The sequence below is a fragment of the Streptomyces pimonensis genome (assembly GCF_041380215.1).
GTDB classification, from domain to species: domain Bacteria; phylum Actinomycetota; class Actinomycetes; order Streptomycetales; family Streptomycetaceae; genus Streptomyces; species Streptomyces pimonensis.
Window position 1 is genome coordinate 1 of the sequence record NZ_JAHWZY010000010.1, and the last position, 57671, is coordinate 57671.

Sequence of the window (57671 nt, forward strand, 5' to 3'; positions counted from 1 at the left end):
GGCTTTCGACAGCACCCGGTGCTGCCGGACGACGTGACAGTGAGGGGAAGCGGTACCGGGCAGTGGCCGACCGGCCGGCACGACGAGCGCGACCGCATCGTCAACGGCGCCCTGGCCGTCGCAACGATCGCCACCCGGCCCCGAGGCACCGTCCAAGAGCCGTCGGAAACGGCCCGGTTCCCGGAGAAGCTCCGCCTCGGCAACGGAACGGGCGGGTCCCTCGACGGATATGACGGCACCGCCCGCTCATCGCCGCCGGGCCAGGGCCCGCTGCGGCTGCGAAGGGGCCAACCGCGTCGTGGCCGCCGCCGTGGTGTGCGCCTGGCCGGAGTCCGGTCGTGTCCTCGCGGCGAACGCCGCCCGGTACGCGGTGGGCGTCGTGCCCAGGACGCGCCGGAAGTGCAGCCGCAGGTTGGAAGGGCTGCCCAGGCCGCATCGGTCGGCGATGTGGTCGACGGCGAGTCCGGTGGTCTCCAGCAGTTCCCGGGCGAGGTCGAGCCGGACGGCGAGCAGCCACCGCAGGGGTGTCGTGCCGGTCTCGGTGACGAACCGCCGGGCGAAGGTCCGCGGCGCCATGTGCGCGTGTGCGGCGAGCCGCGGGACCGTCAGCGGTTCGTGCAGACGGGCCACGGCCCACGCCCGGGTGGCGGCGAGGGCGACGCCGGGCTCTTCGGGGGCCAGCGGCCGTTTGATGTACTGCGCCTGCCCGCCGTCGCGATGGGGCGCCGAGACCAAGGTGCGGGCCACCTCGTTCGCCGTCCGCGCGCCCAGGTCACGTCGCACCAGGTGCAGGCACAGGTCGATGCCGGCGGCGACGCCCGCCGAGGTCAGTACCCGTCCCTCGTCCACGTAGAGCACGTCCGGGTCCACCGACACCGTCGGGTACCGCGCGGCCAGTTCGTCGGCGTGCTTCCAGTGGGTGGTGGCCCTGCGGCCGTCCAGGACCCCGGCTGCCGCCAGGGCGAAGGCGCCGGTGCAGATGGACACCAGCCTCACGCCCCGGCTGTGGGCCTCGGCCAGTGCGCTGAGCACGGTGCGCGGCAGTTCTCGCTGGTGCGGCGCGTACCCCGGGACGATGACGGTGTCCGCCTCGCGTACGGCCCCCAGCCCGGCCGTCACCGTGACCGCGAAGCCCGCGGCGGTCGTGACCGGACGCGTGGTCCGTCCGCACAGGGTCAGTCGGTAGGGGGAGCCGGGCACGGTGATGAAGACCTGGGCCGGAATGCCCAGGTCCAGGGGCAGTACGTCGTCCAGGGCCAGTACGGCCACTCGATGAGGTGGGACAGGAGTGGCAGTTTCCTCGCGCATAACGGCAAGTCTGCCACTTTCACCGGCAGTCGGAGCGGGCGATCGTTCATGCCATGAACGACGTGATGACCACCGGCGTCCCGCCGCTGCCCGATTCCCCCGTCGTCCGCCGGGCGCTGGCCCTGGTACGCGGGACCGAGTCCAGCGCGACCGCCAACCACAGTGTCCGCAGCGCGCTGTTCGCCCGCCTCCGCGCCGACCACCAGGGCGCGGAGCCGGGGCGCGACTACGATCCGGAACTGCTGTTCCTGGCCTGCGTCCTGCACGACATCGGCCTGACGCGGGCCGGCGACCGCCACCAGCGGTTCGAGGTGGACGGCGCCGACACGGCAGCGGAGTTCCTCACCGCGCAGGGCCTGCCCACCGCCGACGTCGACGCCGTGTGGGAGGCCGTCGCCCTGCACACGACACCGGGCGTCGCCGAGCGCCGCGGCACCCTGTGTGCCCTGGTGCACCAGGGCACCGGCATGGACTTCGGCTGGGACACCGACTGCGTCGACGACGCCACCGGCGCCGCGATCCACGCCGCCTACCCGCGGCTGTCCATGGCCACCACCCTCACCGACGAGATCGTCGCCCAGGCGCGGCACCACCCGGAGAAGGCCCCGCTCTTCTCCGTGGCCGCGGAACTCCTGCGGGAGAGGTCCGTACCACCGCACAGGACCCGTATGGAGACCATGGCCGACGCCGCGCGCTGGGGCAATTGAGCATGACCACGTACGGAATCCTGCTGTTCGACTCGGCACAGGAACTCGACTTCACCGGCCCGTGGGAGGTGTTCACCACCTCCTCCGGACTGCGGGACGGCGCGGACGACGTCCTGCTCGTCGCCGAGCGCTCGGCGCCCGTCCGGTGCTCCCAGGGCATGCGGGTACTGCCGGACCGCACACTCGACGACCACCCGCCTCTGGACGTCGTCCTCGTCCCGGGCGGTCACGGCGCCCGGGAGGCCGAGACCCGCAACGAGCGGATCACCGGCTGGCTCACCGACACCGCCGCGCACGCCACCTGGGTGGTCGGCGTCTGCACCGGGGCCTTCCTGCTCCACGCCGCCGGCCCGGCCCGGTCCCGCCGGGTCGCCACTCACCGGCAGTACGAGGACGCGCTCGAAAAGCGCGGTGACGTCACCGTCGTACGCGACGCCCGCTATGTGGTCGACGGCAACCTGCTCACCAGCCAGGGTGTCTCCGCCGGCATCGACAGCACCCTGTGGCTCGTCGGCCACCTGCACGGACGCGAGCACGCCCGCGCCGTGCGCCGCGCCCTCCAGTACGACCCGGCACCCCCCTACCTGGCGGACGAGCCGGTCCCCCTGCCCACGACCGACCGGAAGAAGGAGTACCGACCGAGATGAACCGCCGAACCCTGCTGCACGCCACCACCGCGCTCGGCGCCGCGACACTGACGGCCGGCGCCGCGGCCCGGGCCGAGGCCGCCGCCTCCGAAGCCCTCGGACACGACCGGCGGCCCCTGCGCGTCCACGTGGTCATGTTCGACGGCGTGGAGGAACTCGACTTCTCCGCCCCGTACGAGGTGTTCTCCGCCTCCGGCCACTTCGCCGGCCGGGAAGTGGAAACCCGCTACGTGACGCTCGACGGTCCTCGCACCGTCAAGGCCGCCTACGGCACCCGGCTGCACGTCGACCACGGGTGGGCCCCCGAGCAGGCGGACCTTCTCGTCGTCCCCGGCGGCGGGTACGCACGCCGCGAGGATCCCGGCGTGTGGGCTGAGATCCGGCGAGGCTCACTGCCGCGGGCCCTGGCCGCCGCGACCCGCCCGGGTCTGACCGTCAGCGCGCTGTGCACGGGCGTGATGCTGCTCTCCGCCGCCGGGCTGACCTCGGGACGCCCCTGCACCACCCACCACCGGGCGCGGGCCGACCTGGAGCGGCAGGGCGGGGTGCTGAAGAGCGCCCGCGTGGTCGACGACGGCGACCTGGTCACCGCGGGCGGGGTCACCTCCGGGCTGGATCTCGCGCTGTGGCTGGTGCGCCGCGAGCTCGGGGCGGACGCCGCGGTCGGTCTGGAGGAGATGCTCGAGTACGAGGCACGCGGCACGGTGTGGACCGCGCGGTCGTGATCGTCGTCTCTGCGCCGAGCGTGTGGCACACGCTGCTGCACGGGACCAACGTCTGATACGGGGAGCGGCCGCACACCGCCCTGTGGTTGCTGCAACTGCCGGTCACGATGCTGCTGTTGCTCCGTCTGCTGAGACCTGCCCGGCGGGCCGACGTACGGTTCCGCCTCCGGCGGCCGCCCCCCGGCGTGGAAGGAGGACCACGCGAACAACGTGCTCACCCGCCCCGAGGCGGCGCGGTTCATCGACTCGCCGGTGGTCCCGGAGGAGGTCGTGTCTCCCGCGGTCTCGGCAGGCCCGGCAGGCGGGTGACCGTCGCCGCGGGCGCGGCGACGGTCACCCGACGGGATGTCCGGACCGTGCGCGTGACGTCAGACGCCGGACGTGCCGGCCATCTCCGCCAGTACCGTGCGCCAGTCCTCGCCCGGTCGCTCCCGCAGGGACGGAGCCAGCCGGTCGGCCCGGTACCACCAGTGGTGGTCGAGGTCCGGATGTACGTCGTCCGTCTCACGGACCGCCCCGACGACACCGTCCCCGGTTCCCACGCTGCCGGGGTGCAGCAGCTCGGCCAGCCGTGCCGTGAGGTCGTGCCAGGACACGTGGCCGCCGACGGCGTTCGCCACCCCGTGCACGGGCGCGCCGAGGCACGAGGTCACGGCCCGCGCCAGGGCAGCCGCGTGCACCCAGGGCGCTCCGTACCAGGCGTGGCCGTGGGCTCCCGGCCTCGGCAGACCGACCGGCCGACCCTGCCTCACAGCTTGGTAGAGCACCCCGGTGGCGCCCCAACGCAGCTGGTCGCGCAGCCGCTCGTGCGGGCCCCACACCAGGGGGGAGCGTACGGCGCTCGCGCCGCCCCGGCCTCCGGTGCCGGCCGCGTCCAGCAGCATCCGCTCGCAGTCCAGCTTGGCCCGGCCGTACGGGCTCAGCGGCTGTCGTGACGGTGCCCCCTCCGCCACGGGGTCCTCGGCGGGACGCCCGTAGGCGTCGACGCTGCTGACGAAGACGAAGGGGCCGCGCCGCCAGGCTTCCACCATCGCCCTCATGGCCGCCATGTCCACCTCGGGGCGGACGAAGGTGCACGCGGCGTGGACCACCGCGTCGGCGCTCGCGACCGCCGCGCGCAGATTGTCCAGGTCGGCGAGGTCGCCCTCGACGACGTCCACCCCCTCCCCGTCGACCAGGTGCGCGGACTCGGGTCGGGCCAGGGCGAGTACGGGACGCCCCTGCGCGGCCAGTTCCCGCAGGAGGAAGGCGCCGACGCCACCGGTCGCGCCGGTGACCAGGACCGTCCCCCCGCGCGCGCCCCGGGAACGCGTCCGGCGGGTGGGCGCGGCGGTGGCCCGCTGCGCGGCCCGTCCCTCCAGCAGGGCGGTCAGAGCCCGGGGCGTACGGGCCTGGAGGATGTCCAGGCCCGTCAACGGAAGCTTCAGCGCGTCCCGCAGCCGCTCGGCGAGCCGGACCGCGATCAGCGAGTGGCCGCCGAGGTCGAAGAAGTCGTCGTCGGGCCCCGGCACCGGGCAGTCCAGCAGCGCCGCGAACGCCCCCGTCACGGCCTCACCGAGCGGCCCCGCCGGGGCGGGGGCGGGTGGCAGGCCCGGCAGCCGCGACGTGTCGGTCGCGCCCCGGGCCGTACGCGGCACGGCGTCCAGCAGGGTCACGGCCACGGGCACCGACTCCGCGGGGAGCGACGCCCGCAGGGCCGACCGCAGGTCGGCGCGCGAGGGGCCCGAGACACCGCGCAGTACGGCGTACGCCAGGAGCGGCCCGCCGTCCGGTTCGACCACGACGGCCTCCGCCACCTGCGGGTGTGCGAGCAGCAACGTCTCCGCAGGATGCCCGCACCTGACGGGCCCGTGGTCGTTCCCGGCCGGCCGGCTCGCACCGCGCGCCGCGGTCGGGGACTGGGCGTGGGCCCGGACGGGGAGCTGGGACAGCCGCATCCCGGGATCGGAGGTGACCGCGGTGAGGAGCGCGGCGAAGCCGTCGCCCAGCGAGGCCGCCGTCGCCTCGTCCAGCACGGCACGGCCGTACTGGACGAGCGCGGCGGGACGGTCCGTGTCGAGCAGGCCGAACGACAGGTCGAACTTGGCCTCGCCGACACCGACGTCCACGTGCTCGCCCTGTGCGCCGGGCAGCCGCAGCACCGTGGGCTCTGCCATGACGTCGCTGGTCACCCGGACCAGTGCCGTCCCGTCGGCGGCACGGGCGGCGGCGCCGAGACGCTCGGCGATGAGGTCGAACGGTACGTCACGGTGGCGCTGGGCCTCCAGCAGCGCGTCCCGCACCCGCTCCACCAGCACGGTGAAGGCGGGGTCGCCGGATGTGTCGACGCGCACCGGGAGGGTGTTGACGCACAGGCCGATCAGACCCCGCATGTCCGACCCCCTGCGGTGGGTGCTCGCCACACCGATGAGCAGGTCGTCCTCGCCGGTGAAGCGGTGCAGGGCGGCGAAGGCCGCGGCGAGGACCGTGGTGAACAGGGTGGCCCGGTACGACGCGCCGAGCGCCCGCAGGTCCTTTGGTACCCGGTGCCCGAGCGGCACGGTGCGGACGCCGGCGGGCCGGACGCCGATGTCGGCGGGCGGGCGCACGGGGCGGGGCAGCGGGGGCGGCGCGGCCCCGTCGAGGCGGCCGGCCCAGTGGCGCAGCCCCTCCTCGAACCGGTCGGCCGCCGCGTGTTCACGGCGCGCGAAGTCCGCGTAGCGGAGCGGCCGCGGAGGAGCGGCGCCCGTGGCGCCCGTGGGGCGGCCGGTGGCGGTCGCGTAGAGTCCGGTCACTTCCCGGGCGATGATCTCCAGCGAGGCGCCGTCGACCGCGATGTGGTGGAACGTCAGCAGGACCGTGTGGTCCTCCGTGCCGTGCCGCAGCACCAGGGCCCGTGGCAGGGGGCCGGCGGACAGGTCGAACGGCCGGCGGGCCTCCTCGGTCAGCAGGCCGTGGGCATGCTCCGGACCCGTCTCCACGACCCGCACGTCGAAGGTCCGCGGCGCCGGGAGGGCCTCCTGGAAGGGTTCGCCGTCCCGTTGCCCGTACCGCGTGCGCAGGATCTCGTGGCGGTGCACGAGGGTCGTCAGCGCGGTCCGCAGAGCGTCGAGGTCCAGCGGCCCGCGCAGCCGGGTGGCGAAGGGCACGTTGTAGGAGGCCCCGCCGCGGCCGAGCCGGTCCATGAGCCACATACGGCGCTGGGCGTGGGACAGCGGTGCGGGCGCCCGATGGGCGTCTTCGGCGGTACCGGCAGCCCCGAAGGACTCACCGGGACGGCTCGCGGCACGTTCGCGTGCCCGTCGCAGCAGTTCCTCCTGGAGGGCCACGGTCGTGGCCCCCGGGGCGTCAGCGGCCATCACGGTCCTCCTCGGCGCCGGGGCGCAGCTCGTCGTGGGCGGCGAGCAGGGCCTGCTCGACCAGGGCGGCCTGGGCGGCCACCGTGGGGGCGGCGAAGAAGTCGGCGAGCGCCACGTCGACACCGAGTTCCTCACGCAGGTCGTCGGTGGCGACCAGGGCGAGCAGCGAATGCCCGCCCTGCTCCAGGAAGTCGGCGTCGGGCCGGGTGATCTCGCGGCCCAGGGCACGGCTCCATATCCCGGCGACCGCCTGCTCCAGGGGCGTCAGAGGCGCGGCCGGGACGACCGCTCCCTCCCCCCTGCCGAGGTCGGCGAGGGCGCGGCGGTCGATCTTTCCGGACGGGGTCAGCGGAAGGCCGCCGACGATCGTCACCTCGTCGGGGACGAGGTGGGCGGGCAGGACCGCGGCGAGGCGGTCGCGCAGCGCGCCGGGCCGGGGCACGGGGCCGGGTGCCGCCACGACGAACGCGACGAGGCTGACGTCGTCCGGGCCGGGCCGGTGCACGGTGACGGCCGCGTCGTCCACGTCGGGCTGCCGGCGCAGGACGTGCTCGACCTCTCCCGGTTCGACGCGGAAGCCGCGCACCTTCACCTGGTCGTCGGTCCGCCCGTGGAAGTCCAGGACGCCGTCCGCGCGGACGGAGACGAGGTCGCCGGTGCGGTACAGACGTCCCAGCTCCGGATGGTCGACGAAGCGTTCGGCGGTCAGGTCGGGACGTCCGGCGTACCCGTGCGCCAGTCGGCTGCCGCCGACCCACAGCTCACCTCGCGCACCGTCGGCGACGGGTCTGCCGTCGTCGTCCAGGACGTGTACGGTCGTACCCGCGATGGGCCGGCCGATCGGCACCGGGCCCTCGCAGTCCGCGCCGGTGACCCGGTGCGCCGTGGCGAACGTGGTGGTCTCCGTGGGCCCGTACCCGTTGACCAGCTCCAGCCACGGGAACGCCTCCAGCACCTGCCCGGCGTGCTGGGCGGACAGCGCCTCCCCGCCCACCACGACCGCGCGGAGCACCGAGAACATCCGGGACCGCCGGGCGGCGAGCCGGTGGAAGAGCGCCGTCGTGAGGAACGCGACCGTGACGCCGTGACGCTCCACATGCCGGGCCAGGTCCTCGAGCGAGGGCCGGTCGACGGTGCAGACCACCACGGCGGCCCCGTTGGCGAGGGCCCCCCACACCTCGAACGTCGACGCGTCGAAGGTCATGGGGGAGTGGAAGAGCACCCGGTCCCGGGGGGTGAGGGCGACGTAGGCGGGCTCGGACAGCAGTTCGGCCACGGCCTGGTGCGGTACCGACACGCCCTTGGGACGTCCGGTCGAGCCAGAGGTGAACATGATGAACGCCGCGGCGTCGGAACCGGGCTCGGGCACGGGGGTGGAGGAGTCCGACAGCGACGTCTCCTCCGGCAGTGCGAGGACCGGACCGGTGGGGGCCGCCGCATCGAGGAGCTTGCCCTCGCCGACGGTCAGCGTGACCCCTGCGTCGGCGGCCATCGCCTCGCAACGGGGGCGCGGATGCGCCGGGTCGAGCGGTACGCAGGTGGCGCCGACCCACCACAGGGCGAGCTGCGCGACGACGGTGCGCGCCGAGCGATGCATCAGCAGCGCCACGCGGTCGCCCGGTTGGACACCGTGCGCGCGCAGGTGAGCGGCGAGGGCCCGGGCCGAGGAGACGAGCCGGGCATAGGTGAGGGTGGTGTCGCCCTCGACCACGGCGAGTGCGTCCGGCGTTCGTCCGGCGTGCCACGCCACGAGGGCGGGCAGCCCGGAGGCGGGTGCGGGCCGCGTGTGTCGGGAGGGCATGGGTCCTTCTCCAGGGGCGGTGTGGGTGAGGGTGGTCATCTCAGGCTCCCGGCCCTCACGCGGCTTCACGGCGGCGATCGACGAGAGCGGCGACGGCGCGCAGGTCGGGCTGGCGCAGGAACTCCGGCGCACGCAGGCGGACGCCGCTTTGCTGCTCGATGACGGCCAGCAGACGGGCGGCGACGATCGAGGTGCCGCCGATCGTCGTGAAGTCGTCGGTCAGCACCGTCGTGGGCCTGGCGAGGAGATCGCGTACGGCGTCCAGGACGATCCGCTCGCCCGGTGTGGCGCCGTCCGGCACGTCGGCGTCCGGGGCGGCCGCCTCGCGCGTCAGCCCGGCCCGGTCGACCTTGCCGTTGGCGTCCAGTGGGAAAGCGCCGACGACCCGCACGGCCGAGGGCACGGCCTGTTCGGGAAGCCATGCCCGCACCGCCGTCAGCAGCGCCTGCCCGGAGGCGGAGGCGCCGGGCGCGAGGCGGACGTACGCGACCAGGCGGACGGCGCCGTCGGGGCTGCGGGGCGCGGTGACCACGGCACCGAGTACGGCCGGATCCTTCTCCAGCGCGGCTTCGACCTCGGCGGGCTCGATCCGCACACCGCCGATCTTCACCTGGTTGTCGAGACGGCCGAGGAACTCCAGCATCCCGTCCCGCCGCATCCGCACCCGGTCGCCGGTGCGGTAGAGCCGGTCCACTCCCGGGAGATCCACACCGGGTGCGGGGGCGGTGAAGCGGTGCGCGGTCAGCCCGGAGTCCATGTACCCGAGCGCCAGGCCGTTGCCGCCGATGCGCAGTTCGCCCTCCTCGCCCCGCGCCACGGGGCGACCGTCGGGGCCGGTGACGACGACCGTCACGCCTGGCACGGGAGCACCGATCGGCGGTGCCCCGGGCCCCTCCGCCCCGGCGTCCGCGGCGCGCATGGCGTACGTGGTGGTGACGACGGTGGCTTCCGCGGGACCGTAGGCGTTGTGGACGGTCGCGGTCACGTCGGTGCCCGGGCGCCGACGCATCCGGTCGCCGCCGACGACGAGATGGCGCAGCACCAGACCGTGCGGCCAGGGCTGCTCCAGCAGCGGCTCGACCATGGGGGTGGCGGCCACCGCCACGGACACGGCGGCCTCGCGCCACCAGGAGGTGAGCGCCCCGGTGTCCCAGCGGACGTCGTCGGGCGCGGGTACGAGCGCCGCGCCCGACGTCAGTCCCGCCCACAACTCCAGCAGGTGCGGGTCGAACGCGACGCCGATGAGCAGGGACTGCCGGTCGCCGGGCGCGAGACCGGTCTCGGCGCGGTACCAGTCGAGCAGTGCGCCGAGGGCCGGCTCGGCGACGACGACGGCCTTGGGGCGGCCGGTGGAACCGGACGTCAGCACCGCGTAGAACGCCTCGCGAGGCGCGCGGAGCGCACCGGAACGTGACGGGGCGAACGCCGCCACCACGGCTTCGGCCGCGTTGACCCCGCCGTCCGGCAGGGGCAGGGAGACGTGCTCGGCCGCCCGGTGCCGGGCGGGGAGCACGGCGGGGGCGCCGATCAGGCAGGCGACGTCCAGGTCCTCGGTGACGGCGTCGACGCGCCGCTCGCCGGGGCGCGGCCCCAGCGGCAGGTACACCGCGCCCAGCCTGGCGATCGCCACGGCCGTCACGACGAGTGCGGCGGAGCGGTCCAGGCAGACACCGACGAGGTCACCCGCCCCGACCCGGTCGCGCAGCGCGGCCGCGGCCTCGTCGGCGGCGTCGTCGATCTGCCGGTACGTCCAGGTGAGGGCGCCGTCGATCACGGCGGGCGCGTCCGGGGTGCGGCGTGCCCAGTCCTCGAACAGGGCGAGCGTCCCGGTCGTGGCGTTCGCGCGGGGTGCTGGGCCGCGCGCGACGCTGAGCGCGTCGTCGCCCGGTGAGGCGGGGGCGGGGACGGCCGGGACCGTCGGCCGGGCGCCGGGGGAGGTGGTCGGGTGGGGCATCAGGACTCCGTGGAAGGGGCGGTGGCGGCGGAGGGGACGGTGGCGAGCGCGCCGGCCTGGTCGGCGAGCACCGGATGGCGGAAGAACAGCCGCATCGGCGGACGGTGGCCGAGCCGGGGCTCCAGCCAGGCCGCCAGTTGCGCGGCGCGCAGTGAGTGGCCTCCGGCCCGGAAGAAGTCGGTGCGCTCGTCGAAGTCGCCGTGACCCAGCACCGCGCGCCAGCCGTCGGTGAGCAGCGCGGTCACCGGGTCGGCCGGAACCGTTCCGGTGCGGCCCTCGCCGCCCCGCGGGACCTCGGCCCGGGAACGCGCCGCGCCCTTCGGCCCGGGGTCGTCAGCGGTCCGCGCCGCACCGCCGGGACCGGCCTCGCCGGCCGTGCCGAGCTCCGCGCTCCTGCGGGCGAGCGCCGTACGGTCCGGCTTGCCGCCGGCCAGTGTGGGCATCGTGTCCAGGCGTACCCACCGCTCCGGTGCCAGGGCGGCCGGCAGTCGCAGCCCGAGCTGCTCGTGCAGCGCCCGCTCGTCCCACGCGCCGCCCTCACCGGGGCACTCCACGAAGCCGACCAGCCGGGGTCCGCCGACTGCCTCGCGGTCCAGCACGACGGCACAGGACCGGCCGCCCAGTGCGGCCGAAGCGGCCGCCTCGATCTCCTCCAGCTCGATCCGGTACCCGCGCAGCTTGATCTGGTTGTCCCGGCGGCCGAGGAAGTGGAGCGCCCCGTCCAGATCCCGGTAGCCCAGGTCACCGGTCAGGTAGACCCGTTCACCGCCGAGCGCGTCGAGATGCGTGAACCGGGCGGTCGTGGTCTCCGGGTCGCCCACGTACCCCTCGGCGAGCCCGGCCCCGGCGATCGCCAGCTCACCCACCGCTCCGTCCGGCAGGGGACGGTGGTGCCCGTCCAGGACGTGGACGCGTTCGCCGGGCAGCTCGGTCCCGAGCGGGACCTCCGCCCCGTCGGCCGGGGCTTCCGGCGTGATGCGGTGGACGGTGGTGGTGACGGCCGCTTCGGTGACGCCGTAGGCGTTGAGCACCGTCGCGTCGGTGTCCGCCACGAAGGAGCGCAGCGCGTCGGCCGGAAGACGTTCGCCGCCGAGCACGAGCAGGCGCGGTGTCCAGCGGCCGTCGCGCAGGGCGGGCCGCAGCTCCTCACGCACGGCGAGGAAGTAGCTGGTGGGCAGGTTGGCCACGGTGACGCGCGCGTCGGCCAGCAACTCGGCCAGCTCGGCGCCGGTCGGCACCTCGTGCCCGGGAACGACGAGGCACGCCCCCGCGTACAGGGAGGGCAGCGTCTCCTCCAGGGCCACGTCGAACACCGGCTGGGCGAACAGCAGGACCCGGTCGTCGTGCCGCAGCCCGAACCGCCCGGCCACCCCGGTCAGATGGTTCTCGAGGGCCGCGCGCCCGACGGCGACGGCCTTGGGGACGCCGGTCGACCCGGAGGTGTGGATGATGTACGCGGCGCCCGGCACCACGGGCGCCGCGTGCGCCTTGGGCATCCGCGGCGCGTCCACGGCAGCGGTCGGCAGACCGCCGGGCACCGTGACGGGACGGTCGGCCGGAGTGAGGACGAGGGCCGGGGCCAGACGGCTCAACAGCAGTTCCAGACGGGCGGGCGGGTCCGACGGCGACAGCGGGCAGTGGACCGCTCCGGTGCGCAGGCAGGCGAGCAGCACCACGACCGCGTCGGCTCCGCGCGGCAGTACGGACGCCACCGGCTGGCCGGCCCTCACCCCGGCGGCCAGCAGGCGTTCCGCGAGGGCGGTGACCCGGGCGTCGAGGTCGCCGTAGGTCAGGTGGTGGGCGCCGATGAGCAGGGCGGGCGCGGACGCGTCGTGGGCGGCGACGGGATCGAGCGGGTCCGCGTCCGGGGCCGGGGCGGCGGCGCCTCCGGGCGCCGCCTGCCCGCGAGCGGCCGCAGCGGGGGCCCGTCCGTCGGCGGGCCCGGGCGGCGCCAGGTCCGCCAGGGCGGTGCCCGGGGCATCGAGGTAGGACCTCAGCAGGTCCAGGAACCGGCCGGCGAGCAGTTCGACCACGTCCTCGCCGAACATGTCGGCGTCGTAGTCCCAGACCAGGGTCATTCCGGCGCCGCCGTGCCGGGGACCGACCCCGCGCCGGTCGTCCGGCAGCAGCACCACGTCCAGGTCGAACCTGGTGGTACCCGTGTTGAACCCCTCGAACAACGTGATGTCCAGACCGGGCGCTTCGACCTCGGGCAGCTCGGCGTCATGGGCGCTGAACATCACGTCGAACAGCGGGTTGTCCGCTCCCGAGGTGCGCAGGCCGAGTGCGCGGGTCAGCTCCTGGACCGGCACGTCCTGGTACGGCAGCGCGCGGATGAGGACGTCGGTCACCTCGTCCATCGTCTCCTCGGCCGGGGCGGCCGGATCCAGCCGCAGCGGCAGGGGGATGGTGTTGACGAACATGCCGACGGTCCCCTCGTGCCCGCGGGGCCGGTTGCCCACCGCGGTGCCGACGACCAGGTGCGAACGGCCGCTGTGGCGCCGCAGCAGTTCGGCGAACAGGCCGAGCAGGGTGGAGAACGGGGTCAGACCGCGCAGCCGCGTGTGGTCGCGCAGGCGCTCCGCCAGGTCCGCGCCGATCGACTGCCGCAGCTGACCACCGTGGTGGCGGCGCCGTGCACCCGGACGGGAGAGGCCCGGCAGCGGCATGTCGTAGGCAAACCCGTGCAGTTCGGCGGTCCAGAAGTCCAGCCCGGGGCGGCATGCCCCGCTCTGCCGGCTGCGGGCTTGCACCTCGACGTGATCGGCGTAGGAGGGCGCGGGCGGCAGTACGACCGGCTCACCCAGGACGTGGCCCCGGTAGACGGTGAACACGTCGTCGAGCAGGATCGCGAACGAGTGTCCGTCGTGGATCAGGTGGTGCTCGACGTGGACGAGCCGGTGGTGCTCGTCCCCGAGCCGCGCCAGTGTCCAGCGCAGCAGCGGCGCCTCGTAGGTGTCGAGCGGCGTCTCCGCCTCGGTGCGCAGCAGGTCCCGGAACGCGGCCTCCGGGTCGGTGTCCGCGCTCAGGTCGACCGTCCGCAGCCGGGGCGCGCACCTCTGGGCGACCCGTTGGCCGGGCACGGCGCCGGTGACGGCGACCAGTTCCAGACGAAGGCCCGCGTGCCGGTCCAGTGCGGCGGCGAGGCCGTGGCGGAGGGCGTCGGCGTGGAGCGGCCCCCACAGGTCGAGTGCCGCGGTGAAGTTGTAGGCGCGGCTGCCCGGCTGCACCTGTTCGTGCAGCCAGACGATCTCCTGCGAGGAGGAGAGCGGAAGCATGGGCGATCCCTGGGGTCGTCGGGTCGGGTGAGGGCCGGCCGGGCACGGTCGTACCCGGCGGCGGTGCGGGAGCCGGCCGCGGATCGCGCGGACGGGTTCCGTAGAGGGCGAGGGGCGGGAGGTGTTACGAGGGCGGTACGAGTGGTGGTCAGCCGGCGGCCGGTGCCTTCGCCCGGAGTGCTTCGACGAGCGCGTCGAAGGCGTCGAGGGCGGCGCGATCGGCCGTCACGGTGCGGTCCCACACCATGCGCAGGTGCAGTTCGCGCCCGTGGGTGACGGAGACGGCGAACGGTCCGCGTACGGGTCTGCCGTCGACGTGGACCTCCCGGCCCTCGACGCCGGCCAGCCGGAGCGAGGGCCGTTGGGCGACGTCATCGACGGTCAGCAGCCCGTCCAGGCGGCCGGACCAGCCGGACCCGGCCTCCCGGGCCGCGCGCACGACCGCGTCGAAGGGCACGTCGGCCCGGTCCAGGTCCTCCCACCAGGCATCGGCGCCGACTTCGGTGCCGGACGGGGCCGCCCCTGTCGGGGCCGGGAAGACCACCGTGTTGAGGAAGCAGCCGAGCACCCCTTCCGCGCCGGGCGGACGGCCGCCCCACGGATAGCCGAGCGGTACCGTGCGGCCCGGACCGTACAGGGCGCGTACGGCGGATCGACAGGCGTCCAGCAGGTCGGGGAAGGGCATTCTGGCGGTGGACGCGGGCAGCAGCACCGAAGCCGAACCGGTCGGCAGCGCTCCGGCCGCGGGGAGGCCGGGCCGCGCGGCGGGAGCACGGTCGCGGACGGCCTGCAGCCGTTCGCCCCAGTACGCCAGTGCCTCGGGCGACTCCGCGCGTTCCTCGGTGTCCAACTGGAGCAGCACGGCTTCGCGGTAGGCGGCCAGTTCGGCGGCGACCTCCCCGGGCGCCGGCGGCTGCGTCTGCGGCCCCTCGTCGTAGGCGGCGCCGAGTTCCTCGACGATCCGGTCCAGCGTCCGCCCGTCGCACGCCGCGTGGTCGAGGACGACCGCGAGCACCTCCGGCGGCCCGCCGCCGTACGGGGAGGACGCGTCGTCCCGGTCGCCGTCCGTCGTGCCGTCGGTGAGGAACAACCGCATGGGTGGGCCGTCGGGCACCCATGCGCCCAGGGCCCGGCGCAGAGCCGTGCCGGCGTCCTCACCGGACGCCCGGGGCAGGCGTACGACCGGAACCTCCGGCTCCTCCATGCGCAGCACAGGGGTGCCGCGCACCACGGCGGGACGGCCACGGAGCACGGGGTGCCGCGAGGCGAGACGTTTCGCCGCGGCGGCGAGGCGCGACGGATCCACCGTGCCGCGCGGGAAGGCGAAGAACATCGGGACGAGGTCCGGTCGCCCGGTGGGATCCAGCGCACGCACCAGTGCGAAGCGGCGCTGGGCTCCGGTCACGGGCAGCGGGGCAGGGGCCCCGGCACCTGTGGTGAGTCCCCGATAGCGAGCCAGGTACTGGCCCGTGATGCTGGACACGTGTTCCCCTCCGTCGTCCACGATGTCGTCGTTGTTCACGGCGTCCCGGCAGGCCGGGTCAGCCGGGTGATGTCGTCCTGTCACGTCTGCCGGCGCCGGCCTCGGCCCCGGCGGCGGTGGCATCGGCCGCGTCGGTGTCCGGGGCGGCGGGGCGCACGGCCTCGGGCCCGGTGGGCAGATCGCGCATCCCGCGCAGTGCGGAGAGCAGCAACGGCAGCGGTACGACGAGGAAGCCGGCCGCGCAGCACAGCAGGGCGGCACGGGCACCGAAGCCGTCGGCGAGCACCCCGCCGGCCAGCGCCCCGAGCGGCAGCGTGCCCCACATCAGAAAGCGCAGGGTGGCGTTCATCCGGCCCAGCAGGTGCGGTGGGCAAAGGACTTGGCGGAAGCTCACCTGGGCGACGTTGTAGACCACGGCGCCGAAGAAGACGACGCCCGAACCGAGCGCGAACAGGGCGGCGCCCCCCACCCCCTCCGACAGCGGCCACAGCAGTGCGAACGGCCCCGTGGCCAGTGGGGAGAGCCAGATGACCCGGGCTTGTCCCCACCTGGCGGCGAGCGCGCCCGCGGCCAGCGCGCCCGCCAGTCCGCCGACGGCCGCGGCGGACAGCACAAGGCCGACCGCTGCGGGCTCGAGGCCCAGGACACGGACGAGGAACACCGTCTGAGTGGCCATCAGCAGTGCGGTGAAGAAGTTGCCGAGTCCGGTGGCGACGGCGATCGCCCGCAGCAGTGGCCGACCCAGTACGAAGCGCAGCCCTTCGCCGATGTCCGCGCGCAGCGACGCACCGGGAACGGGCTCGGGGCGGGGCTCCGGTTGCTTGATCCGCCACAGACAGAGCGCGGAGAGGGCGTAACCGACGGCGTCGGCGACGACGGCCAGGTGGGCGCCGAGGAGCTGGACCAGGCCGCCACCGAGACCCGGGCCCGTCACCTGCGCGGACGACCGTACGGTCTCCAGTGCCCCGTTGCCCCTGACCAGTTGGTCCCGAGGCAGGAGGTGGGGCAGGAAGCTCTGGTGGGCGACGTCGAAGAAGACGGTGGCGACGCCGGTGACGAGGGCGACGGCGTACAGCTGAGCCATCGTCAGGACATCGGCCACGCCCGCCACGGGGACGCTCGCCATGGCCACGGCCCGTGCGACATCCGCCCGGATCATCAACGGCACCTTGCGCAGGCGGTCGACCCAGGCTCCGGCGGGCAGCCCGATCACCAGGAACGCGGCGGTTTCGGCGGCCGTGAGCAGCCCGATCTGGAAAGCGGACGCGTCGAGTTCGAGCACGGCCACGAGCGGCAGAGCCACCAGGGCGACGTGGGCGCCGAACTGCGCGGCTGCTGCTCCGGCCAGCAGCAGCCTGAAGTCGCGCATGCCCAGAGGGCCATTGGCCGCGGTGCGGAATGTGACGGACATGTGAACGACCTTCAGTGAATGTTCGATCAAGAGTCAAAAGAGGATGGGTACTTTTGGTCACTTCTTCTGGCGTCACCGCTCCGTACCGGAAAAATTTCCAGCGGATCGCGGTGTCGGCCGGATGAATCGCCGATGATCTGTCAGGTCCACGATGATGGAGGACTCCGGTCCGGCGGGCGGTGTCACCGACCGACGCGCACTCGACGGCTCGATCGACTGGTATGTCCGAAAAAGATCATCCACTCGGAGTGCGGGATCGAAATTGATCATTCCGCCTGGTATGGCGTCAGTAGTGTGGGCGTGGAGCCGTGGCCGCACACGACGGAGCGGGGGACGAACGGACCGCGGTCGGTGGGGTGACGGAAGAAACTCGCTGATGAGGCCGGCGAAGCGGAGGAGCCGAGCCGGGCGGTGGCCGGGGCGGCCGCCGGTCGCTGCGGGCCGGCAGGCGTTCGCTCCCAGGCCTCGCACGCCGGGCGGTGCACTCCTTGGCGCCCGCCTCCCGGCTCTGTAGCGGTGGTACGGGTCAGGGACCGAACGGAGTGTGCTCGACCGTCAAGGCCAAGGTCCTGCCCGAAGGAACAGTGAAGGACTTCTCCGGACTGCGGGACTTCGCGGAGATCACGGTCACGGACAAGGCGGGCAGGAAGGTGCTCAGCCGTAGCGAGGACTTCTGCCCGAACAACGCCAGCGGCCGGGTGCGGCCCGAGGCGCCCGCCACCTCGAAGTATCCGGAGAGCTGCCCCACGAACCCGTTCACCCTCGGTTCGGTATGGGGTGTCGAGAAGGGCTGGGCGGCCAACACCTACGCGGGTTACTCCACCGAGCCGGTCAGGCTGGCAGCCGGCACCTGCACCGCCAGGGCCGGGGTCGCCAAGAAGTACCGTGACCTGTTCGGCACCGTCGACAAGCCGGCCACGGTCAGGGTGACCGTGCAGGAGCGGAGCTATGAGGACGAGCAGGGCGTCGCCGGGGCGGCGTCCCGGCCCTCCGCCTCGGGCGAGCACGCCGGTCACGGAGCCGTCCACCAGGCGCCGGACGCGCACACGGATCACGGGCCGGGAAGCGCCCCGACGCCCGCCCAAGCCGCCGCGCGGGTCACGAGCGGCGCGGGCCCCTCGTACAACGTGGGCCACGGGCCGCTGACGGCGGCGCCACCCGCGCTGCCGTGGGCGCTGAAGAAGAAGCAGGCCGCGTGTTCGACGCGAGTCGGCGACACGGAGGGCCAGACCGACGGATCGCGCAAGGCGCCGGAGCTTCGGCCCCTGTTGAAGCGGCCCGCCGGCAAGCCCTCCGTCCCGGACGTCCCCAAGCCCGACCTGCGCTCGCTGCCGGCCTACGGCATCGTCGTCAGCGACGGTGAGAGGGACATCCCCGGCAAGGACTACCTCGCTTTCAGCGCCAACGTGTGGAACGCCGGTCCGGCGCAGCTGGTGGTGGACGGCTTCCGGTCGCCCGGCAAGGACAAGATGGACGCCTACCAGTACTTCTACGACGCCAAGGGCGAGCAGGTCGGCTACACCCCGACCGGCACCATGGAATGGGCCCCACGTCCTGGTCATATGGACTGGCACTTCACGGACTTCGCCAGGTACCGGCTGCTGAAGGCGGACAAGAAGGAGGCCGTGCGCAGCGGCAAGGAGGCCTTCTGCCTCGCGAGCACCGACGCGATCGACTACACGGTGAAGAACGCCAACTGGCATCCGTTCAACACCGACCTGTCCACCGCCTGCGGCGTGGAGAACTCGATCTCCGTCCGGGAGGTGCTGGACGTCGGCTCCGGTGACACGTACTCACAGGACCTGCCGGGCCAGTCCTTCGACATCACGGAGGTGCCCAACGGCACGTACTACATCCAGGTGCTGGCCAACCCGGAGAGGCGGCTGAAGGAGACCAGCGTCGACAACAACAGCGCTCTGCGGAAGATCGTGCTCGGCGGCAAGCCGGGCAGACGGACGGTGACCGTACCGGCACACGACCTGGTCGACGCGAACTGACGGGACGCCGGAGAACCGCTGACGCAGGCGGGGGCGACGGCCACGCGCGACGGCCGTCGCCCTCGTGCCGCACGGTGGGAGTTCCGGTGCCCGTCCGCTGAGGGCGGGACGCTGCAGGGGCCGGCCGGGCGGGTGCCGGAGTCCGCTTCGAAGGACGGGGCACCGGTGAAGCTCCCCTCGATCGTGAACACCTGGTAGGAGCCAGTTGCGCCTTCCGGCCCGGTGTCACGAAGGACCGTCGCGCCAGGTGTCCGGCGGTACCGCGGTCGGGCGGACGGCCGTGCCCCGAAGCCTCGGCGAGCCGGGTCGAGGCCCTGGAGCGGGTCGGTTCGTACCGGCATCCACCTCCCGGCGCTCTTCCGGGCGGGCCGGTGCGGTGCCGCAGCGGAGCCGCGAGCCCGTGCAGGTCGCGCACGGACAGCGCAGGGCACGCACACGGGATCTGCCAGGGACGGAAGCCGATGACGAGGTCAGGCCCGCCCTCCACCGGCGCGACGCAGTCGCGGCCCTCGGTGTGCACCGGCTCTCCGGCACACCACCGCACCGGCCGGAAACGGTGGCGCCGGCCCGGCGTGCCGATCCGCGGCGCCGTCACCACGACGGCTCCACCCGCACCTTCCGGACGGGCTCCGGCGAAACCCTCGGCGGCCGCCGACGTGCAGCCGGGGCCAGGCGCCCGGCGAGCGGACGAGCAGCCGATCACCGCCGGTCCACGCCTGCACCGGCACAGCGGGATATCCCGGCTTGAGTCGCCCGCTGTCAAGAAACTCCTCCTTGAGTTGTTACATTATCTGCTTTGTTATATATGAGTGAGAAGTGTCGGCTGTGGGGTGTTCCGGCTGTCGGCGCCGCGTCCTTCGGCTGCGGGCCGGGGCCTTCTCACGCTCACCCGCCGGCACCCTCCGGCGCCTGCGGGCCGCGCTGTGCGCCAGGCCGTCTCCCGAGACCCCGCGTCTCGACTGGGAAGGGGAGGACATGAAGAGGGAGGCTCCGGCGCGGTTGCCGCTGCCGGTCGGCAGCGGCGGGAGGGCCCGGTCCGCCGGTCGGCGCGATCCCGTCCTCCCCGCCTCGGTGCCTGGCAGGGCCGGAACCGGTACGGCACGCTCGGCGCCCCCGCGGCTGCAACATGCCGTCCGAGGCCGGCAGTCCCGCGCTGACGCGGAACCGGTCCGGCTGAACCGTTCGACGCCACGATCCGGGAAGGAGGAACCACCGTGATATCCGCTGTCCTGGTCCCCCTGATACTGCTCGTCGTCGCCCTCGCACCCGACCTGTACGAGGACTGGAGGGCCTACCGCCAGCAAACCCGTCTGCCCCTGCCACCGGCCCGGAGCGGACTGATCGGCCTGCTCGACGCCGGGGCGGCCTGGCTGCGGCACCGTTCAACGCGCTGGACCGACTCCAGCGGTGTGCGGAGCCCTCGTCCAAGCGCTCGTCTTCCGCGCGCCGGGCGCGGGGCACGCCGGGAGACTCCGCCGGCGCCCGCCCTTCACTCCCGAGGTGGATAGGCCGCCTCGGTGAGGTCACCACCGAGCTGCAGGAGGCCGGGCACCGGGGCGGTCGGCGCAGCGGCAAAGCTCCGTCCGCCGGGTCGGAGAATGCGGAACCGCCGAGCGCACACGGACGTGAGGAACCCCGGCCTGACCGGCGTACGGCGCGGAGGCGAGCCCACCGGACCCGCCGAGCACCTCGTCCTCACCGGCGACCTCGGCGGGCGGACATGTCCCGCTCCCCCCGCCCGGGCCGCCGGTCCGGCCGCGCGGGAGGTGACCGCCGCGATCCTCGCCGATCCCGGCATCGCCCGCGCGGCCGTCGCCACGTGGCAGCATGTCCCCGGCCGATTCCGGGACTGCGGCGGACCGGACGCCTTCGCGCACTGCTCCCATGACGGCCTGCCCGGCCTCCTGCGCGCTGTCGCCACCGGACACCCCGCGAGGCCGTGTGGGCGATGGCCGCCGCGGCCGCCCATGCCCGCGACGGTCACGCGGGGGACGACGCCACCGTCCTGTGCCCGGAACCGGTGCGGTCCCCGGTGCGGAGGCCGTGGTGCGCCCCCGCACGGGAGCGGAGGGGGAGGTTTCCCCGTCCTGTGCGCGCCCCGGGTCGAAGAGGGGCCACAGTGAGGGGAGGTTTAAATGGTTCCGGGTGCGGGACTTGCCCCCTACCCGACCGGCGTCTCCGGCAGGGTTCGCGGATGACGCACACATCGTTTCCCGTGAAGCATTCCGAGGGGACAGGGAAGCCGCGCAGGAAGGACGTGTTCATGTCCGAGGAAAAGAACGGGACCGGGATGCCTCCGCATGAGGCACTGCCGCTGCCGGACTACGACCATCTGCCGTTGGGCAGCCTTCAGCACCGCATCCGCACGCTCGACGAGAAGAGCCTGCGCGAGGTGCTCGCCTACGAGGAAGCGCACGGGAACCGGCTCCCCGTCATGGAGGCGCTGCGGAACCGGCTCCGTGAGCTGAGCGGGGGAGCGCAGCCGTCAGGAGGTTCGCCTCTCGCGTCTGCTCCCGAGCACGCTCCTCCGGCGGACTCCGGGTCGCGGGTCTCCCCCGTCACGTCCGGCCCGCCGATCAATCCTCCCTCCCATGGCACGCCGGAGAACCCCGCACAGCCCCGTTCCACGGGCTGAGACGTGGCCTGGTCTCCGCGTCCGGGCTTCCGCGGGCACGGAGACCGGGGGCGGCCCGGTCCGTCCCCGGTCGGCACGGTCCGGTGATCTCCTGACCGACGGCTCCGTGCCTACGGCGCGTCGGGCGGGTCGCGCAGGACGGCCGACGCGATGTCCGACAGCGGCTTGCCGGCGCGGAACGCCTCGGCGCGCATCAGCGCCAGCGCGTCCTCGGCAGTGAGTCCCTGCCGGGCCACCAGCGTTCCGATGGCGCGCGTGGTGTCGAACCAGTGGGCGCGGACGACCTCCTCCGGTTCCCAGGCCGGTGCCTGCGCCCCGGTGAGCAGCATCTCGCGGGTCGCCATGAGGGCGGTCGCAACCGCGTCGGCCACCTGGGACGCCTGGTCCAAGGCCTCGTCGTCGAGGGCGTGGGGTCCGAGCGCCAGCAGGTCGATCGTTCCGAGGACGTAGTCGCCGAAGAAGACGGGAAGGGCGTACACGGATTCCAGCTGCGGCAGTTGCCGGCGCACGGTCGCCCCGAACAGCGGCCAGGGCGTCAGTTCGTGACGCAGGTCGTGCACCGCCACTGGTTCACCCGTCCGCGCGGAGGCGATGCAGGGGCCTTCCAGCACCGTGAACTGGATCTCCTCCAGCCGCAGTGCGGCATCGCTCGACGCGGCGAGCAGCTGGCGGGAAGGGGTGTCGGTGAGCAGCGACAACGTGGCGCCGTCCACGCCCAGTCCCTCGGACACCGCTCCGCACACCCGCCGCGGAAGCTCCTCGACGGGCGCGTTCGCCGCGGTCTCCGCGACCAGTCGCGCAGCCTTCACGGGGTCGGCCGTCATCCGGCCCTCCGGTGCCTTGGCATCCGCGAGTCGGAAGGCCGGTGAGGTGACTTCGCCGTGTGCTGGTGACGGATCATACGAGCCATGTACCCGGCTCGGTCGGGGAAACGCCGACGGACTCGGTCGGCCCCCGCGAGGGGAGCGCCGTGTGCAACGACGCGGCCGGACCGGATGGGGGCGGATGAGAACCCGAGGAGGCGGAGTGTCATGCGGCGGCCCGGCACGGACCCACTGGACTTCGACACCGGCGCCCTCGGGAACTGGGACGAGAAACGCGCGCGGAGGGCGCTCAGTGGCAGACACGGCACGCCCTACCGCAATCACCTGGACATCGCCGCGCGTCCGAAGCCTGCCGGATCATGTCCCCGCCGGACGCGCCAGCGCGTCGACGGTCGCGGAGAACAACCCCGGCAGCCGCTGTGCCGCAGGCACCAGCGTTGAGCGGACCGGGGGGATCCTCGTCGCGCCGAGCAGCGCCCGGGTCAGCCAGCGGTGGCGCCGGGTGAGCCGTCGCCACTCCCGCTCGTACGCTTCCGGGTCGTTGTCGACGACTGCCCGCACCGCCGCCGAGGCCTGCGCGAGCGCCAGCGCGATGCCCTCACCGGTCAGCGCGTCGACATAACCGGCCGCATCGCCGACAAGCAGCACCCGGCCGGCGGTGCGTGCGTTCGTGTCCTGGCGGAGCGGCCCCGCCCCGCGCACCGGTCCGGCGGGCCCGGCTCCGGCCAGCCGCTCCCGCAACTCGGGGAAGGCGGCGAGGTGGTCGTCGTACGGTCCGCGGCCGGCGGTGAGCACCGCGACGCCGACGAGGTCGTCGCTCACCGGGGTCACGTAGGCCTCCGCGTCACGGGCCCAGTGCACCTCGACGCGATCGCTCCAGGGGGCGGACACGTAGTGGCGGCGCAGCCCGTGTCGCCGGTGGGCCCGACGCGGCCGGTGCAGACCCAGGGCCCGGCGGATCGGCGAGTGCAGGCCGTCCGCAGCGGCGAGGTGCCCGGCCCGGGTGCCGTCGATCACCACACCGCCCTCGTCCTGCTCGACACGGCGCACCGTGCGCTGCTCGACCCGTACGCCGGCGGCCAGCACCGCCTCCCGCAGCGCCGCGTGCAGGACGGTGCGACGCACTCCGCGGCCCGGCCCCGCCCGGAAGTCGGCGCCGACCCGACGCGGCCCGGAGACGTACGCGATGCCCCGCAGGTCGTGTCCCGGCGGGTGCACACCGAGCGCTGCCAGGGCGGCGACGGCGCCCGGCATCAGGCCCTCGCCGCACGCCTTGTCGACGGTACCGGCGCGCTGCTCCCAGACGGCGACCTCGAGGCCTGCCCGAGCCGCGTGCAGCGCCGTGGCGAGACCCGCAGGTCCGCCACCGACGACGAGAAGATCCATGCGCCCCTCCTCAGGCCAGCCGCGCCAGGGCGGTGTTCTCGACGCGGACGCGGGTGGCGAGCAGGAACCCGTTCAGCACGGTGAAGACGACCGCCGTGATCCAGGCCGAGTGCACCAGCGGGAGCGCGATCCCTTCGACGACGACGGCGAGGTAGTTCGGGTGCGGGAGCCGGCGGTAGGGGCCGCAGGTCACGCGGGCAGCGCCGGGCACGACGATCACCCGGGTGTTCCACTGCCGGCCCAGGGTGGCGACGCACCACCAGCGCAGCGCCTGCGAGGCCGCGACGAGGGCGAACATGGCCCAGGCGAGGACCGGTACGATGTCCGGCCGCCGCACCCATACCTCCACGAGCGCGCCGGCCAGCAGGCCCGTGTGCAGCACCACCATGAACGGGTAGTGACCACGCCCGGCCTCCACACCGCCCTGTGCGAGGCTCCGGACGGCGTTGCGGTGGGACACGAACAGTTCGGCGACCCGTTCCAGGACGACGGCCAGGACCAGGACGGTGAACAGGACTCCGCCGCTCACCTCTCATCCTCCCGGGGCGCGCAGGAGCACGAGTTCGGAGCAGAAGCCCGGGCCCAGGGCGAGCATGAGCCCGTGGGAGCCGGGCCGCGGCGGGCGGTCGGCGAGCGTGTCCGCCAGGACGTGCAGCACCGAGGAGGAGGACAGATTGCCGATCCGGCGCAGTGAGTCCCAGGTCACCCCCAGGGCGTCACGCTCGATCCCGAGCACTTCCTGCAGTGCTTCCAGCACCTTGGGGCCACCGGGGTGCGCGACGTACCAGCCGATGTCGTCGTCGGTGAGGGCGTGGTCGGCGAGGAAGCCGCGAACGTCGTCGCCGACGTACCGGCGCACCAGGTCGGGGACCGAGGAGTCGAGCACGATCTTGAATCCGCCGGAACCGACGTCCCAGCCCATCATGCGTTCCGAGTCGGGGTAGAGGCGACTGCGCGAGGCGAGGACCTCGGGGCGGGCGGGATCGTCGGACCGGGCGAGCGGATGCCCGGAACCGACTGCGACCACCGCCGCGGCACCGTCCCCGAACAGGCCGCTCGCCACGAGATTGGCGAGTGAGGTGTCCTCGCGCTGGAACGTGAGCGAGCACAACTCGACCGACACCAGTACCGCGACCCCGTCCGGGCAGCCGCGCAGCAGGTCGTGCAGGCGTGCGATGCCGGCCGCGCCGGCGACACAGCCGAGGCCGACCAGGGGCATGCGCACCACGTCGGGGCGCAGCCCGACCTCCGCCGCGATGCGGGCTTCGAGCGAGGGGACGGCCAGACCGGTCACCGTGCACGACACGATGAAGTCGACGTCGGTCGGCGTGAGGCCGACCTCCTTGAGCGCGTTGACGACCGCGCGGCCGCCCAGTTCGACGCCCGTCCGGATGAAGGCGTCGTTCGACCGGCCGAAGTCCCCGAGGCGGGTATACTCCTCCAGCGCCAGCACGGTGTGCCGGGTCTCGACGCACGTGTTGCGGTGGAACCGTTCGACGACGCCGCGGTCGACCGCGCCCTCGACCAGTATGCCGGCGAAGGACTCGGTGATCTCCTCCTGCCGGTAGCGGTGATCGGGCAGGACACCGCAGACACTGAGGACGCGCATGGTCATGCTGGCTCCTGAGGACGGCCGGCCGGACGGACGGGTGGGAGGAGCGCCCGGCCGAGGCCGAACGCGACGGCGGGGGTGAGCCGGCCCCTGGCGAGACCGAGCTCGACGAAGTCGTCGAAGACGCGCTGGTCGGCGGCTGAGGCCCGCAGCCCGGCCTCGAGGACACCAGCGGTGCGGGCGAGCCGGGCGGCCAGCGCGGTGTGGCGCAGGTGGGGCAGCAGGATCCGGCGGGTGACGCGGGCGTACCGCTCTCCCGCCCGCTCGGGCCGTCCCTCACGCAGGGCTGCGGCGGCGGCGCGACCGGCCGCGATGCCGGTGGCCACGGCGTAGTGGATGCCCTCTCCGGTCAAGGGGTTCACCAGGCAGGCGGCGTCGCCCGCGAGCAGTACGCGGCCGGCCGGAGGGCGCCAACGTGCCGTCGAGAGCGGCAGGAGGTGCCCGGCCCAGTTCCGCCCCTCCTCGGCCGCACCGGGCAGGAGCGCTTCCAGCCGCTCGAACAGCTGGGCGCGGGTCGGCGCCGGCCGGCCTCCATGGAGGACCTCGCCGTACCCGACGTTCGCATGGCCGTCACCGCGGTCGAAGGACCAGGCGTACGACGGCTGATGGCGGGTGCCGAACTCGATGACCTGTACGCCTCGCCGCCCGGGTGCGACCGGGGCGTAGCCGCGCAGGGCCAGGGCCACCGGACCGCGAGAGCGGCCGAGCGCGCGTCGGACGACCGAGTGGTCGCCGTCGGCGCCGACCACGACCGCGGCGCGGACCTCCCCGTCCAGGACCACCGCATCGGTGTCCTGCCGCAGATCGCGGACCCGGTGCCGCAGGAGCCGGGCGCCCGCGGCGACGGCCGCGTCGACCAGTCGGGCATCGAGGATCCGGCGTGGCACCACCCACGCCGGGCGGGCCGTCCGCCGCTCGACGACCAGGCCGCCCCGGCCGAGGCGGAGGAGCCCGACCGGGACCCGGTCGTCGACGAGACCGGTGACGCGGACCTCGGCGAGGAGGTCGAGGACGTGCGGGGCCACCCCGTCGCCGCAGACTTTGTCCCGCGGGAAGCCCGCCCGGTCCAGCAGGGCGACGCGCAGACTTGCGTCGGCGTGCAGCGCGCCCAGGGCGGCGGCGGCGCCGGCCGGCCCGGCGCCGACCACCACGAGGTCCCAGCGAGTGGAGGTGGGCGCCATCAACCGGCCGCCACGAGCAGCACGACATCGAGCAGGGCGACGGTCACCGCGGCCCGGAAGGGAGCACGGCCGTGGGCGGCCGCCGTAAGGACCATGAGGAACGCCACCGGGGCGAGGACCGCCGGCGCCCACGCCGGAGGAGGCCCGGCGGGACCGAACACGGCCAGCAGCGAGGCGGTGGCCAGCAGCGAGGCGGCCAGAGTGCGCGAAAGGCGCTCGCCGAGCCGGTGCGGCAGGCCGCGGACGCCGGTGCGTTCGTCGTCGGCGAGGTCGGGCAGCGTGTTGAGCAGATGTGCCGCGACACCGAGCGCCGCTCCGGCACCGGTCATCCACAGCGGCGCCCAGGCCGGGGCGGGGCCGGCGAGGGTGACGACCGAGGGCAGCGTCCCGAAGGCGCTGGCGTACGGCGCCCACGACCACCGGGTCGACTTGAGCCCCAGGTTGTAGGCGTGGCCCGCGCCGGCGCCGAGGACGACGTTGACCAGCCCGCTGCGCCACCCGGCGAGCGCGGACAGCACGATGCAGGCGAGTCCGGCCACGGCCAGGGCGCGCACCACCCGGCCGACCGGGAGGGCTCCGGTGACCAACGGCTTGCCGGTCCGGCAGGCGGCACGGTCGCGAGGCAGGTCCCGCAGGTCGTTGCCCCAGCCGATCGTGAGCTGCCCGGCGAGCACCGCAGCGGTGACGACGGCGGCATCGAGCGGGTCCAGGTCGCTGCGGAGCGCGAGCAGGCCCGCGATGGCGGCGACCGCAAGGGCCGGTCCGCCGTGGGCGGCGGTGAGCAGCGCGACCGGGGACGGCGGTCCGGGACGCGTCGGTGCTGTGCCGGTGGTCACGGGCGTCGCCGCACAGCGACCGGCCCACGACGGACCGCGTCGCCGAGCGCCCCCAGGACGGTGCGTGGGCGCAGCACGGGTGTCCGGCCGGACGCGGCCTGCCGCATGCCCTCGATCACCTCGGCGAGCACCTGCGGGCCGTCCTTGGCCGGGGCCCAGCCGAGCTCCGTGCGCGCACGGGTCGTATCCAGCACCGGGAGCGCGAAACCCATGTCGAGCCACCCGGTGTCGACCGGTTGAAGGCGCGCGTGCCAGGCGGCCGACATGACGGCGCGGACCACGGCGGAGGGCACGTGCACCAGCCTGGCGCCGAGCACGTCCGCGATGACCGCCGCGGTCACGGGCGTGTCGGCGGCGAGGTTGAACGGACCTGCCGCGCGCCGGTGCAACGCCGTGACGATCGCCTCGGCGACGTCGTCGGTGTGAACCATCGGGATGGTCAGCCTCCGGTCCATCGGCAGGACCGGCAGCAGACCGAGCACCTTGGAGGGCACGAGGGCGGGCACGCCGTACCGCAGGAGAGCGCTGCCGGCGGCGCGCTGCCCGACGATTCCCGGCCGAAGGCGGGTGACGAGCGTGTCGGCGCCGGAGGCCTCATACCGGTCGAGGAGACGTTCGGCCGCCGCCTTGTGCCGGCTGTACCGCGAACTGCGCACGCCCCCGGTGGGCCAGGACTCGTCCACCGGACGATCGTCCTTCTTCGGTGAGTAGGCGCCGACCGAGGACATGTGGACCAGGTGCGGGACACCGGTGTCGGCGACGGCCCGGAGCACGCGGCGGGTCCCGCCGACGCCGAGTTCCCTGAGGTAGGCGAGATCGTGGGACGGCTGGAAGCCCCATGCCAGGTGGACGACCGCGTCCGCGCCGGTGAACGCCTCGACGAGCGTGCCGTGACAGGCCTCGGTGCTGAGGTCCGCCGGGCGCCAGTCGACCCCCCGGCTGTCAGGGCCCCTGGGCAGCCGCCGGGCCAGACCCACAAGGTGGTGCCCGCCCTCGGCACGCAAGCGTCGCACGACGACAGAACCGATGTTTCCGGTCACCCCGGTGACCACGATGCGCATGCAGGATGCGTTGCCCGTCGTTCCTCCTCTCACACGGGGTGCTCCGGCATACGGCGGACACCGGCGTCACCCGGCCGGTGCACCGCGCGTGTGCGCGTCCTTGGACATGGAGTGTTTTCAGCGCGTATGCCGCGCCGAGGGCGGACCGCCTCTCCGTCCCTCCCGCACGCAGCCTTTCGACGGCCGGGTGCTTTCACGGCGGATCGCCGGCCGGACGCCGTCGGTGCGGTCCGCCGGCCGGCGGGCGGGGACGTGGCCTTCGGCGCGTCCTTCGAACGGCCCATCGGCAAGGGGCGCGACGGCCTGCGGAGCGAGGTCGGCGAGCGGTTCCCCGTGAACGAGCGCCACGGGCGCTCACGGCGGCCCCGACCGGCTCCGCGACCGTCGGCCGCCCATCGGCCGGTACGCGGACGGGCGGCCGGCGGTGCGCGGCGGCGCGGACGCCCCACTGGCGTGCGGGCCTGGAGCTGCTGGGGAGGACATCATGCACGGCTCAGGTCGTGCCGGTGAAGCGCTGGCCCCGTTCGCCGGTTCCGCCCCACCGGGGGAGACGCGGACATCGCTCCCGCGCAACGGGGAACCAGCTACTCCATGCATCACGGTCACACACCCGCCAGGAGCGCCGCGCACGGTCGGTCGTCGCAACCGCAGCCCGTCGTGTCACCACGGAGGAACGGAGGCAGGCACCGGCGCGCCGGCCGGCGCAGGGGCCGGTGGCGGCGCAGGCTCCTGGCCTATCGCGCGGTCGGGTTGCTGCAGTCGCCCGCGCCTGGTGCCGCAGGGGAGGAATGTCTGCTGCTGGTCCACATCCGCAGGGTGGTCGGCCAGGTGACCTACCGGACCTGCGAGGAGTGCGCCGAGGGCGTGATCACCGGTGTGATCATCGACGCTTCGTTCCGTGACAGCGGACTGGGCACCAGGGCGCTGTCGCATCTGCGTTCCCGGTACCCCGGCGTCACCTGGCGCGCCACCGACGGCCATCGCCTCACGCGTGACCTGCTGCACAGGATGCGCATCCCCCGGGCGGCCGCCGACGACCACTGTTCCCACCTCCGGTCCGCTGCCGTTGCCAGGAGCGCCGGGTGAAGGATTCCGCGCGCTTTCCTCCTCCCGCGCGGCAGCGGAGCCGCCCCGACGGCCGGCACCGGGTGAGGATTTCGCAGCTGGGGCCGGTGGTCTCGTACGGGTTTGTCGGCTTCATCGGCGGGATCGGTGCCCGGGCCAGTGGTGGTTCCACCCGTAAGGGCTTCACCGGCCGCTCGTCCAGTCCCCGGGCGTGCGGACCGGCGACCACCGGGCCGTCGGGGTGGCCCGCCCCTTCGTGGGTATGCGGGTCCGGAATCCCGTCGGCAACGAGTGCCTGTACGGACACCTCTTCGAAGCAGTGGGAGACGGAATGAGGCTCCGCGAGTCGGCTCTGGCACTGACCTCCCGGTATTCCGCCGAGGTGCTGGCCGGACGATATCGCCTGGACGCGCTCATCGGCTCGGGCGGCGCCGCCGACGTCCACCGCGGCTTCGACCTGCGTCTGAGGCGATCGGTAGCCGTCAAGGTCTTTCGGCCCGGCGCCGACATCGACATGGAGGAACGTTTCCGGGACGAAGCGGTCATCCTGGCCAGGATGCAACATCCCGGGCTGGTCACCGCCTACGACGCCGGACGCCACAAGGACCGCGCCTACCTGGTCATGCAACTGGTCGAAGGTCCCACGCTGAAAGGCCGCATCGCCGAAGGTCCTCTGTCTTCCGAGGAGACGGCCGTACTCGGCGCCGACCTCGCCGAGGCCCTGGCCCACGCGCATGAAGCGGGGATAGTGCACTGCGATGTGAAGCCGTCCAACATCATCCTGGACGCATCCGGGCGCCCCCACCTGACCGACTTCGGCATCTCCCGGCTGATCGACGCCACCATCCGTACCACCACCGACGCACTCGTCGGCACTGCCGCGTACCTGTCCCCCGAGCAAGTGCTCGGCCGGCCCGTCGGCAGGCCCGCCGACATCTACGCCCTCGGCCTCGTACTCCTCGAGTGCCTCACAGGCAGGCTCGAATACGGCGGAGGCCCCCTCGAGGCGGCGATCGCACGACTCCACCGCCGGCCCGCGCTGCCCGGCTCCCTGCCGAAGGACCTGGCAGCCCTGCTGCGGGGGATGACCGCCCTGGACGAATGGGAACGCCCGACGGCACACGAGTGCGCCCGGACGCTGACCGCCCTCGCCGGCACGGCAGATTCCGTGTCCGTCCCCTCCGCACCCCGCGCCACGGGTGTCGCGCCGAGCCGGTCACCGGTGCGGGATGCCGAGCCCACGCGCCCGGACCCGTTGCCCGCGGACAGCGCGACCGGGCCGAAAGCCGCCGCACGGCGTCGCACCCTGGTCGCCGGTGGAACTGCCGCGCTCGCTGCCGTGCTGACCGCTGCCCTCGCCCTTCCTGACGGCCTCTCACACCAGGAAAGCGGCGAGAAGGAGACGCGGACTGCCGGCCGCTCCTCCGCGCCGACCGGTCCGCCGCGCACCGCCGCCGAAAGGAATGGCGCGGCGTCCGCGGCTCCGTCGTCCTCCTTTCCCGGCGCTCCGGCCGAGTCGCCCCGTGACGCCTCTTCGGGACGAAGCCCTCGCTCCGCCCCGGCCGATCCGGCCAGGAACGCAGCCACCGGCACAGCCGCTCACGGCACCGGAGCCCCAACGCCCCACTCCCGCCCGGACGGTACTCAGGGCGACCCGATCACACACCTCTCCGGTACGGAAAAGCAGACCGGGACGAAGACCTCCAGCGAACAGCCCGGCAAGTCCGAAACGGCCGGGAGGGGCTGGAAAGAAGCACAGAAGAAAGAGAAGGAGGCGCAGAGGAACAAGGGAAGGACGGCCACAGCGGACTGAGCTTCCGACCACTGGGCCGGGGATCCGGAGCGGTGAGGAAGGCCGGTCCCTGCCCCCTGGTCCTCCCGGTCGGGAGGTTCGGCTGTGGTGCGCGGAGTTCGCGGCGCGACCGCAGAGTTCGCCCGCCTCCACGGACAGGGACGCCGACGAGGGCGACGAAGCGGACCGAACGCAGCCGGCCGCCGCTGCGGTGGCGGCTCGGTGGGCGGCGGTGAGGGCGTTGACGCCGCTGGAGCCCATGGAGGTGACGCCGCGCTTGTCCACCACGAGGCACGGGCGAGGGAAGGGACGCTCAGGACTCGCCTGAGCTGATCGCCGGTATGGTGGTCGACCTCTCCGGCCGGGGTCAGCACACGGATGCCGTCAGTGGCGGAGGCCACGATCCGCGGCCCGCCCGTCCGGTGTGCGACTCGGTTTTCAGCCTGGGCGTTTCGGCCATGCCAGTGATACTTGCATACCGGAAGCCTCCTCATGGGTGTGATCCCGCACCTGTGGGTGACGCGTCCTGTGTGACGAGACCGGCACCGGGGTGCACGGCGTGGACGCGAGGACAAGGGTCAGGACGTGTACGGGGTGGCAGGAATGAACGCGATGGATCCGGTGTCTGCGGGCGGGGACGGTACCCTGCCGTACGAGCGGGCCGTACAGGCGACGGTGGTTCTGGACGGCGGCGGCGCGGACATCGCCCGGGCGCGCCACCTGACCGTCGGCTTTCTCACCCGCGGGCAGGTCGAGCACGGTCTGCCGGTCTCGCAGCGCGCCCTGGACGTGACGCAGCTGGTGGTCAGCGAGTTGGTCACCAACGCCCGCAAGTACGCGCCCGGACCGGTGCTGTTGGACCTGCGGATCCTCGGCGACACGGTCGAGGTAGCGGTGTGGGACTCCGAGCCGGCGCTGCCGATCGCACGGGCCGCGGACGTCGAGCGGGTGGGACAGCACGGGCTGGAGATCGTGATGGCCGTCGCCCGAGGCTTCGAGGTACAGCCGGAGCCGGTCGGCAAACGCGTCACCGCCCGCATCGCCCTGTCGGAGGATCCGGGCGGCCACGTCGCCGGAGGAGGCCCCGTGTAGGGCGAGGCCCGAGAGCGGAGGCGGCCTCCGAACCGACCCGGCCCGCCCGTGCGAGCGGCACCCCGACGGGACGGCGCTGCCTGCCCCCGAAGGTGCCGCACCGGTTGGCCGGTCCGAGGCGGCGGGCGGGGACCCGCGGGCCCGGCTGGTCCAGGGCCCGCGCGCGGCGTGGACGCGGTCGGGCCCGAAGCGACAGAGCGTCGAACACGGGCCGAGGACCTTGCCGATCGGGCAAGAAGGTGCGGGGGACCGGCGACACGGCCCTGGGCGGCTGTCCGAAACCGGCAAAGGCCGCGCTTCCCACGCCCGGCCACGCCCTTGCCCGGCCGGACCGGCACCCGAGCCCGCGACCGGCCTGACGGTGCACGGCATCGCCGGCCGGCTCGCTCGCTGCGTGGTTCCGGCAGCCGTAGGACCGCGTGAAGGCCGGCCGCCTCCGGTGCCACGCGACGCGCGTCCGGAACCCGATCGCATCCGCTCCTCAGACGAGCGCGGCGCGGTTCCCTCCGGTGACGTTCCCAGGGCGGCGGGCGCCCGGGGCGCGGCTTCCTTTCGGGCGGGAGCACCTCACCGGCCGTCCGGTGACCGGGTCCCGGAAATCGACGGTGCGGCCGACGGAGACATGGCTGTGATCGCGCAGGCGGGCGTACACCTTGTTCTCGACCTCCCAGCCGAGTCCACAGGGCCCGTCCGCCAGGAGCCGGATGAGGCCCGGGGGAGGGAGGGCCGTCCGTGGTCTTCAGGCGGATCTCTTCGCGGACGGGGAGCGAAGCGAAGCGGTCCCTCGCGGCCGGCCGAGGGGCGGCCACCGGCCCCTTCGGTTTCATCATGTCCCCCTCACGCCCGCCGGCCGGCGCGGCCCGGCCCCGCTGCTCCGGTCTCACGTCAGGGGGACACGGCGAGGTGAACCTCGACATGGAAATCCGCCTCGGCCTCACCGAAACGACCGTTCCCGGCCTCGGGCCGCAGACGGCAAGGTCTCACGCCCCATCGTGGAGGGAGGCAGGCACCTGCGCAGGTACAACACGTCACGTCGACCGGGCTGTTCCGGCCTCTGGTACGACGTGCCGTCGGGACACGGCCGGCCTGGGCGGTTCTCCGTCCCGGGCTACGGTTCCCACCGCGCGATCCCTCCTGTCTCAAGGGCTGCCCACAGAGCGCCGTCGGGACCTACGGTGATGCCGTGAGGCTCGGACGACGGTGACGGCAGGCTGTACTCGGCGATCTCGCCGCCGTCGGTGATGTGGCCGATGCGGTTGGCCCCCCATTCGGTGAACCAGCAGTTCCCGGTGGAGGCCGCGACGATGGCGTGGGGTTTGGCCGTGCGGTCGGGGAGCGGGAACTCCCTGATCGCGCCGTCCACCGAGATCCTGCCGATCTGGCCCGCTGCGATCTCGACGAACCACAGGGCGGTGCCGTCGCTGGTGATGCCCACGGGCGCGGCGCCGGCGGTGGGGAGTGGATGGATGACGATGTCTCCGTGGACGGTGATGCGGCCGATCGCGTTCGCCTGGTTGAGGGTGAACCACAGGGCGCCGTCAGGGCCTGCGGTGATGGCCGAGGGACAGGCGCCCGTGCAGGGAAGGACGAACTCGGTGATCTCTCCCTTGCAGGTGATGCGGCCGATACGGTCGGTGTTCATCTCCGTGAACCACAGCGCACCGTCTGGGCCGGCAGTGATACCGAAGGGGCCGCTGTCGCGCGTCGGCACGGGGAAGGATCCCGTTTCCCCGTCGGCGGTGACGCGGCCGATCCGGTGGTCCTGGGACCGGGTGAACCACAGTGCTCCGTCGGGCCCGGGAGCAATGACCGTAGGGCTGCACTGGGACGATTCCAAGGGGTACTCGTCGAGTCGGCCGTCGGGAGTGAGACGCGCGATGCGGCCGCTGTGCGCGAAGGTGAGCCACAGCGCGCCGTCAGGTCCGGTCGCGATGCCGTAAGGCCCGGCCCCCTTGTCCGTCACGGAGATCTCCCTGATGGCCGGGGCATCGGAAGGGTGCACAGCAACTCCTCGTAGAGGTGGGGTCAGTCGATGGGCCCGTCCGATGTCGCAGCCCGGTCCCGCACCAGGTCGAGGACGATCGCGGCGAGGTCGGCGGGCCGGGTCATGGGGATGTTGTGGTTCGAGCTGATGTCGATCAGCCGGCGGCCGGGGACGGCGTCGACGACGGCACGCACCTCGTCGCGCCGTGAGGCGTGAAAGCCATCCTCGGCCAGCACGATCGTCATCGGACAGGTGAGGCGGTCGTACACGTCGACGGCCGGGAAGACTTCCGCGTCGGGCTCCACGGCGGTGACGGTCGCGACCTCCTCGATGGTCGGCCGCCGTACCCACCCGTGGCCGCGGCGCAGGAAGGAGCGCCGTGTGACCTCCTCGACGAGTCCGGGCCGTGCTCCCGCGTTGAGCCGGTCCCCTCCGGCCTCCCGCACGCACTGCTCGACGTAGGCACGTACCTGGTCGTCGTCGGCTTTCCAGCCGTAGCGGAACATCCTCCGCAAGCGGTCCGCCGCCTCGGTGGTCCGCACGTCGGCATGCTCGGCGAGTGACGCGTCACGATCACCGAGCACCACGCCGTCCACGACACAGAGGGCGGCCGGTTCCAGGAGTCCGCTGGCGGTGGCGGCCGTCACCGCGTACCCGCCGGTGGAGTGGCCCACCAGCACGGGACGGTCCCAGGCCAGCGCAGTGATGGCGCTGTCGAGGTCCCGCCAGTACTGCTCGGGACCGGTGGAGTCGAGCCGGGTCTGCCCGTGGCCACGCAGGTCGAGAGCGATCGGATGGCACTCGCTCACCAGGAGGGACGCCACATCCGTCCAGGCCGCGGCGTTGTGTCCGCTGCCGTGGACAAGCAGCACGCCCTTGCCGTGGCCGCCGAAGTCCACACCGGACAGGACACCGTCCACGACGGGAAGTTCGATCTCTGTTCCGGTCACCACCGCACCCTGTCCGTAAGAAGACAGCCGGTGCAACTGCTTTTCCCACAGGGGGCCCGGCGAGGTGAGGATCCGTTCGCGGCAGGACCGCCGCCAAGGGCGGGGTGACGGAGTCGATCCGCCGGCAGCCCGGCACCGCCCGGCTCCTGCCCCGCCGGATCGCCCGTCGCGCCTGCGGCCCGCTGTTCCCACCGACCGCAAGGCCCGGCTGGAACGCCGACGCCCGACGTGTGCCCGGGGGCCGGCCGTGCCCGGCTCTCCTACCACCGGGCCGAGGAGATCTTCCGGGAGAACCCCCGGCTGCCGACCGACCCTGTGCCGTTCGGAAACTCGTCACTGCTGCTGTGAGGGGGCCTGGCGCAACACCATGGGCTCCTGACCTCTGCCCGGACGTTCGGCTCACTGACGCATCACTGGCGCGGAAGCCGTTGTCGGTCCGGAGGCACTCGAGCGGAGCGGCGGCAGATGTGCTCACCGGCTCCGGCGAGAGCGGCTCGATCAGCGGTCACCCGGGCCGACGGGACCCCGCACCGTGGACCGTGCCGCGCCGGGGGATGACCGGGGCACCTCTGCGGACGGGGCGAGCCCGGGGTTGTCAGGTCAGCAAGGGCTGAGCGAGGAGGAAGAGGTTGAGGCCGCTGATGAGGGCGGCGGCGAGGGTGGCGAGGACGGTGGTGAGGGGCCGGTTGACCAGGGGGCCCATCAGGCTGCGGCGGGAGGTGAAGTAGATCAGGGGGATCAGGGCGAAGGGGATGCCGAAGGAGAGGGCCACCTGGCTGAGAACCAGGGCGCGGGTGGGTTCGAGGCCGGCCAGCAGCAGGCCCATGGCCGGAACGAGGGTGGCGGCGCGGCGCAGCGCGAGGGGGATGCGGCGGCGCAGGAAGCCCTCCATGATGATCTGGCCTGCGTAGGTGCCGACGCTGGAGGAGGCCAGTCCGGAGGCCAGGAGGGCCAGGGCGAAGGCGGTGGCCACGCCGGGGCCGAGTGCGGCGCGCAGTCCGGCGTGGGCGTCGTGGAGGGTGTCGACGCCTGCGGTGGCGTGCTGGAAGGCGGCGGCCGCGACGACCAGCATGGCCATGTTGGCCGCTCCCGCGAAGGCCAGCGCGACGACGATCTCGCGGCGGCCCCGGCGCAAGGCGGTGCGCCGGACCCGGGCCTGGCCGTCGTGGCGGCTGTGGTGGCGGGTGAGGGCGGAGTGGAGGTAGACCACATGGGGCATGACCGTGGCGCCGATGATGCCGGTGGCCAGCAGGAGGCTGTCGCCGCCGTCGAAGCGGGGGACGAGGCCGGTGGCGGCGTCGGCGGTCGGTCCGGCCTGCCATGCCTGGTAGAGGAAACCGGCGAGGATGACCAGCAGCAGGCCGGCCAGAACGGTTTCGAAGCGGTGCCGGCCCTGGGGGGCCAACAGCAGCAGGAGCAGGGCGATCGCGGCGGTGATGAGCACTCCGGGCAGCAGCGGGACGCCGAACAGGAGGTTGAGCGCGATGGCCCCCCCGATGAGTTCGGCCAGGTCGGTGGCGATGGCCACTGCTTCCGCCTGGAGCCACAGGAAGGCGTTGACGGTGCGCGGGCACCGTTCGCGGCACAGTTCGGGCATGCTGCGGCCGGTGGCGGTGCCGAGTTTGCAGGACAGGTACTGCACGAACATGGCGACGACGTTGGCGGCGGCGATGACCCACAGCAGCAGGTAGCCGTAGCGGGCCCCGGCCGCGGTGTTGGTGGCGAAGTTGCCCGGGTCGACGTAGGCCATGGAGACCACGAAGGCCGGACCGAAGACCGCGGTCCACTTCAGCCAGCGTGGCGGAACCGTGGGACGCCGGACGACCTCGGCCGGGGAGGCTGCGGTCGCGGCGCGGGTCTCCAGGGCGTCAGCCATGGCGGCGGCCCGCGTCGGCGGTGCGCCGGTGACGGCGGACCGCCAGCCGCGCAAGAGTGGCGGCTGCGAGTACGGCGGCGAGCACCCGGTGTCCGGTTGCGCCGTACGCCGCGGCGACCGTGGCCGTCACGACGGTGAGGGTCAGCAGGAGACAGGCGCCGGGCCGCAGGATCAGGGGGTGGGCCGGCCGCGCATGGGGCTTGGCTGCGGTGGTGGTCATGACGGCTCCGTCGGCGGTGGGCCGGACAGGGAAGACGGCGGTGCGCCGGGCAGGACGGAAGGGCGCAGGAGGCACGGCAGCGGGAACGCTGCGGGCGGTGCGGCAGCGTTCCCCGCCGACTGATGTGATCAGGTCAGTTTGTCCTTGAGCTTGCCGACCGGGCCCGCCTCGGTGCCCATGGCGGGCCCCTTGGGGTCGCCGCGGCTGCCGTCGTAGGTGGCGTACAGCTTCGGGTCGGGCGGCGGCGTGGACGCCAGGTCGCCCTGCGCGGCCGGGTCCTCCAGGAAGCCGATCTGCTCGCCCCCGGGCAGCGGTGCGCCGACCCAGCGGCCGTCGGCGGACGCGGTGCCGTCGGACAGGTGCCAGATGGCGTAGGCGTCGCCGGACTCCTCTTCCTCGAACAGCGCGTTCGGCGCGATCGGGGTCGGCTCGAGACCGTCGGCCCGGAGCTCCTCGATGGCCGCCATCCACTGCTGCTGGTGGACGCTGTCGCGGGCGAGGTTGTACTTCAGCATCGCCCTCACGCCAGGGTCGTCCGTCATGTTGTACAACCGGGCGGCCTGGAGACGGCCCTGGGCTTCGGCGGCGGCGTTGGCCTGGAAGTCGGCCAGCAGGTTTCCGCTCGCCACGATGTAGCGGCCGTTCCAGGGATAGCCGTTGCTGTCGGCCGGCAGCGGCCCGCCGCCGGCGATGATCGCCTGTTGCGGGTCCATGCCGCCCAGCACGGCGCCGACGACCGGATCGCCCTGCGCCATCTTGGTCGTGGCGGTGGCGGGCGCGCCTTCCAGCAGGCGGGCCACCATGGTGGCGATCATCTCGACGTGACCGATCTCCTCGGTGGCGGTGTCCATGATCAGATCGCGGTACTTGCCGGGCATCCGGCAGTTCCAGCCCTGGAACAGGTACTGCATCGTCACGGTCATCTCGCCGTAGGCGCCGCCGATCAGTTCCTGGAGCTTGCGCGCGTAGACGGGATCTGGCTTCTCGGGCGTCGACTGGAACTGCAGCTGGCTGGTATGACGGAACATCGGTGTTCCTCCTCGGGCGGTTGCCGGGCGCCTCGCTGGCGCCACCAGCAGTCGACCAACGCCTCGTCACCGTCGCGTCACCGCCGTCGTCACCGGCCCCGCACCACCCGTACACGACCCGTTCGCGATGCCCCGGGACGGTTACCCGGCCCTGGACATCAGCCGCCACTGCGCAGTGCGGCCCCGGCAACCTGCGGCGCCGGAGAACCTATGACTCCCCTCACACCACCCTCGGCCGACTCCCGGACGGACGGCACTTCGCACCTGCACCTTCTGGGCGCCTTCACCTTCCGGACGGGCTCTCGGCCCGTGCATCCGCCCCCGGCCTGCCAGCGGCTCCTCGCCTACCTCGCCCTCCAGCACGATCCCGCGCCCCGCACCCGGACCGCTCACACCCTGTGGCCCGACATCGACGACGCCCATGCCGCGGCCTGCCTGCGCTCCACCCTTCACCGTCTGCCCCGCACCGCGTACGGGCCGCTGGTCGAGCACCCGGCAGGTGCCCTCGCCCTGGCCGGCACCGTCTCGGTCGACACCCGCCATCTGGAGCGTCAGGCCGCCACCGTCACCTCTCTCGACGAGGTCGGCCCCACCGAGCTGCCCACACCCGACGACCTGTGCCACGATCTCCTTCCGGACTGGAACGACGACTGGCTCCTGGCCTCCCGTGAATGGCTGCGCCAGCTCCGGCTGCGCACCCTGGAACGCCTGGCCGCCCGCCACTGCCGGGCCGGGCGCCTCGACGACGCCCTGGAAGCGGCCATGTCCGCCGTCGCCTGCGAACCCCTGCGCGAAAGCGCCCACCGCATGGTCGCCGCCGTACACCTCGCCGACGGCAACAGCTTCGAAGCCCTGCGCCAGTACGATCTCTACCGGCACCTGCTGCGCGACGAACTCGGCCTGTCGCCCTCCCCCCGCTTCCGCCATCTCCTCGCCGATGTCCTGGGCCGCCCGGTCGACGCGTCGTCACGCACCGGTGATGCCCCCCTGGCACAACAGCAGACATGAACGCCGCAGCAAGTCTTCCCCCGCCGCCGGCCTCGGGACCAGCCCCAGACGGTCCCGACGCATCCGACGAACCGATCGCGACCCTCATCGTCCGCGTCTGGCGCCGCAGTGACGCCACCCTGTGCGCCCGGCTCCTCGACGCAGACCGTCCCCACCCCGCCACCTGGGCCACCGCCGCAGGCACGGAACAGATCTGCGCGGCCGTACGCACCTGGCTGATCGTCCACCGCGCCGACAGCGGTGCCGTCCCCGGCACGCGCCCCGACAACGGCCACGGCCCTGACCTGCCCGGCACCACGGGGCAGGGGCCCGGTTGAAGCCTGTCCGGCAGAACCTGCCGTCGCCGACACGTACCCGCAGTACCGACGCCGTGCCGACGGGGCGGCGAGCGCCGAGAAGCAGGTCGTCCCCGGCCCGTCCGCTGAACCGGACCGCGCCTTCGCCGGCCGGCTTCCTGCACACGCGACCGCGGCCCATGCGTTCCAGCGTGAAGGAAGCGGCTCGTCCTGTCCCTGCGCAGTCCGGCGCCGCCGCGCCCGCCCCGGCCGGGACTCGGCCCCCGCCTTCCGGCCCGGCCGACCCTCGACTCGCCTCACAACGCCGGTGGGAGCAGGCCGGGGGAGTGCGGCCGGCGTGCCGGTCGTCGTGCACCGGTCTTCCCGCACGGGCAGCCGGAGAGGCACCGTGCGCCGCCATGGACGGGATGCTCGGCACCGCCCATGGCGACCACGACCTGATCGTCTTCCTCGAAGGCGTCGCATCGCCGCCCCGGACGCTGCTGCGGACGATCCGCGGCGGGTGGGAGTGGCGCGACGGCGAAGCCCATGACCTCGGCACCGCCTGAGACCTGGGGAAAGCGACAGCGGTGGTGCGGACGACCGCCGTTGTCCCGGTGGCGTGGGTGTGCGCCGGTACTGCGGCCCTCGACTCCCTCCCGGCGCCGGAGCGGGGACCGTGTTCCGGCGGGACGGGCAGCCCCTGGTCCGGCAGGACCAGGAGCTGCCCGTGACGGCGCGCACCACAGCTCGCCACGCTTCCTGGAACACGGGCATGGCGGCCCCTACGGGCGCCGTGTGACGACGGACGAACACCGGGGCCGGTCGGCCGGCCGTCGGCCGGGAGAGCTGGAAAGCGTCCGCATCCCGGGACCCGCAGCCCCCGCCATGGTTGCTCCGCCCCCGAGCGAGGCGTTTCGTCCTCGGGCCTCGTGGCCCCGAAGAAGGGGTGGTGCGATCGCTTACGGGACGAGCGGAGTCACGGAGCGGGCGTGCTCCCACATGCCGTGGAGCTGTTCCATGGGCCGCTGCTGTTCGCCGTGGAGGGCGTTGAGGACGACGAGGCATCCGGTGAGGGCCGGCACCGCCCACTGCGCGCAGGCGAGCTGGCGCTGCGCCTTCTCCATGTCGATGGGGTGCCGGTCCGCCTTCTGGTTGTCCTCGGGATCGGAGGAGGAGGCCAGTTCGACCTTCTTGCCGAGGACACGCGCGTAGGCGGTGGCGGCCAGAGCCGCTGCCGTGACCGCGGTCTTGGCCGTGGTGGAGGCGCCCACGCCGCGCTGGGTCCTGATCCGGTGGGCGTTCACGATGAGCAGGCCGCCACCGCCGAACAGGTGCGCCCCGATGGCGGCGGCGTTGACCGGCACCCACTTCGCCCACCCCACCGAAGCGATCCGGGCCCTGGCGGCGACCGTGGAGCCCTCGTACTCCGCCGCCCCGTTGAGTCCCACCGCGCCCATCAGGGAGCCGCCGAACCAGGCGGCCAGTCCCACGTCGTGCAAGCTGCGGATGAGCGTGTTGCGTCCGGACATGATCGTGCTCCTCGGGAAGTAAGCGGTACGGGCTGACGAGGTGTCGCGCTCTCTTCACCCTCGCCGGGCCCGTCCCTCACCGCCAGCACGGCTGACCCGGATGGTTCATCCGTGGAGAGCACGTCGCCGTCGTACGGCGGCACCGGTACCCGGTCGAGGTGATCTCCCACTGTGTGGGGCCGCACCACCGATTCCGGCTCGGCTTCCGTGAGGTCGAGGAGCTCATGCTCCGGCGCGGGTCGGCGTCTCCCACGAGACCGCCCGCCGTCGGTGCGTGCGCCCGCCGCGTCGTCCGCCTCTGAGCACCGCCTACGAGCACTGGTGAGACAGCGACCTGCCCACCGCCCCGCAGCGCTTCTCCCGCACCGCTGTCCATGGCGAGGTCGCCTACGGACTCGCCATGTGCCATCTCGCCGACGTACCCGATCGTCCCACCCTGACGCAGGCCTTCGCCACCGCCCGTGACTGTCTGCAGCAAGCCGTCGACGTCGACGAGGACCGCCCCGGCACCGCCGTCCTCGCCTTGGACACCGTCACTCGTCGGCTGCGCCGCTCACTGACTGAGCACGTCCTGCGGCTGAGCGGCCCCCGCACTCACCGGCGCGCCGGCCCCTGCGACACGAAGCCGCCCGGGTCGTGCATCGCGCCCTGGCGCAGCGCCGTGTCCTCGAGCATGTCGCCCATGCGCGGATGGCCGGGGCCGGAGACGTCCCGGAACCGCAGGTGCCATTCGTTCTCGACGGTGTGCGGACCTGCGAACCAGAGGCTTCCCGTGTCGAGGAGCCCGCCCTTCGCCTGCGCGGGGACGCCGGCCCGGCGTCCCGACTCCGCGTGGGCCGGGGCGCAACAGCGCGGGCGTAGCGGGCGGCGAGGTCCGCGAACGCCGTGGCCAGTTGTGGTGGGCCGATGACCTCGATGTCGGTGTCGAGGTGACCGAGGGCGGTGGCGAGTCCGGTCCAGGACCAGGAGCCGAGGGTGAGCCGGCAGGGGCGGGGACCGGGGTCCTCGACGGTTCCGTCCTGGACGAAGGGGGCGGCGTCGGCGGCCGGGAGGTGGAGGATGACTTCGCCTCGGCAGGGCCAGTCGGTGGTGCCGTCGTTGCCGCGGGACCGGCCGGTGATGAAAGTGGGGACGTCGCCGCCGGGGTGTTCGCGCGGGGTGAAGCGGGGGCCGGCGGGTGTGCGGGGCCGGTCGATGGCACGGCGCACGGTGCGCGAGGTGACGTCCAGACGCCCGGCGAGATCCCCGCCGGACCAGTCACGGTGGGTCCGGAGCAGCGAGAGCAGTGCGAGCGACCGGGAGGACGCCTTCTGCATGGGATCCATGGTCCCCGCAGTGGAGGACACCTCCTGTCCGGTACCCCTGCCAATGTGGCGTGCAAGCCGCGTTCACGACAGCCCGGGCCGTGGGTGCCGCCGACGCGGAGCGATCACCTGTGTGGACGCGTCGGGACGCGCGCCGCACAGCAGCGGACGCGGGAACGACTGAGCCGAATGAGGGGGACATGCCGTCGTCGGGCGATACCCTCTCGGGGTGACTCAGCGACCCGTATCCGACGAGCGGCGGCCCGCGAACGACGGACGCCGGGTTTCCGCTCGTAATCGGGCCGCCCTCATTGCCGCCGCGCGAGAGATTTACGCGGAGTGCGGCCTCGATGCCCCGTTGTCGGCGATCGCGCGCCGGGCCGGAGTGGGGCAGGGCGTCCTGTACCGGCACTTTCCCGACCGGGCCGCCGTCGCCACCGCCGTTCTGGACGAGAACGTCGGTCGGATCGAGCGAGCAGCGGCGGCGCCGGGCGCGGACATCGCCAGCGTCCTCGGTGTGCTGACCTGGCACCAGACCCGGTCGGCAGCCCTCATCAACATCCTGCACGCCGATGGGGCGGCCGGCGGGTCCGGCATCCCCGCGTACGCTTCGGCGCTCTCCGGACGGGTCGAGCGGGCCCTGCGGGCGCATCTGCCGGACGACCACCGGCTGGCCGCGACGAAGGACGATCTCATGATCGCTGTCGCCATGGTCTCGGGTGCCGTCACCGGTCCCACTCGTGAGCTGCGGGAACACCGGGCACTCGCCGCGTGGCGACTGCTGGGTGTCGAAGTGGGGCCGGTGCGACCCTTTGACGGCGAAGAGGGCGGTCAGCCGCCGTTGGACTGACGGACGCCGTCCGCCAGCGCGCCGAAGGTGTACAGATACCCTCCGGCCGGGCCGCTGACGGTCATGTACGCCTTGGTGCCTCCGGGCGTGATGGCCACGTTGGTCGCCGATTCGAGCCCCTCGGCGGCGCGGGCCGGGACCTCGATGGTCGCCAGGCGTTCGCCGTGCCGGTCGTAGACCACCATGGCGGGACGGCCGTGAAGGGCCTGGTAGAGGTTGCCGTCCGCGTCCACGGCGATCGAGTCCGTCTGCGCGATCCCGCCGTCCACCCGGATGGCGGTGTGCTGGGAGGCGATGCCGCCCCTGCCGTCGAGCAGGAGGTAGGACACACGGTTCTGCGTGAGCTCGCTGACCCACAGTCCGCGGTACCCCGTGTCGAACGAGATGCCGTTCGGCGCCGCCAGTTCGTCCGCCAGGACGGCGGCGTTCTTCCCCTCGCGGTCGATCCGCACCACGCGCCCCTTCGCCTCGCCTTCGGACATGCCGCGAGAGTCGCTGACGTACAGGTTGCCGTCCCGGTCGAAAGCGAGGTCGTCGGGGTTCATCGGTGCTCCGTCGACCTCTCCCGAGAAGAAGGTCCGGGGGTCACCGCCGTCGGGGGCCAGGCTGACGATCTCGCCGTGGGAGAAGTCGGTCAGGTAGACGCGTCCGTCGTAGGGGCTGAACTGGGCCGAGGTGTAGGTGCCGCGGTCATCGGTGTGCAGCTGACGCGACGTCTTCCTCCGCACGTCGACCTGCAGCACCTTGGGCTCGCCGGCCGGCGCGGTGACGTCGACGACGAGCAGGTTGCCGTCCGAGTCGAAGACCGGGCCCTCCAGCAGGGTCATGCCGGTCTCGGGGTGCACCTTCGTCAGCTGCATGACCTTCTGGGCGCGGATGGTCCTGTCCGCGCCGGCGGCGGTCGCGGGGTCCGCACCGGCGCCGCCGGTGTCCGCGCCGCATCCGGTGAGGGCCAGCAGGGCGATCGCGGCGAGCCCGGAGAGGGATCGGGCCGGGAGTCGTTGCATGGGGGTCACTCTTCCTGTCCGAGATGTGCGGAAGCTTTCTCCGCCCCAACCGGACAGTGTTGTCCGGTACTTGCTACGGTAGTGCATGACCGTCCAAGTTTGTTTACTGCAAAGCCAGTTGGCGGACGGATCGGTTTCCTGGCAGTGAACCGGAAGAATCGAGGCCCCACATGACGAACCCGGAAGCGTTGTCCTCCGAGGAACTGGCCGGGCTCAGGCGGCGCTACCGCCTCGAACGGGAGCGGCGCGTGCGCCCCGACGGCAGCCGGCAGTACCTTGCCGCCGACGCCGAGTTCGGCTACTACGCCGAGGACCCGTACGCACGGGAGACGGGCGATCGGGAACCCTTGCGGGACAGGGTGGACGTCGCGGTCATCGGCGGCGGATTCGGTGGCATCCTGGCGGGCGCGCGGTTGCGCAGGCAGGGCATCGAGCGGGTCCGCATCCTGGAGAAGGGCGGTGACTTCGGAGGGACCTGGTACTGGAACCGGTACCCGGGCATCCACTGCGACATCGAGTCGCACGTGTACCTGCCGATGCTCGACGAGACCGGGTACGTCCCGGAGTGGAAGTACGCCCCCGGAGAGGAGATCCGCCGCCACGCGGTGCGGATCGCGAAGAAGTTCGGCCTCTACGCGGACGCTCTGTTCTCCACGGCGGCCACGTCCTTGACCTGGGACGAGACCTCGCAGGCGTGGATCGTCACGACCGATCGGGGCGACAGGTTCCGGGCCACCTACGTGGTCACGGCGACCGGCACCATGTCCGAGCTCAAGCTCCCCGGCATCCCCGGCATCGAGAACTTCAAGGGACACACCTTCCACACCTCGCGCTGGGACTACGGCTACACCGGCGGCACCCCGGACGGCGGTCTCACCGGCCTCGCGGACAAGCGTGTGGGTGTCGTCGGCACCGGCGCCACCGGCATCCAGGTCGTCCCGAAGCTGGCCGAGGACGCCGGGCACCTCTACGTCTTCCAGCGCACCCCCTCCACCGTGGACGTGCGCGCCAACCGCCGCACCACCGCCCGGGACGTCGGCGCCGGCCACGACGGCTGGGCGCGCGAGCGCCGCGACAACTTCCTGCGCATCACCTCCGGCGAACCCGTCGAAGAGGACCTCGTGGCGGACCAGTGGACCGCGTCGGCCGGTCTGCTGGAGAAGCTCCTGCCGAGCTTCCGCCGCCCGGCGGACCGACAGGCCTTCGAAGCGGCCTACGAGGTCGCGGACGCCGTCAAGATGAACGAGATCCGCGCCCGCGTCGAGCGGATCGTCGCCGACGCGGACACGGCGGAGAAGCTCAAGCCCTGGTACCGGTACGCGTGCAAGCGCCCCACGTTCTCCGACACCTACCTGCAGGCGTTCAACCGCGACAACGTCACCCTGGTCGACACCGCGGACACGCACGGCATCGAGCGGATGACCGAGCACGGCGTCGTGGTCGGCGGCACCGAGTACGAACTCGACTGCCTGGTCTTCGCCACCGGGTTCGCCGTCGGGGTCTCCGGCGTCCATTCCGGCAGACTGCCCGTCAACGGCCGGGGCGGCGTCCGGCTGCTGCACGCCCTGGCGGAGCAGGGGCCGCGATCCCTGCACGGGTTCACCCGCAACGGCTTCCCGAACCTGATCCAGCTGGGAGCCACGCAGAGCGCGAGCAGCGTCAACTACACGCACGTGCTCGACGAGCACGCCGTGCACGCCGCAGCGCTCGTCGCGGCCGCCGAAGCCAGGGGCGCCGTCATCGAACCGTCCCGGGAGGCCGAGGACGCCTGGCTCGCGGCCATGACCGAGGACGCTCCCGACCACGAGTGGTTCCACGCCGAGTGCACCCCCGGGTACTACAACGGTGAGGGCCGCGGCCGACCGAACGCGCCGATCGCCTATCCCCATGGAGCGTTCGCTTTCCACGATCTCCTCAAGCGCTGGCGCGAGGAGTGCGTGGACGACGTTCTCGTGTTCGGGAAGGCCGCCGGCCAGGGTCACGGACCGCAACGCGGTGTGGTGCGGGACCCTGCCACTGCCGTCCGCGTCCCGTCCGAGGGGCGGGCCGTCATCGAGTGAGGTGCCGCGCGCGCCCGCGACGCGGTGACGCGGCACCTCGGTAGGTGTGACCGGCACCGTGTCAGACGGCGGACCAGCCGTCGTCGACGGGCAGGACCGCGCCGTTGATGTTGCTCGCGGCGTCCGAGGCGAGGAACAGGATCGCGGCCGCCTGCTCCTCCGGCTGCGACACGCGGCCGAGGTTGACGAAGTGCGGGCCGAGCGCCGCCGGGCCGTGCGCCGTGCGGTCGGCTTCCACCGAGATGGCGGTGGCGGTGCCGCCCGGGCAGACGGCGTTGGCGCGGATGCCGTTCCTGCGGTACATCACCGCCAGCGACTTCGTCAGGCCCACCACGCCGTGCTTGGAGGCCGTGTAGGCGGCGCCTGCCGCGCTGCCGCGCAGGGAGGCCTCGGAGGCGGTGTTCACGATGGCGCCGCGGCCCGCGGTCAGCATGTGCGGCAGTACGGCGCGGGCGAGGAGAAAGGGTGCGGTGAGGTTGACCCTGATGACCCGCTCCCACTCGGCGTCGCTCACGTCGGCCGGGGCCGACATGCTGTCCATGATCCCGGCGTTGTTCACCAGGACGTCCACGCCGCCGAACCGCTCCACCGCCGTCGCGGTCACCCGGTCCACGACGGCCTGCTCGCTCAGGTCACCCGTGACGGCCACGGCGCCGCCGCCCGCCTGCTCGATCTCCTTGACGACCGCGTCGGCCCCCTCGGCGTTGAGGTCCGCCACCACGACGCGGTCGCCCTGGGCGGCGAAGGCGAGCGCGGCCGCACGACCTATGCCCGATCCCGCTCCGGTGACGATCACGCTGCGTCCGTTCGGATCGCCGTTCATGAAATGCTCCGTCCAAGAAGTGCTGTGCTGCGGACTTGTGTCACACAGAGCCGGCACCCTATCAATTTGCGTCTCTGACTGACATAAAGTCGTGCTGGAGAAGCCGGAGAATACGCATGACATCGATCACCGGCACCGGAGGAGCAGATGACCGCAGCCCGCGGACGAACGGGGCGGCCGCCCCTGACCGAGGAACGCAAGGCCGCCTTCCGGCTGGAGGTCGCCCGCGCCGCGGTCGACCTGTTCATCGCCCAGGGCGTCGCCGCGACGACGGGGGAGCAGATCGGGCAGGCGGTCGGCGTCTCGGCGAGAACGGTGTGGCGGTACTTCCCCACCAAGGAGAGCTGCGTGCGACCGCTCTTCTCGTCCGGCATCGACACGATCGCCACCACGCTGCGACAGTGGCGTCCGGGCGAGTCCCTCCAGGAAGCCTTCGGTCACGTATGGAACACCGACACGGTCCTGCCCGGCCCGGACGTGGGTGCCCTGCTGCGGCTGACCCGGACCGAGCCGGGGTTGCGCGCGGTCTGGCTGCAGACCCACGACGAGGCGGAACCGGCCTTCGCGCGCGCCCTCGCCGAGCGGGCCGGACTGCCCGCCGACGACGTACGGCCGGCCGTCTGGGCCGCCATGTTCAACGCCGCGCTGCGCGCGGCCGTCGAACACCACGCCTACCGGGTGGCCGAGCCGGGCCCCGCGACCGCCCGAGCCGACCTCGCGGCGACCCTGCGTACGGCCCTGGCCATCACGGCGGCCGGCCTCACCTGAACGCCGAGGCATGCCGCCGCTCTGCTCCCGCGGCTTCCGAAGGACGCGGTCAGCCTGCCGAGGGCATGTGGCCGGCAGCTGCTTCCAGCGGGAAGGCAGCGCGTGCGCGGTGGTCCCGGGACGGCGGTCACGGGCATCGGCGCCTACGTCTTCGCCTGATGCGTCCGTGTCCCGGAGGGCGGACGCCCGGCACCACGAGGGGACAGCCGCAGGCTGTGGCCTGCCGGCCGGTCCGTACCCTCCCTGCCGCTCACTGCGCGAGGCGGCACTCCGAACACGTTGGCGGGTCGAGGCGCAGACGAGTGACCGGCCCGGATTCCGAGGGGAGTGAGCCGCTCCCGGTTCACTCTTTGGGCTGGCAGTACAGGTAACTCGCCAACCGTCGTTCCTTGTGGTCGTACGGTCCGGTGGCATGACTTATGAGGATGACGTCACCAGGCTTGTGGGCCGGGTGCGGCGTGAGATGGATGAGGAACTACGGGACCGGGTGCGGTGCGCTCTCGCCGATCGGTCGCATGACTGGCTGGTGGAACAGCTTCTCAACCTGTCCCTGTCCCCGTCGCTGCCGGCCCCCCGGGACGGGCAGCAACCGTTCCGGCCGGAGGAGACGGAGGACGAGCGGGCCGCCCGTCTGGCACGTGTGCGTGCCCTGTCGCTCGACCGTACGGTCCTGCGCCGTTGGGTGGACGATCACCGCCCCATGACGCGGGAGAAACTGAGCGGCCGGGGGCTCCTGCTCGACCCACCACCGAAGGGCGGGCCGGTGATCGGCAGGGAACATCGCTCGGCAGAGGGGGAGGAACTGCTGTGCCAGGCCAAGGACGTCCTGTATGCCCTGTTGTTCGGGGACGAGGGCATCGGAGTGCACCTGGAACGCGTGGAGCGGGAACTGCTGACGCTGACCTTGCCGCGGGCGAAGGCCTACACCGTCGCTTGTGTGCTTCAGGCGGCGACCGAGATCGGTGCCCACGGCACCTGGCGCGACCCGCACGGCACCTCTGACGACGACCGTGCGGCCAACACCGTCTACCAGGTCGAATACGGTGAAATCACCGACGAGCTGGTCGGCAACGGCATCAGCACCTGCCTCAGACTGATCAACGAACTCGAAGTCAACGAACAGGTTCTGTACGGCCGCATGGAGAACGTGGAGGAGAGCACACTGGCCTGATCCAAACCTGTGGGAACGGCGGCGCGCCCTCGCGCAGCGGCCCCTGCCCGGCAGCCCGACGGAGCACAGGCCGACGGCGAGCCAGCGACGGGCGAGTCGGCCGTGTCCCTGGACGAGGGCGCCTCTGACGAGCCCCGCGTCGCCCGGCACGTACCGCCGTGGACCTGCCCCCGGGGGGCGTGGGCCAGAGGGAGCACAGGAGTGCTCCCTCTGGCCCACCACGGTGACACCCTGGAAGGGGAGAGTTCCGGGACTACTCGGTCCCCCTGTTGTCGTGACGGCTGCCATCGCGCAGCTCCAGCACGCGGATCCAGACGTCCCCGCCTTTGCGGTAGAAGATCCGCCGGTAGGCGGCCGGCTCGCCCCGGAGAGGGGGAACAACCATGAAGCATGGCAGCCAAGGGGGTTCTCGTCGCAGCGGTGGCCGCCCTGCCCGCTGCAGGTCGCCCCTGGCCCTGGCCGACGGTCGACCGATAGGGCTCACCTCGGTCCACAAGGAGACGTGTATGAGGTCTTGGCGTTCTCGTATCGCCGCCGCTGCCGTAGTCGGTATCGCAGCTGTCACCATTCCACTGACCGCGGGCTCGGCGTCCGCCGCCGACCCCGACGCCTTCCACCTGACCAGCGGGTGGAGGAGTCACCACACTTGCCAGGTGGAAGGGAAGGCCTACCTCGACGAGAGCCTGTACCGGGAGTTCCAGTGCCGTTGGAACGCCCCGTACTGGGAACTGTGGGTTCGCTGAACCGTTCCCATCCTGTCCTGCAGGGGTGATGATGCAGGTCAGTGGAGTGATGTGACGAGACGAGGCTCCTGGTCGTTGCGGTGGTGCTCTCCACGCACCACGCTTCGTCCGAGGAGCCTCGCCCGGTCCGGTGTCGTGCCACCCTCGATGTCCCTCATGAGCTGGTCGAGCATGCCTCGTGGCCCATCCGTGCCCGAAGGTGTGGACGTGGTACGCAACGGCGCAAACTGGGCTGCTTCCACCAGGATCTGCTGGCGCGCCCGCGCAGGAGCGGGACGTTGTCCCAGCTCACGACGGGATCCGGTTATCTCCACCGCGACCGCCTAGTGTCATGCGCCGGAAATCTCGGGCTTAAGTCTCTCGCCGATTATCCGTGGCTGGCGGAGCGACCTTGGTGAGGTGGTCGGCGAGAGATTTGAGGATCTCGTCGGCGGTCTTGGTCCAGGTGAAGGGCCGCGGGTTCTCGTTCCAGGAGTCGATCCAGGCCCTGATGTCGTCCTCCAGCGCCTTCACCGAGGTGTGGGACGCCGCGGCGGATGAGCTTGTCGGTCAGCAGGCCGAACCACCGCTCGACCTGGTTGATCCAGGAGGAGCCGGTCAGGGTGAAGTGCGCATGTCAGATGTGGCCCGTCGTGGCCACGAGAGCGATCGCGGCCAGCACCTCACGATCTCCGTACCGGCGCCGACCGCCGCCCTGCGGCCGCGATGGAGCAGGTGGCACCACCCGCTGGAACAGCTCCCACGACTCGTCCGGCACCAAGCGCTCGACCACCACCACACGGTGCGGAACGCCCGACACTCCAAACAGGACGACGTCCTGGCCTCGCGCTTCCACGGAGCGGGCTGTCCGACAGGCGGTCGGGCGACGTCGCCGGGAGCCGATCCGGCGGCGGTGATCCGCCGGTCCGGCGCGTCCGAGGACGATGCAGGGCGCCCAGGCGACCCTGGCGGGCGGGGAAAACGGCGCCACCCCGGCCGCATGGCCGGGCGTTCCCGGGCCGGATCCCTGGCCGGGCTCTCGCCGTCGTCGGGCCCATGGTGTTGAGGCGCCTGCGGAGCGGGGCCTCCGCGGATCCAGGTCCGCGCTGTCTCCCCGATGACCCCGGGTTCGGCGGCCACCGCCGCATGCGGGCGCTTCCCACCCGCCGCGCGGTACAGCGCGACGGCATCCTTCCTGAACTCTTCCGGGTACGGGGCCGGCGTCCCACCTGAACACCCCTTCTTGGACGTCGAGCCCTATTGTCAGGGGGCTCACACCAAGGAAGCAGCCTCATGGCCGTCGGTACGCCACTCCAGGGGACATGGCCTCGGCGGTAGACATGGACGGCTTGGTGTTCACCAAGCATTCGATCGACTCCGGTGGGCGCTCGCGCCTTTCGGGCAGGGAAGCGACGGAGCCGGCGGGCGGCCAGGTCGGTGCGGCCGCCGAACTGATCGGCGTGTACGCAGGTGTACCGGCGCAGCGCGGTCAGTGAACCGCTGACTCTCCGAGTGTGGTGCTACGAAACCAGCGACGGATGCCGTGTGGCAGGCATGGCCGACTGATCCTCGACGGTTCGCTCCGCCCGGCTGATCTCGGCCCAGACGGCGTCGAGGGACAAGCCGAGAGTGTCGGCGATCGCTGCGATGGTCGGAAAGGCGGGGGTGGCCACACGGCCGGATTCGATCTTCCGCAGGGTTTCCGGCGAGATGTGCGAAGCGAGCGCCACGTCCAGTATCGAACGGCAGCCCCGGGCTCGGCGGAGCAGAGCGCCGAGGCGCTGTCCGCGTTCTACCTCGGCGGGGGTGAGCGGCAACCTGACCATGACCTCATTCTAATACCGGTATAGTTAAACCGGGATAGTTATTGGACATACGTGAGAGGCCACCATGATCGAGATCCTGAACTCCGCGCGGCTCGAGCGGGCGAGGGGCACCGGCGCCCTGGTCGGAGACATCCTGCACACGCTGAAGCAGCGCAGTACGGCAGGGACGAACCTGCTGGACATCGACCAGTGGGCCAAGGAGATGATCACCGAGGCGGGAGCGCAGTCCTGCTACGTCGACTATGCGCCTTCCTTCGGGCGCGGTCCGTTCGGGCACTACGTCTGCACGGCCGTCAACGACGGAGTGCTCCATGGGCGGCCTCGCGACTACACGCTGGCAGACGGAGATCTGCTGACTCTCGATCTCGCCGTAGCCAGGGGCGGGGTGGCCGCGGACGCCGCGATCAGCTTTCTGGTGGGCAAGGCCAGGCCGGCGGAGAGTGTCGCGTTGATCGAGACGACCGAGCGTGCGCTCGCCGCCGGCATCGCCGCCGCCGAACCCGGGGCGCGCATCGGCGACCTCTCCCACGCCATCGGCACGGTCCTCAGTGAGGCGGGCTACCCGATCAACACCGATTTCGGAGGCCACGGCATCGGCTCGACCATGCACCAGGACCCGCACGTCCCGAACACCGGACGGCCCGGCCGCGGATACAAGCTGCGCCCTGGACTGCTGCTCGCCCTGGAGCCCTGGGCCATGGTCGACACCGCCGCACTCGTCACCGACGCTGACGGTTGGACGCTGCGCAGTGCGACGGGCTGCCGGACCGCGCACAGCGAGCACACCATCGCCGTCACCGACAACGGAGCCGAAATTCTCACCCTGCCCACGCAGGCACGACCGTAGGGGAGCCCACACCGCTGCCGCGTCAGCAGCCCCGGCTGCCAGGCGCAGTCGGCCCTCGACTGTCCCCGGCCGCCTTGAACCAACAGGTCACCGTGTTCGAGCTGATCGCCGCTTGCGCACCGAACAGCCCCCGCGCGATGGCGAGGTCCTGGCCGGCCACCGGCCTTCCGGACCGCGGGGGCTTCCAGGAGGTGGCGGCCCGCCCGCGGTGGGTCCGCTGATGTCGCCGCTCGAGGCCCGGGACAGGCTCGACAGCCTCCGCGGTGCCGACACGTACGTGGCGCAGTCGTTCCCGACGAGGAGCCGTGCAGCCCGCTCGGTGACCTCCTTGGCCATCCGGCACCAGTCGCTCGACCAAGCCCACCGTGAACTGTCCAACGACTCATCAGTACCGCAGGAAACGGTGTCCGAGTCCGGCGTCGGCCGGGCCCGCCGTGGCGCCATCGCCGACGGCGGCGGCCGAGGCACCGGCCTGCTCATCCCGCACCGTAAACGACGAGGTCGGACCCGCCCCAGCCCATGGAGGAAGCGGAGAACGCCGTCCACCGCCGGGCCCGAGCACGGTGCAGAACGAGCGCGACCCCGGCACGCCGATGGGTGCTGCCCTCCGGCTGCGGCAGGCGTTCGGCGAACGCGCCACGACGGGCACGGTCGGCCGGGGCGGCCGATCCGTCCGGCCCGCTGGTGGCGGGCCGACCGCCCTCACCCCTTCCGCGCCACCGTGTCGAGGCGCGTCCGGGAGGCGCTCGCCTGAAGGGATCAGCCGAGGAGCGCGGTCGCTTCGACCTCGACGAGCACGTCCGGCTCGAAGAGGTACTCGACGCCGATGAGGGAGGCCGGCGGCATGGGAAGCCGGAGCCCGATCTCGTCGGCGACGGCCTCCACCCCGGCCATGAAGTCGCCGATCTTCTCCGGGCTCCACCGGGTCACGTAGAACGTCAGGCGCAGTACATCCGCGAACGACGCACCCGCGCCCGCCAGTCCGACGCAGGTGTTGCGCAGCGCCTGGGCGACCTGCCCGGCCAGATCACCGGGTGCGACCGGAGTTCCGTCGGCCCGGCGTGCGATCTGGCCGCTGACGTGAACGTGCTTCGTCCCGGTGCCCACGGCGACGTGGTGGTAAGGGGTCGGCTGGAGCATGCCTTCCGGGGTGAAGTGCTGGACAGCCATGGTTCTCTCTCCTCCGCAGTAGGTATCTGTAAGCTACCTAGTAGAAAGAAGACACTTCAACGAGACCAGGTTCCGCCATGGATACCGACGACGAACTCCGCCTCGATGCCCCGCACCGCGAACTCCTCGACCAGATCCTCGACAAGTGGTCGCTCAGCGTCCTCAACGAGCTCTGCGAACGCCCGTGCCGCTTCAACGAACTGCGCCGGAGCATCCCCCGAGTCACGCAGAAGTCGCTGACCGCGACACTGCGGCGGCTCGAACGCAACGGCGTGGTCGAGCGTGAGGTGGTCTCCACCCGTCCCGTGGCGGTCAGGTACCGGATCACGCCCCTCGGCAAGACCCTTCGGCACCCCGTCGACGTGCTGCTGGCATGGGCCTCACAGAACATGCCCGCCATCGAACGCGCACGCGAAGACTTCGACGCGCGGGAGCAGGAAGAGGTCGACCTCTGACTCGTTCCCTGCCCCGATGCCCGGCCGGGACGGGAGAAGGGGCGCGGCGAAGCGGGTTGAGGCCGTCCAGTACCCGCGGCGGGCACGGGGGTTCGGCGCCCGGCGAACGGGCTGAGGTCCGCCCCCAGAACTGATTCCGCCCAGAGCGGGAACGAGGGGCGGGGGGCCGCTGCTTCGTAGGAGGTGGCGGCCTTGTCATACCCGGTCGCGGTGCCGCGGAAGCAACTGAGTCGGGCGGCGGCGCTCGACGATGTTGCGCCTGCGGTGGATGTCGTGGTCGGACTGCGGCGGACCGCCGCCGCGACGGTCGCGGTCTCGGCGGTGGCGGTGCTGGTTCCACTTCTCCGGGGTGGTGTGGCCGATGCCGTGCCTGCGGCCCGCTCCGACCTCGCGTACGTGCACCCGGAGGGCTTCGCGGCCATGGGAGTCGTCGAAACACTCGTCCACACCTACGACATCGCCCACGGGATCCAACGTGACGGAAGCCCGCCGCAGGACCTGAGCCACCGGGCCCTCCTCCGGCTGTTCCCTGAGGTGCCCGTCGTCGACGACGCCTCGTCGACCCTGCTGTGGGCCACCGGACGCATCGGCAGCGCTGAGCGGCCCCGGCGCACGAGCCGGCGCTGGCACGGTGCACCTCGCAGGCGCCGGTGACCAGCCCAGGAGGAAGGGGGCGCACAGGAGGACACGTTGCGCGCACTGACGGCCTCGGCCCCGCTCGGCTGCCCGGGGAACCGGACAGGGGCGGACCCGCTGAGTGCTACCGACTGTGTCGCGCCGCTGGACAATTGAGTTGTCCTGTCGTTCGGAGGCAGGTGAGGATGGTCGGGTACGAGCACCACGCGGAGAGGCCCCATGCACATCACCGTCCCCACCTCGGCAGGCCGGATACGCGGACAGTGGAAGGGGGACGTGGCAGCCTTCATGGGTGTCCCCTACGCGGCACCGCCGTTCGGTCCGCGACGCCTGTTGCCTCCCGAGCCGCCGCAGCCCTGGACCGGATTGCGTGACGCGTTCGTCCCCGGTCCCAGCGCGCCTCAGCCCGGGTACCTTCCCGCGATGGCCGGCCTGCTGGAGGAAGCGGCGGCGTCGGGAGAGGACTGCCTGAACCTCAACGTGTGGACGCCCGCACCGGGCCGCACCGGAGGACGGCTTCCGGTCATGGTGTGGATCCACGGCGGCGCGTTCCGCAACGGATCCGGTGCCCTGCCCTCCTACGACGGCGCGCGGCTCGCCGCCGACGGCGTCGTCTGCGTCACTCTGAACTACCGCCTCGGGGCAGAGGGCTTCCTCCTGCTGCCGGACGGCTCCTCCAACCTCGGCCTCCTCGACCAGATCGCCGCGCTGGAATGGGTCCGCGACAACATCGTCGGCTTCGGCGGCGACCCGGACAACGTCACCGTCTTCGGCCAGTCCGCCGGCGCCATCAGCATCACCGCGCTCATGACCATGCCGTCGGCCCGGGGCCTGTTCCGCCGGGCGATCACGCAGAGCGGCGCAGGCCACCACAGCCACCCCGAGCACATCGCCCGGCGCGTCACCGAGCGGTTGGCCGCCCTTGCGGGCGTGGAGCCGACACGCGAGAGCCTGGCTGCGGTGCCGCCCGAGCGGCTCATCGCCGCCGACGCCGCCCTGGGACGGGAGATCGCGCAGGCGACCGATCCCGGCCAGTGGGGCGAGTCGGCAGGCGGCGGCACCACCGTGCTGCCCGTCGTGGACGGGGACACCCTGACACAGCGACCGATCGACGCCCTCGCCGGCGGAGCGAGCCGGGACATCGATCTGCTCACCGGCACGACGAGCGACGAGTTCCGCCTCTTCCTCGTCCCGCTGGGAATCGGCCCACGGATCACCGACGAGGTGCTGCACGGCTTCCTCGCCGGTTTCGGCGTCGACCCCGCCGAGGCCCGTCGGGTCTACGCGCATCCAGGCGCGACCCCGGGCGACCTGCTATCGGCGGCCATGACCGACTACGCCTACCGGATTCCAGCTCTCCGGGTGGCCGAGGTCCGCGCCGAGCACGGAGCGGAGACGTTTGTGTACGAGTTCGCGTGGCCATCGCCCGCTCTCGGCGGTGCTCTCGGCGCATGCCACATGGTGGAGATCGGCTTCGTCTTCGGCACCCTCGCCCATCCCCTTGCCGGCCCCGACGCCCCGCACGAACTCTCCGACCGCGTGCGGGAAGCCTGGATCTCCTTCGCCCGTACGGGACGGCCCACCGGTACCCGCGCTTCCGGGAGCGGGCTGCCGCACTGGCCGGCCTACGCCGGACAACGGTCCGTCATGCGCCTGAACGACGGTGCGGCATCCCTCGTGCTCGAGGACCCTGCCGCGGACCAGCGCCGGATGTGGAACACCTTGCGTGAGGCCGTACCCGGCGGTGCCTGAGCGGCGACGGAGGCATGTGCGCCTCCGTGAGGCGGCCGCTGTCGCACGGTGTTCCGTGTACCGTCACCGCAAAGCGTACATACGCTTCGAAGGACGGGCAGAGGACCAGCCGCGCCGACGGACCGGTCCGGTCCTCGCACTGACCGTCGGCTGCGGCACGTACGGACTGCTGGCCCGCAGACGCCGCGCGTCCGTGTGCGAGTGGGGCAGGTCCCCGCACGAGGCGCTCGCGGTGGCGCTGGGTATCTCGTGAGCTGGCCCGGTCCCGAGCCGCTGCCTCCAGGAGGCCCTGTATCCGGCGTGGGGTGCGATCCGGGATGTATCCAGGAGCCGGGCTGTGCGTGTCCGGCCGGAAGGGGACAGGTCCGAGCGCCGGGCGGTTCTCCGGCCGAGGTCAGGGGCTGGTGGGGACAGTGAAGGCGTCCAGGGATTCGGGGAGTGTTTGACCGCCGTCGACGGTGAGGGACTGGCCGGTGACGAAGGAGGCTTCATCGGAGGCGAGGAAGAGCACGGCGTGTGCGATGTCGGCGGTCTCACCGAGGCGTCCCAGCGGGATGGAGTCGGTCATCCGGCGCAGGTAGTCCGGCCCGAGGCCGGTCAGTCCTTCCGTGTGAACGTTCCCGGGCAGGACGGCATTGACCGTGATGCCGTACGGCGCCAACTCCAGAGCCGCACCGCGTAGGAAACCCAGCTGTCCCGCCTTGCTGGCCCCGTAGTGGGACCATCCCGCGTAGCCAGTCGTCGGGCCGGTGATCGAGGAGGTCAGAACGATCCGGCCGCGGCCCGCTCGTTCCATCGCGGGCAGACAGGCCCGCACCGACAGGATGGAGCCCCGGAGGTTGACGTCCAGGACCTCGTCCACGTCCTCGGCGGTCAGCTCGCGCAGTGGACGTTCCGGGAAGATCCCGGCGTTGGCGCACAGCACATCGATCCTTCCGTACCGACGTTCGGCTTCGACTGCCATCCTCCCGATCTCTTCGGGCCGCCGCATGTCCACGCCCATGCCTGCGACCCGCCCACCGGTGGCCTGGGCGAGCCCGTCCGCCGCTTTGCGGGCCGTTTCCTCGCTCCGGCCCGTGAGCAACACGGAGGCGCCCTGCCGGGCGAAGAGTCCGGCGATACCGAGCCCGATCCCCCGCGTACCTCCGGTCACGATGACGGACCGGTCCTCCCAGCATGTGAACGTCATGTCGTTCGCTCCCTTCGCTGCGATTCCCCATGGCCGGGAAAACCCGGCCGCTGTCCTGGTCACGCTAGCGACGGACCCGGACGGG

46 protein-coding genes and 4 pseudogenes are annotated in these 57671 nt (G+C 72.7%); 20 read left to right on the forward strand and 30 right to left on the reverse strand.

Annotation, left to right across the window (positions count from 1 at the left end; all coding sequences use genetic code 11):
* Positions 1–246: 246 nt before the first annotated feature.
* On the reverse strand, positions 247–1308 hold the full coding sequence (locus tag KYY02_RS12390; protein ID WP_371237960.1) for a GlxA family transcriptional regulator: 1062 nt from the start codon (positions 1306–1308) through the stop codon (positions 247–249).
* Positions 1309–1361: 53 nt separating this feature from the next.
* Between KYY02_RS12390 and KYY02_RS12395 the strand changes: the two genes are divergently transcribed.
* Genes KYY02_RS12395 through KYY02_RS12405 form a run of 3 tightly spaced genes read left to right on the forward strand, consistent with a single transcriptional unit; the run spans position 1362 to position 3387 of the window.
* Positions 1362–2015, forward strand: a complete 654-nt coding sequence (locus tag KYY02_RS12395; protein WP_371237961.1) for an HD domain-containing protein — start codon at positions 1362–1364, stop codon at positions 2013–2015.
* A gap of 2 nt (positions 2016–2017) precedes the next feature.
* Positions 2018–2662: a DJ-1/PfpI family protein gene (locus tag KYY02_RS12400; protein WP_371237962.1), complete on the forward strand. Its 645-nt coding sequence runs from the start codon at positions 2018–2020 to the stop codon at positions 2660–2662.
* Positions 2659–3387, forward strand: coding sequence for a DJ-1/PfpI family protein (locus tag KYY02_RS12405; protein ID WP_371237963.1), 729 nt, complete (start codon positions 2659–2661; stop codon positions 3385–3387). Before KYY02_RS12400 ends, KYY02_RS12405 begins: the two co-directional genes overlap by 4 nt.
* Positions 3388–3755: 368 nt before the next feature.
* Here the strand turns inward: KYY02_RS12405 and KYY02_RS12410 are convergent, their stop codons facing one another.
* The 6 genes from KYY02_RS12410 to KYY02_RS12435 form a co-directional block, all read right to left on the reverse strand.
* Positions 3756–6725 carry a condensation domain-containing protein gene (locus KYY02_RS12410; RefSeq protein ID WP_371237964.1) on the reverse strand — a complete coding sequence of 990 codons (2970 nt, stop codon included), beginning with the start codon at positions 6723–6725 and terminating at the stop codon, positions 3756–3758.
* Positions 6715–8526, reverse strand: coding sequence for a non-ribosomal peptide synthetase (locus tag KYY02_RS12415; protein WP_371237965.1), 1812 nt, complete (start codon positions 8524–8526; stop codon positions 6715–6717). Before KYY02_RS12415 ends, KYY02_RS12410 begins: the two co-directional genes overlap by 11 nt.
* Positions 8527–8581: 55 nt before the next feature.
* A complete protein-coding gene (locus KYY02_RS12420; RefSeq protein WP_371237966.1) occupies positions 8582–10480 on the reverse strand; it encodes a non-ribosomal peptide synthetase in 1899 nt (632 codons plus the stop codon).
* Positions 10480–13758: a non-ribosomal peptide synthetase gene (locus KYY02_RS12425; RefSeq protein ID WP_371237967.1), complete on the reverse strand. Its 3279-nt coding sequence runs from the start codon at positions 13756–13758 to the stop codon at positions 10480–10482. Before KYY02_RS12425 ends, KYY02_RS12420 begins: the two co-directional genes overlap by 1 nt.
* 148 nt (positions 13759–13906) lie before the next feature.
* Positions 13907–15241: a non-ribosomal peptide synthetase gene (locus tag KYY02_RS12430; protein WP_371237968.1), complete on the reverse strand. Its 1335-nt coding sequence runs from the start codon at positions 15239–15241 to the stop codon at positions 13907–13909.
* A gap of 58 nt (positions 15242–15299) precedes the next feature.
* Entirely contained in the window at positions 15300–16652 is a 1353-nt protein-coding gene (locus tag KYY02_RS12435) for an MFS transporter (RefSeq protein ID WP_371237969.1), read from the reverse strand.
* Positions 16653–17194: 542 nt separating this feature from the next.
* Between KYY02_RS12435 and KYY02_RS12440 the strand changes: the two genes are divergently transcribed.
* Both KYY02_RS12440 and KYY02_RS12445 read left to right on the forward strand, forming a co-directional pair.
* The gene (locus KYY02_RS12440) at positions 17195–18649 is read left to right on the forward strand and encodes a lysyl oxidase family protein (protein ID WP_371237970.1); all 1455 of its coding nucleotides are present in this window, start codon (positions 17195–17197) and stop codon (positions 18647–18649) included.
* Positions 18650–20912: 2263 nt separating this feature from the next.
* Positions 20913–21284 carry a DUF8129 domain-containing protein gene (locus tag KYY02_RS12445; RefSeq protein WP_371237971.1) on the forward strand — a complete coding sequence of 124 codons (372 nt, stop codon included), beginning with the start codon at positions 20913–20915 and terminating at the stop codon, positions 21282–21284.
* Between the two features lie 110 nt (positions 21285–21394).
* On the opposite strand, the gene KYY02_RS12450 is transcribed toward KYY02_RS12445, so the two are convergent.
* The 7 genes from KYY02_RS12450 to KYY02_RS12480 all read right to left on the reverse strand — a co-directional run bounded on the left by KYY02_RS12450 (position 21395) and on the right by KYY02_RS12480 (position 28184).
* Positions 21395–22108, reverse strand: a complete 714-nt coding sequence (locus tag KYY02_RS12450) for a GAF and ANTAR domain-containing protein (RefSeq protein WP_371237972.1) — start codon at positions 22106–22108, stop codon at positions 21395–21397.
* 357 nt (positions 22109–22465) lie between these two features.
* On the reverse strand, positions 22466–23494 hold the full coding sequence (locus KYY02_RS12455) for an NAD(P)/FAD-dependent oxidoreductase (RefSeq protein WP_371237973.1): 1029 nt from the start codon (positions 23492–23494) through the stop codon (positions 22466–22468).
* Between the two features lie 10 nt (positions 23495–23504).
* Positions 23505–24023, reverse strand: coding sequence for an isoprenylcysteine carboxyl methyltransferase family protein (locus KYY02_RS12460; RefSeq protein ID WP_371237974.1), 519 nt, complete (start codon positions 24021–24023; stop codon positions 23505–23507).
* Between the two features lie 3 nt (positions 24024–24026).
* Entirely contained in the window at positions 24027–25109 is a 1083-nt protein-coding gene (locus tag KYY02_RS12465) for a type III polyketide synthase (protein WP_371237975.1), read from the reverse strand.
* On the reverse strand, positions 25106–26287 hold the full coding sequence (locus KYY02_RS12470; RefSeq protein ID WP_371237976.1) for an NAD(P)/FAD-dependent oxidoreductase: 1182 nt from the start codon (positions 26285–26287) through the stop codon (positions 25106–25108). The genes KYY02_RS12465 and KYY02_RS12470 overlap by 4 nt, the downstream gene beginning before the upstream one ends.
* On the reverse strand, positions 26287–27123 hold the full coding sequence (locus KYY02_RS12475) for a UbiA family prenyltransferase (protein ID WP_371237977.1): 837 nt from the start codon (positions 27121–27123) through the stop codon (positions 26287–26289). The genes KYY02_RS12470 and KYY02_RS12475 overlap by 1 nt, the downstream gene beginning before the upstream one ends.
* Positions 27120–28184 carry an NAD-dependent epimerase/dehydratase family protein gene (locus KYY02_RS12480; protein ID WP_371237978.1) on the reverse strand — a complete coding sequence of 355 codons (1065 nt, stop codon included), beginning with the start codon at positions 28182–28184 and terminating at the stop codon, positions 27120–27122. The genes KYY02_RS12475 and KYY02_RS12480 overlap by 4 nt, the downstream gene beginning before the upstream one ends.
* A 750-nt stretch (positions 28185–28934) precedes the next feature.
* Between KYY02_RS12480 and KYY02_RS12485 the strand changes: the two genes are divergently transcribed.
* The 3 genes from KYY02_RS12485 to KYY02_RS12495 all read left to right on the forward strand — a co-directional run bounded on the left by KYY02_RS12485 (position 28935) and on the right by KYY02_RS12495 (position 32133).
* Complete coding sequence (locus KYY02_RS12485; RefSeq protein WP_371237979.1) at positions 28935–29270, forward strand: N-acetyltransferase; 336 nt, start codon at positions 28935–28937, stop codon at positions 29268–29270.
* Positions 29271–29580: 310 nt separating this feature from the next.
* Entirely contained in the window at positions 29581–31062 is a 1482-nt protein-coding gene (locus KYY02_RS12490; protein WP_371237980.1) for a serine/threonine-protein kinase, read from the forward strand.
* 591 nt (positions 31063–31653) lie between these two features.
* Positions 31654–32133: an ATP-binding protein gene (locus KYY02_RS12495; RefSeq protein WP_371237981.1), complete on the forward strand. Its 480-nt coding sequence runs from the start codon at positions 31654–31656 to the stop codon at positions 32131–32133.
* Between the two features lie 1108 nt (positions 32134–33241).
* On the opposite strand, the gene KYY02_RS12500 is transcribed toward KYY02_RS12495, so the two are convergent.
* From KYY02_RS12500 to KYY02_RS12520, 5 genes are all read right to left on the reverse strand, one after another.
* A complete protein-coding gene (locus tag KYY02_RS12500) occupies positions 33242–34135 on the reverse strand; it encodes a Vgb family protein (protein WP_371237982.1) in 894 nt (297 codons plus the stop codon).
* A 23-nt stretch (positions 34136–34158) separates the two neighbouring features.
* The gene (locus KYY02_RS12505) at positions 34159–35067 is read right to left on the reverse strand and encodes an alpha/beta fold hydrolase (RefSeq protein ID WP_371237983.1); all 909 of its coding nucleotides are present in this window, start codon (positions 35065–35067) and stop codon (positions 34159–34161) included.
* 595 nt (positions 35068–35662) lie between these two features.
* A complete protein-coding gene (locus KYY02_RS12510) occupies positions 35663–36943 on the reverse strand; it encodes an Nramp family divalent metal transporter (RefSeq protein WP_371237984.1) in 1281 nt (426 codons plus the stop codon).
* Positions 36936–37163, reverse strand: a complete 228-nt coding sequence (locus KYY02_RS12515; protein WP_371237985.1) for a hypothetical protein — start codon at positions 37161–37163, stop codon at positions 36936–36938. Before KYY02_RS12515 ends, KYY02_RS12510 begins: the two co-directional genes overlap by 8 nt.
* A 128-nt stretch (positions 37164–37291) precedes the next feature.
* On the reverse strand, positions 37292–38191 hold the full coding sequence (locus KYY02_RS12520) for a manganese catalase (protein ID WP_371237986.1): 900 nt from the start codon (positions 38189–38191) through the stop codon (positions 37292–37294).
* A gap of 309 nt (positions 38192–38500) precedes the next feature.
* Between KYY02_RS12520 and KYY02_RS12525 the strand changes: the two genes are divergently transcribed.
* The 3 genes from KYY02_RS12525 to KYY02_RS12535 all read left to right on the forward strand — a co-directional run bounded on the left by KYY02_RS12525 (position 38501) and on the right by KYY02_RS12535 (position 40043).
* Positions 38501–39199 (forward strand): AfsR/SARP family transcriptional regulator, encoded by a 699-nt coding sequence (locus tag KYY02_RS12525; protein WP_371237987.1) that lies wholly within the window; start codon positions 38501–38503, stop codon positions 39197–39199.
* Positions 39196–39516, forward strand: coding sequence for a hypothetical protein (locus tag KYY02_RS12530; RefSeq protein WP_371237988.1), 321 nt, complete (start codon positions 39196–39198; stop codon positions 39514–39516). The genes KYY02_RS12525 and KYY02_RS12530 overlap by 4 nt, the downstream gene beginning before the upstream one ends.
* 377 nt (positions 39517–39893) lie before the next feature.
* Positions 39894–40043, forward strand: a complete 150-nt coding sequence (locus KYY02_RS12535) for a hypothetical protein (protein WP_371237989.1) — start codon at positions 39894–39896, stop codon at positions 40041–40043.
* 393 nt (positions 40044–40436) lie between these two features.
* Here the strand turns inward: KYY02_RS12535 and KYY02_RS12540 are convergent, their stop codons facing one another.
* The 3 genes and pseudogenes from KYY02_RS12540 to KYY02_RS12555 form a co-directional block, all read right to left on the reverse strand.
* Positions 40437–41006, reverse strand: a complete 570-nt coding sequence (locus KYY02_RS12540) for a hypothetical protein (protein ID WP_371237990.1) — start codon at positions 41004–41006, stop codon at positions 40437–40439.
* Positions 41007–41848: 842 nt separating this feature from the next.
* A pseudogene (locus KYY02_RS12550) lies at positions 41849–42220 on the reverse strand (transcriptional regulator); the annotation flags it as partial.
* Positions 42221–42247: 27 nt separating this feature from the next.
* A pseudogene (locus KYY02_RS12555) lies at positions 42248–42331 on the reverse strand (hypothetical protein); the annotation flags it as partial.
* 208 nt (positions 42332–42539) lie between these two features.
* Between KYY02_RS12555 and KYY02_RS12560 the strand changes: the two are divergent.
* Positions 42540–43160, forward strand: coding sequence for a TetR family transcriptional regulator (locus KYY02_RS12560; protein WP_371237991.1), 621 nt, complete (start codon positions 42540–42542; stop codon positions 43158–43160).
* Here KYY02_RS12560 and KYY02_RS12565 read toward each other — a convergent pair.
* Complete coding sequence (locus tag KYY02_RS12565) at positions 43142–44167, reverse strand: SMP-30/gluconolactonase/LRE family protein (protein ID WP_371237992.1); 1026 nt, start codon at positions 44165–44167, stop codon at positions 43142–43144. The two genes, KYY02_RS12560 and KYY02_RS12565, sit on opposite strands and share 19 nt — an antisense overlap.
* Positions 44168–44337: 170 nt before the next feature.
* Here KYY02_RS12565 and KYY02_RS12570 point away from each other — a divergent pair, with 170 nt between their 5' ends.
* A complete protein-coding gene (locus KYY02_RS12570) occupies positions 44338–46227 on the forward strand; it encodes a flavin-containing monooxygenase (protein WP_371237993.1) in 1890 nt (629 codons plus the stop codon).
* Positions 46228–46288: 61 nt separating this feature from the next.
* On the opposite strand, the gene KYY02_RS12575 is transcribed toward KYY02_RS12570, so the two are convergent.
* Complete coding sequence (locus KYY02_RS12575) at positions 46289–47050, reverse strand: SDR family NAD(P)-dependent oxidoreductase (protein ID WP_371237994.1); 762 nt, start codon at positions 47048–47050, stop codon at positions 46289–46291.
* Positions 47051–47197: 147 nt separating this feature from the next.
* Between KYY02_RS12575 and KYY02_RS12580 the strand changes: the two genes are divergently transcribed.
* A complete protein-coding gene (locus KYY02_RS12580; RefSeq protein WP_371237995.1) occupies positions 47198–47818 on the forward strand; it encodes a TetR/AcrR family transcriptional regulator in 621 nt (206 codons plus the stop codon).
* Positions 47819–48230: 412 nt separating this feature from the next.
* Positions 48231–48989 (forward strand): hypothetical protein, encoded by a 759-nt coding sequence (locus KYY02_RS12585; RefSeq protein ID WP_371237996.1) that lies wholly within the window; start codon positions 48231–48233, stop codon positions 48987–48989.
* A gap of 253 nt (positions 48990–49242) precedes the next feature.
* Here the strand turns inward: KYY02_RS12585 and KYY02_RS12590 are convergent, their stop codons facing one another.
* The 3 genes and pseudogenes from KYY02_RS12590 to KYY02_RS12600 all read right to left on the reverse strand — a co-directional run.
* Positions 49243–49374, reverse strand: coding sequence for a hypothetical protein (locus tag KYY02_RS12590; protein WP_371237997.1), 132 nt, complete (start codon positions 49372–49374; stop codon positions 49243–49245).
* Between the two features lie 709 nt (positions 49375–50083).
* Positions 50084–50348, reverse strand: a pseudogene (locus KYY02_RS12595) (IS630 family transposase); the annotation flags it as partial.
* A gap of 9 nt (positions 50349–50357) precedes the next feature.
* Positions 50358–50510 (reverse strand): annotated as a pseudogene (locus KYY02_RS12600) (IS5/IS1182 family transposase); the annotation flags it as partial.
* A 523-nt stretch (positions 50511–51033) separates the two neighbouring features.
* Between KYY02_RS12600 and KYY02_RS12605 the strand changes: the two are divergent.
* Positions 51034–51207 (forward strand): hypothetical protein, encoded by a 174-nt coding sequence (locus tag KYY02_RS12605; protein WP_371237998.1) that lies wholly within the window; start codon positions 51034–51036, stop codon positions 51205–51207.
* Between the two features lie 24 nt (positions 51208–51231).
* Here KYY02_RS12605 and KYY02_RS12610 read toward each other — a convergent pair whose 3' ends face one another.
* Positions 51232–51537 carry a helix-turn-helix domain-containing protein gene (locus KYY02_RS12610; RefSeq protein ID WP_371237999.1) on the reverse strand — a complete coding sequence of 102 codons (306 nt, stop codon included), beginning with the start codon at positions 51535–51537 and terminating at the stop codon, positions 51232–51234.
* A 64-nt stretch (positions 51538–51601) separates the two neighbouring features.
* Between KYY02_RS12610 and map the strand changes: the two genes are divergently transcribed.
* Complete coding sequence (map, locus tag KYY02_RS12615; protein WP_371238000.1) at positions 51602–52384, forward strand: type I methionyl aminopeptidase; 783 nt, start codon at positions 51602–51604, stop codon at positions 52382–52384.
* A 759-nt stretch (positions 52385–53143) separates the two neighbouring features.
* On the opposite strand, the gene KYY02_RS12620 is transcribed toward map, so the two are convergent.
* Positions 53144–53554: a RidA family protein gene (locus KYY02_RS12620; protein WP_371238001.1), complete on the reverse strand. Its 411-nt coding sequence runs from the start codon at positions 53552–53554 to the stop codon at positions 53144–53146.
* A 77-nt stretch (positions 53555–53631) separates the two neighbouring features.
* Here KYY02_RS12620 and KYY02_RS12625 point away from each other — a divergent pair, with 77 nt between their 5' ends.
* From KYY02_RS12625 to KYY02_RS12635, 3 genes are all read left to right on the forward strand, one after another.
* Complete coding sequence (locus KYY02_RS12625; RefSeq protein WP_371238002.1) at positions 53632–54009, forward strand: winged helix-turn-helix transcriptional regulator; 378 nt, start codon at positions 53632–53634, stop codon at positions 54007–54009.
* A gap of 273 nt (positions 54010–54282) precedes the next feature.
* On the forward strand, positions 54283–54663 hold the full coding sequence (locus KYY02_RS12630; protein WP_371238003.1) for a hypothetical protein: 381 nt from the start codon (positions 54283–54285) through the stop codon (positions 54661–54663).
* A 201-nt stretch (positions 54664–54864) separates the two neighbouring features.
* A complete protein-coding gene (locus KYY02_RS12635) occupies positions 54865–56397 on the forward strand; it encodes a carboxylesterase/lipase family protein (RefSeq protein ID WP_371238004.1) in 1533 nt (510 codons plus the stop codon).
* A 394-nt stretch (positions 56398–56791) separates the two neighbouring features.
* Here KYY02_RS12635 and fabG read toward each other — a convergent pair whose 3' ends face one another.
* A complete protein-coding gene (gene fabG / locus KYY02_RS12640; protein ID WP_371238005.1) occupies positions 56792–57586 on the reverse strand; it encodes a 3-oxoacyl-ACP reductase FabG in 795 nt (264 codons plus the stop codon).
* Between the last annotated feature and the right edge of the window lie 85 nt (positions 57587–57671).

Bases quoted from the DNA above. Each gene is read 5' to 3' on its own strand.
- KYY02_RS12610 (WP_371237999.1), bottom strand. From the start codon at position 51,537: ATGGTCAGGTTGCCGCTCACCCCCGCCGAGGTAGAACGCGGACAGCGC.
- KYY02_RS12405 (WP_371237963.1), top strand. From the start codon at position 2,659: ATGAACCGCCGAACCCTGCTGCACGCCACCACCGCGCTCGGCGCCGCG.
- KYY02_RS12425 (WP_371237967.1), bottom strand. From the start codon at position 13,758: ATGCTTCCGCTCTCCTCCTCGCAGGAGATCGTCTGGCTGCACGAACAG.
- KYY02_RS12435 (WP_371237969.1), bottom strand. From the start codon at position 16,652: ATGTCCGTCACATTCCGCACCGCGGCCAATGGCCCTCTGGGCATGCGC.
- KYY02_RS12625 (WP_371238002.1), top strand. From the start codon at position 53,632: ATGGATACCGACGACGAACTCCGCCTCGATGCCCCGCACCGCGAACTC.
- KYY02_RS12535 (WP_371237989.1), top strand. From the start codon at position 39,894: ATGGACGGGATGCTCGGCACCGCCCATGGCGACCACGACCTGATCGTC.
- KYY02_RS12520 (WP_371237986.1), bottom strand. From the start codon at position 38,191: ATGTTCCGTCATACCAGCCAGCTGCAGTTCCAGTCGACGCCCGAGAAG.
- KYY02_RS12415 (WP_371237965.1), bottom strand. From the start codon at position 8,526: ATGCCCTCCCGACACACGCGGCCCGCACCCGCCTCCGGGCTGCCCGCC.
- KYY02_RS12465 (WP_371237975.1), bottom strand. From the start codon at position 25,109: ATGACCATGCGCGTCCTCAGTGTCTGCGGTGTCCTGCCCGATCACCGC.
- KYY02_RS12540 (WP_371237990.1), bottom strand. From the start codon at position 41,006: ATGTCCGGACGCAACACGCTCATCCGCAGCTTGCACGACGTGGGACTG.
- KYY02_RS12580 (WP_371237995.1), top strand. From the start codon at position 47,198: ATGACCGCAGCCCGCGGACGAACGGGGCGGCCGCCCCTGACCGAGGAA.
- KYY02_RS12570 (WP_371237993.1), top strand. From the start codon at position 44,338: ATGACGAACCCGGAAGCGTTGTCCTCCGAGGAACTGGCCGGGCTCAGG.
- KYY02_RS12470 (WP_371237976.1), bottom strand. From the start codon at position 26,287: ATGGCGCCCACCTCCACTCGCTGGGACCTCGTGGTGGTCGGCGCCGGG.
- KYY02_RS12410 (WP_371237964.1), bottom strand. From the start codon at position 6,725: ATGGCCGCTGACGCCCCGGGGGCCACGACCGTGGCCCTCCAGGAGGAA.
- KYY02_RS12565 (WP_371237992.1), bottom strand. From the start codon at position 44,167: ATGCAACGACTCCCGGCCCGATCCCTCTCCGGGCTCGCCGCGATCGCC.
- KYY02_RS12575 (WP_371237994.1), bottom strand. From the start codon at position 47,050: ATGAACGGCGATCCGAACGGACGCAGCGTGATCGTCACCGGAGCGGGA.
- KYY02_RS12510 (WP_371237984.1), bottom strand. From the start codon at position 36,943: ATGGCTGACGCCCTGGAGACCCGCGCCGCGACCGCAGCCTCCCCGGCC.
- KYY02_RS12450 (WP_371237972.1), bottom strand. From the start codon at position 22,108: ATGACGGCCGACCCCGTGAAGGCTGCGCGACTGGTCGCGGAGACCGCG.
- KYY02_RS12390 (WP_371237960.1), bottom strand. From the start codon at position 1,308: ATGCGCGAGGAAACTGCCACTCCTGTCCCACCTCATCGAGTGGCCGTA.
- fabG (WP_371238005.1), bottom strand. From the start codon at position 57,586: ATGACGTTCACATGCTGGGAGGACCGGTCCGTCATCGTGACCGGAGGT.
- KYY02_RS12620 (WP_371238001.1), bottom strand. From the start codon at position 53,554: ATGGCTGTCCAGCACTTCACCCCGGAAGGCATGCTCCAGCCGACCCCT.
- KYY02_RS12585 (WP_371237996.1), top strand. From the start codon at position 48,231: ATGACTTATGAGGATGACGTCACCAGGCTTGTGGGCCGGGTGCGGCGT.
- KYY02_RS12400 (WP_371237962.1), top strand. From the start codon at position 2,018: ATGACCACGTACGGAATCCTGCTGTTCGACTCGGCACAGGAACTCGAC.
- KYY02_RS12455 (WP_371237973.1), bottom strand. From the start codon at position 23,494: ATGGATCTTCTCGTCGTCGGTGGCGGACCTGCGGGTCTCGCCACGGCG.
- KYY02_RS12490 (WP_371237980.1), top strand. From the start codon at position 29,581: ATGAGGCTCCGCGAGTCGGCTCTGGCACTGACCTCCCGGTATTCCGCC.
- map (WP_371238000.1), top strand. From the start codon at position 51,602: ATGATCGAGATCCTGAACTCCGCGCGGCTCGAGCGGGCGAGGGGCACC.
- KYY02_RS12480 (WP_371237978.1), bottom strand. From the start codon at position 28,184: ATGCGCATCGTGGTCACCGGGGTGACCGGAAACATCGGTTCTGTCGTC.
- KYY02_RS12590 (WP_371237997.1), bottom strand. From the start codon at position 49,374: ATGGTTGTTCCCCCTCTCCGGGGCGAGCCGGCCGCCTACCGGCGGATC.
- KYY02_RS12605 (WP_371237998.1), top strand. From the start codon at position 51,034: ATGGCCTCGGCGGTAGACATGGACGGCTTGGTGTTCACCAAGCATTCG.
- KYY02_RS12635 (WP_371238004.1), top strand. From the start codon at position 54,865: ATGCACATCACCGTCCCCACCTCGGCAGGCCGGATACGCGGACAGTGG.
- KYY02_RS12445 (WP_371237971.1), top strand. From the start codon at position 20,913: ATGTCCGAGGAAAAGAACGGGACCGGGATGCCTCCGCATGAGGCACTG.
- KYY02_RS12395 (WP_371237961.1), top strand. From the start codon at position 1,362: ATGAACGACGTGATGACCACCGGCGTCCCGCCGCTGCCCGATTCCCCC.
- KYY02_RS12530 (WP_371237988.1), top strand. From the start codon at position 39,196: ATGAACGCCGCAGCAAGTCTTCCCCCGCCGCCGGCCTCGGGACCAGCC.
- KYY02_RS12420 (WP_371237966.1), bottom strand. From the start codon at position 10,480: ATGCCCCACCCGACCACCTCCCCCGGCGCCCGGCCGACGGTCCCGGCC.
- KYY02_RS12495 (WP_371237981.1), top strand. From the start codon at position 31,654: ATGGATCCGGTGTCTGCGGGCGGGGACGGTACCCTGCCGTACGAGCGG.
- KYY02_RS12515 (WP_371237985.1), bottom strand. From the start codon at position 37,163: ATGACCACCACCGCAGCCAAGCCCCATGCGCGGCCGGCCCACCCCCTG.